Annotated in this window: 56 protein-coding genes (2 of these 56 cut by a window edge); 33 read left to right on the forward strand and 23 right to left on the reverse strand. The window is 61.2% G+C overall.

All coding sequences use genetic code 11. The annotated features are described in order from the left end of the window. The 4 genes in view from gor to F0M18_RS14995 are tightly spaced (at most 22 nt apart) and all read left to right on the forward strand, a layout consistent with a single transcriptional unit that may run on beyond the window. Positions 1–33 carry the 3' portion of a glutathione-disulfide reductase gene (gor, locus tag F0M18_RS14980; protein ID WP_149612260.1) on the forward strand. The gene continues 1,326 nt to the left of window position 1, outside the view, so only the last 33 of its 1,359 coding nucleotides appear in the window; its start codon lies off the left edge, out of view; its stop codon occupies positions 31–33. A gap of 22 nt (positions 34–55) precedes the next feature. Next, positions 56–988, forward strand: coding sequence for an ABC transporter ATP-binding protein (locus tag F0M18_RS14985; RefSeq protein ID WP_149612261.1), 933 nt, complete (start codon positions 56–58; stop codon positions 986–988). Beyond that, the gene (locus F0M18_RS14990) at positions 978–3,800 is read left to right on the forward strand and encodes a Gldg family protein (RefSeq protein WP_149612262.1); all 2,823 of its coding nucleotides are present in this window, start codon (positions 978–980) and stop codon (positions 3,798–3,800) included. Before F0M18_RS14985 ends, F0M18_RS14990 begins: the two co-directional genes overlap by 11 nt. Continuing rightward, a complete protein-coding gene (locus F0M18_RS14995) occupies positions 3,797–4,699 on the forward strand; it encodes a DUF4340 domain-containing protein (protein ID WP_149612263.1) in 903 nt (300 codons plus the stop codon). Before F0M18_RS14990 ends, F0M18_RS14995 begins: the two co-directional genes overlap by 4 nt. A gap of 18 nt (positions 4,700–4,717) precedes the next feature. On the opposite strand, the gene F0M18_RS15000 is transcribed toward F0M18_RS14995, so the two are convergent. Beyond that, complete coding sequence (locus F0M18_RS15000; protein ID WP_149612264.1) at positions 4,718–5,710, reverse strand: LysR family transcriptional regulator; 993 nt, start codon at positions 5,708–5,710, stop codon at positions 4,718–4,720. Positions 5,711–5,858: 148 nt separating this feature from the next. On the opposite strand from F0M18_RS15000, the gene F0M18_RS15005 reads away from it, so the two are divergent. Beyond that, on the forward strand, positions 5,859–6,038 hold the full coding sequence (locus F0M18_RS15005) for a hypothetical protein (RefSeq protein ID WP_149612265.1): 180 nt from the start codon (positions 5,859–5,861) through the stop codon (positions 6,036–6,038). A 97-nt stretch (positions 6,039–6,135) separates the two neighbouring features. Continuing rightward, positions 6,136–6,717, forward strand: coding sequence for a DUF4136 domain-containing protein (locus tag F0M18_RS15010; RefSeq protein ID WP_188109750.1), 582 nt, complete (start codon positions 6,136–6,138; stop codon positions 6,715–6,717). Here F0M18_RS15010 and F0M18_RS15015 read toward each other — a convergent pair. From F0M18_RS15015 to F0M18_RS15065, 11 genes are all read right to left on the reverse strand, one after another. Further along, positions 6,714–7,688: a 2-hydroxyacid dehydrogenase gene (locus F0M18_RS15015; RefSeq protein WP_149612267.1), complete on the reverse strand. Its 975-nt coding sequence runs from the start codon at positions 7,686–7,688 to the stop codon at positions 6,714–6,716. The two genes, F0M18_RS15010 and F0M18_RS15015, sit on opposite strands and share 4 nt — an antisense overlap. A 6-nt stretch (positions 7,689–7,694) precedes the next feature. After that, positions 7,695–8,126, reverse strand: a complete 432-nt coding sequence (locus tag F0M18_RS15020; protein WP_149612268.1) for an HIT domain-containing protein — start codon at positions 8,124–8,126, stop codon at positions 7,695–7,697. A gap of 60 nt (positions 8,127–8,186) precedes the next feature. Then, a complete protein-coding gene (locus F0M18_RS15025) occupies positions 8,187–8,951 on the reverse strand; it encodes an SDR family oxidoreductase (protein WP_149612269.1) in 765 nt (254 codons plus the stop codon). A 20-nt stretch (positions 8,952–8,971) separates the two neighbouring features. Then, positions 8,972–10,147, reverse strand: coding sequence for an MFS transporter (locus F0M18_RS15030; RefSeq protein WP_149612270.1), 1,176 nt, complete (start codon positions 10,145–10,147; stop codon positions 8,972–8,974). Positions 10,148–10,151: 4 nt separating this feature from the next. Further along, complete coding sequence (locus F0M18_RS15035; RefSeq protein ID WP_149612271.1) at positions 10,152–10,715, reverse strand: UbiX family flavin prenyltransferase; 564 nt, start codon at positions 10,713–10,715, stop codon at positions 10,152–10,154. Between the two features lie 42 nt (positions 10,716–10,757). Next, a complete protein-coding gene (locus F0M18_RS15040) occupies positions 10,758–12,509 on the reverse strand; it encodes a DEAD/DEAH box helicase (protein WP_149612272.1) in 1,752 nt (583 codons plus the stop codon). A gap of 66 nt (positions 12,510–12,575) precedes the next feature. After that, positions 12,576–14,702: a TonB-dependent receptor gene (locus tag F0M18_RS15045; RefSeq protein WP_149612273.1), complete on the reverse strand. Its 2,127-nt coding sequence runs from the start codon at positions 14,700–14,702 to the stop codon at positions 12,576–12,578. A gap of 36 nt (positions 14,703–14,738) precedes the next feature. After that, entirely contained in the window at positions 14,739–15,044 is a 306-nt protein-coding gene (locus F0M18_RS15050) for a hypothetical protein (protein ID WP_149612274.1), read from the reverse strand. Positions 15,045–15,092: 48 nt separating this feature from the next. After that, positions 15,093–16,286, reverse strand: a complete 1,194-nt coding sequence (gene gltS / locus F0M18_RS15055; protein WP_149612275.1) for a sodium/glutamate symporter — start codon at positions 16,284–16,286, stop codon at positions 15,093–15,095. Between the two features lie 21 nt (positions 16,287–16,307). Then, positions 16,308–17,186, reverse strand: a complete 879-nt coding sequence (locus F0M18_RS15060; RefSeq protein WP_188109751.1) for a YbaY family lipoprotein — start codon at positions 17,184–17,186, stop codon at positions 16,308–16,310. A 26-nt stretch (positions 17,187–17,212) separates the two neighbouring features. Beyond that, positions 17,213–17,599, reverse strand: a complete 387-nt coding sequence (locus F0M18_RS15065) for a nuclear transport factor 2 family protein (protein WP_149612277.1) — start codon at positions 17,597–17,599, stop codon at positions 17,213–17,215. Between the two features lie 347 nt (positions 17,600–17,946). Between F0M18_RS15065 and F0M18_RS15070 the strand changes: the two genes are divergently transcribed. The 15 genes from F0M18_RS15070 to hypE are packed head-to-tail and all read left to right on the forward strand — an operon-like array spanning position 17,947 to position 31,462. Beyond that, positions 17,947–19,026 (forward strand): hydrogenase small subunit, encoded by a 1,080-nt coding sequence (locus F0M18_RS15070; RefSeq protein WP_149612278.1) that lies wholly within the window; start codon positions 17,947–17,949, stop codon positions 19,024–19,026. A 3-nt stretch (positions 19,027–19,029) separates the two neighbouring features. Then, positions 19,030–20,820, forward strand: coding sequence for a nickel-dependent hydrogenase large subunit (locus tag F0M18_RS15075; protein WP_149612279.1), 1,791 nt, complete (start codon positions 19,030–19,032; stop codon positions 20,818–20,820). A gap of 22 nt (positions 20,821–20,842) precedes the next feature. Continuing rightward, positions 20,843–21,592, forward strand: coding sequence for a Ni/Fe-hydrogenase, b-type cytochrome subunit (cybH, locus tag F0M18_RS15080; protein WP_149612280.1), 750 nt, complete (start codon positions 20,843–20,845; stop codon positions 21,590–21,592). Then, positions 21,589–22,212: a HyaD/HybD family hydrogenase maturation endopeptidase gene (locus F0M18_RS15085; RefSeq protein WP_149612281.1), complete on the forward strand. Its 624-nt coding sequence runs from the start codon at positions 21,589–21,591 to the stop codon at positions 22,210–22,212. The genes cybH and F0M18_RS15085 overlap by 4 nt, the downstream gene beginning before the upstream one ends. Position 22,213: 1 nt before the next feature. Beyond that, positions 22,214–22,525, forward strand: coding sequence for a HypC/HybG/HupF family hydrogenase formation chaperone (hypC, locus tag F0M18_RS15090; RefSeq protein ID WP_149612282.1), 312 nt, complete (start codon positions 22,214–22,216; stop codon positions 22,523–22,525). Further along, on the forward strand, positions 22,518–22,937 hold the full coding sequence (locus F0M18_RS15095) for a thioredoxin domain-containing protein (protein WP_149612283.1): 420 nt from the start codon (positions 22,518–22,520) through the stop codon (positions 22,935–22,937). The genes hypC and F0M18_RS15095 overlap by 8 nt, the downstream gene beginning before the upstream one ends. Further along, a complete protein-coding gene (locus F0M18_RS15100) occupies positions 22,937–23,854 on the forward strand; it encodes a hydrogenase expression/formation protein (RefSeq protein ID WP_149612284.1) in 918 nt (305 codons plus the stop codon). Before F0M18_RS15095 ends, F0M18_RS15100 begins: the two co-directional genes overlap by 1 nt. Before the next feature lie 12 nt (positions 23,855–23,866). Continuing rightward, on the forward strand, positions 23,867–24,589 hold the full coding sequence (hybE, locus tag F0M18_RS15105; RefSeq protein ID WP_149612285.1) for a [NiFe]-hydrogenase assembly chaperone HybE: 723 nt from the start codon (positions 23,867–23,869) through the stop codon (positions 24,587–24,589). Beyond that, complete coding sequence (locus F0M18_RS15110) at positions 24,573–25,592, forward strand: hypothetical protein (RefSeq protein WP_149612286.1); 1,020 nt, start codon at positions 24,573–24,575, stop codon at positions 25,590–25,592. Before hybE ends, F0M18_RS15110 begins: the two co-directional genes overlap by 17 nt. Positions 25,593–25,595: 3 nt before the next feature. After that, positions 25,596–25,937, forward strand: coding sequence for a hydrogenase maturation nickel metallochaperone HypA (gene hypA, locus F0M18_RS15115; RefSeq protein WP_149612287.1), 342 nt, complete (start codon positions 25,596–25,598; stop codon positions 25,935–25,937). After that, positions 25,937–26,704, forward strand: coding sequence for a hydrogenase nickel incorporation protein HypB (gene hypB / locus F0M18_RS15120; protein ID WP_149612288.1), 768 nt, complete (start codon positions 25,937–25,939; stop codon positions 26,702–26,704). The genes hypA and hypB overlap by 1 nt, the downstream gene beginning before the upstream one ends. Before the next feature lie 4 nt (positions 26,705–26,708). Then, positions 26,709–28,988, forward strand: a complete 2,280-nt coding sequence (gene hypF / locus F0M18_RS15125; RefSeq protein ID WP_149612289.1) for a carbamoyltransferase HypF — start codon at positions 26,709–26,711, stop codon at positions 28,986–28,988. Positions 28,989–28,992: 4 nt separating this feature from the next. After that, on the forward strand, positions 28,993–29,226 hold the full coding sequence (locus tag F0M18_RS15130; protein WP_149612290.1) for a HypC/HybG/HupF family hydrogenase formation chaperone: 234 nt from the start codon (positions 28,993–28,995) through the stop codon (positions 29,224–29,226). Next, positions 29,223–30,401, forward strand: a complete 1,179-nt coding sequence (gene hypD / locus F0M18_RS15135) for a hydrogenase formation protein HypD (protein ID WP_149612291.1) — start codon at positions 29,223–29,225, stop codon at positions 30,399–30,401. The genes F0M18_RS15130 and hypD overlap by 4 nt, the downstream gene beginning before the upstream one ends. Then, on the forward strand, positions 30,398–31,462 hold the full coding sequence (gene hypE, locus F0M18_RS15140) for a hydrogenase expression/formation protein HypE (protein WP_149612292.1): 1,065 nt from the start codon (positions 30,398–30,400) through the stop codon (positions 31,460–31,462). The genes hypD and hypE overlap by 4 nt, the downstream gene beginning before the upstream one ends. 118 nt (positions 31,463–31,580) lie before the next feature. Here the strand turns inward: hypE and F0M18_RS15145 are convergent, their stop codons facing one another. From F0M18_RS15145 to F0M18_RS15160, 4 genes are all read right to left on the reverse strand, one after another. Then, positions 31,581–32,453, reverse strand: coding sequence for an alpha/beta fold hydrolase (locus F0M18_RS15145; protein ID WP_149612293.1), 873 nt, complete (start codon positions 32,451–32,453; stop codon positions 31,581–31,583). After that, complete coding sequence (locus F0M18_RS15150) at positions 32,446–34,002, reverse strand: class I adenylate-forming enzyme family protein (RefSeq protein ID WP_149612294.1); 1,557 nt, start codon at positions 34,000–34,002, stop codon at positions 32,446–32,448. Before F0M18_RS15150 ends, F0M18_RS15145 begins: the two co-directional genes overlap by 8 nt. 93 nt (positions 34,003–34,095) lie before the next feature. Then, positions 34,096–36,369 (reverse strand): TonB-dependent receptor, encoded by a 2,274-nt coding sequence (locus F0M18_RS15155; RefSeq protein ID WP_149612295.1) that lies wholly within the window; start codon positions 36,367–36,369, stop codon positions 34,096–34,098. Positions 36,370–36,522: 153 nt separating this feature from the next. Further along, the gene (locus F0M18_RS15160; protein WP_149612296.1) at positions 36,523–37,962 is read right to left on the reverse strand and encodes a sodium:solute symporter family transporter; all 1,440 of its coding nucleotides are present in this window, start codon (positions 37,960–37,962) and stop codon (positions 36,523–36,525) included. Positions 37,963–38,066: 104 nt separating this feature from the next. Here F0M18_RS15160 and F0M18_RS15165 point away from each other — a divergent pair, with 104 nt between their 5' ends. Beyond that, positions 38,067–38,714 (forward strand): TetR/AcrR family transcriptional regulator, encoded by a 648-nt coding sequence (locus F0M18_RS15165; RefSeq protein WP_149612297.1) that lies wholly within the window; start codon positions 38,067–38,069, stop codon positions 38,712–38,714. Between the two features lie 14 nt (positions 38,715–38,728). Here F0M18_RS15165 and F0M18_RS15170 read toward each other — a convergent pair whose 3' ends face one another. Then, positions 38,729–39,094, reverse strand: a complete 366-nt coding sequence (locus F0M18_RS15170; protein WP_149612298.1) for a hypothetical protein — start codon at positions 39,092–39,094, stop codon at positions 38,729–38,731. Positions 39,095–39,398: 304 nt separating this feature from the next. On the opposite strand from F0M18_RS15170, the gene F0M18_RS15175 reads away from it, so the two are divergent. The 3 genes from F0M18_RS15175 (at position 39,399) to tatA (ending at position 42,407) form a co-directional block, all read left to right on the forward strand. Continuing rightward, positions 39,399–39,728, forward strand: a complete 330-nt coding sequence (locus tag F0M18_RS15175) for a hypothetical protein (protein ID WP_149612299.1) — start codon at positions 39,399–39,401, stop codon at positions 39,726–39,728. A 561-nt stretch (positions 39,729–40,289) separates the two neighbouring features. Then, positions 40,290–42,161 (forward strand): PhoX family protein, encoded by a 1,872-nt coding sequence (locus F0M18_RS15180; RefSeq protein WP_149612300.1) that lies wholly within the window; start codon positions 40,290–40,292, stop codon positions 42,159–42,161. Positions 42,162–42,230: 69 nt separating this feature from the next. After that, positions 42,231–42,407: a twin-arginine translocase TatA/TatE family subunit gene (gene tatA, locus F0M18_RS15185; protein WP_149612301.1), complete on the forward strand. Its 177-nt coding sequence runs from the start codon at positions 42,231–42,233 to the stop codon at positions 42,405–42,407. 353 nt (positions 42,408–42,760) lie between these two features. On the opposite strand, the gene F0M18_RS15190 is transcribed toward tatA, so the two are convergent. Genes F0M18_RS15190 through F0M18_RS15200 form a run of 3 tightly spaced genes read right to left on the reverse strand, consistent with a single transcriptional unit; the run spans position 42,761 to position 49,342 of the window. Further along, positions 42,761–45,400, reverse strand: coding sequence for a TonB-dependent receptor domain-containing protein (locus F0M18_RS15190; protein WP_149612302.1), 2,640 nt, complete (start codon positions 45,398–45,400; stop codon positions 42,761–42,763). Between the two features lie 15 nt (positions 45,401–45,415). Continuing rightward, a complete protein-coding gene (locus F0M18_RS15195; protein ID WP_149612303.1) occupies positions 45,416–48,931 on the reverse strand; it encodes a hypothetical protein in 3,516 nt (1,171 codons plus the stop codon). 15 nt (positions 48,932–48,946) lie between these two features. Continuing rightward, positions 48,947–49,342 (reverse strand): hypothetical protein, encoded by a 396-nt coding sequence (locus F0M18_RS15200; protein ID WP_149612304.1) that lies wholly within the window; start codon positions 49,340–49,342, stop codon positions 48,947–48,949. Positions 49,343–49,649: 307 nt separating this feature from the next. Between F0M18_RS15200 and F0M18_RS15205 the strand changes: the two genes are divergently transcribed. Next, a complete protein-coding gene (locus F0M18_RS15205; RefSeq protein WP_149612305.1) occupies positions 49,650–49,844 on the forward strand; it encodes a hypothetical protein in 195 nt (64 codons plus the stop codon). Positions 49,845–50,055: 211 nt separating this feature from the next. Here F0M18_RS15205 and F0M18_RS15210 read toward each other — a convergent pair whose 3' ends face one another. Continuing rightward, on the reverse strand, positions 50,056–50,403 hold the full coding sequence (locus F0M18_RS15210) for a hypothetical protein (RefSeq protein ID WP_149612306.1): 348 nt from the start codon (positions 50,401–50,403) through the stop codon (positions 50,056–50,058). A 245-nt stretch (positions 50,404–50,648) separates the two neighbouring features. Between F0M18_RS15210 and F0M18_RS15215 the strand changes: the two genes are divergently transcribed. The 7 genes from F0M18_RS15215 to glk all read left to right on the forward strand — a co-directional run bounded on the left by F0M18_RS15215 (position 50,649) and on the right by glk (position 56,233). Continuing rightward, positions 50,649–51,101, forward strand: coding sequence for an ExbD/TolR family protein (locus F0M18_RS15215; protein ID WP_316838929.1), 453 nt, complete (start codon positions 50,649–50,651; stop codon positions 51,099–51,101). Between the two features lie 78 nt (positions 51,102–51,179). Next, positions 51,180–51,443 (forward strand): DUF3012 domain-containing protein, encoded by a 264-nt coding sequence (locus tag F0M18_RS15220; RefSeq protein ID WP_149612307.1) that lies wholly within the window; start codon positions 51,180–51,182, stop codon positions 51,441–51,443. A 19-nt stretch (positions 51,444–51,462) separates the two neighbouring features. Beyond that, positions 51,463–52,266: a transporter substrate-binding domain-containing protein gene (locus F0M18_RS15225; protein WP_149612308.1), complete on the forward strand. Its 804-nt coding sequence runs from the start codon at positions 51,463–51,465 to the stop codon at positions 52,264–52,266. 22 nt (positions 52,267–52,288) lie between these two features. Beyond that, on the forward strand, positions 52,289–53,287 hold the full coding sequence (gene glpQ, locus F0M18_RS15230) for a glycerophosphodiester phosphodiesterase (RefSeq protein WP_149612309.1): 999 nt from the start codon (positions 52,289–52,291) through the stop codon (positions 53,285–53,287). Positions 53,288–53,289: 2 nt separating this feature from the next. Beyond that, a complete protein-coding gene (locus F0M18_RS15235) occupies positions 53,290–53,682 on the forward strand; it encodes an MmcQ/YjbR family DNA-binding protein (RefSeq protein WP_149612310.1) in 393 nt (130 codons plus the stop codon). Positions 53,683–53,816: 134 nt separating this feature from the next. Beyond that, a complete protein-coding gene (pyk, locus tag F0M18_RS15240; RefSeq protein ID WP_149612311.1) occupies positions 53,817–55,265 on the forward strand; it encodes a pyruvate kinase in 1,449 nt (482 codons plus the stop codon). Beyond that, the gene (glk, locus tag F0M18_RS15245) at positions 55,265–56,233 is read left to right on the forward strand and encodes a glucokinase (protein ID WP_149612312.1); all 969 of its coding nucleotides are present in this window, start codon (positions 55,265–55,267) and stop codon (positions 56,231–56,233) included. The genes pyk and glk overlap by 1 nt, the downstream gene beginning before the upstream one ends. Here the strand turns inward: glk and F0M18_RS15250 are convergent. After that, on the reverse strand, positions 56,212–57,603 hold the full coding sequence (locus F0M18_RS15250; RefSeq protein ID WP_149612313.1) for an ATP-binding protein: 1,392 nt from the start codon (positions 57,601–57,603) through the stop codon (positions 56,212–56,214). The genes glk and F0M18_RS15250 overlap by 22 nt on opposite strands. Further along, positions 57,600–57,671, reverse strand: partial view of a response regulator gene (locus F0M18_RS15255; protein ID WP_149612314.1) — the 3' end only. Its footprint extends 597 nt past the window's final position; only the last 72 of its 669 coding nucleotides appear in the window; its start codon lies beyond the right edge, outside the window — the gene reads right to left on this strand; it ends in the stop codon at positions 57,600–57,602. Before F0M18_RS15255 ends, F0M18_RS15250 begins: the two co-directional genes overlap by 4 nt.

Consider the following 57,671-nt stretch of genomic DNA (forward strand, 5'->3'; position numbering starts at 1 on the left):
GTCACCATGCGGGAACCCTGGGTCCCCGACTGAAGCCGGACAACAACGGGCAACCATGATTGAAGCGAGCCACCTGAGCAGGCAGTTCGGCCGCAAAACGGCCGTCTCCAACGTTTCGTTCAACATCGAAGCCGGCGAGGTAGTGGGCCTGCTCGGGCCAAACGGGGCCGGCAAGACCACCATCATGCGCATGCTCAGCGGCTACCTGGAACCCACCACCGGTGCGGTGACGGTCAACGGCGAAAACCTCGGCCAGAACGCCTACTCCATACAACGGCAACTGGGTTACCTGCCGGAGAACCTGCCGGTGTACCCCGATATGCTGGTAGCCGACTACCTGGATTACGCAGCCACGATCAAGGGCATCGAGCGCGGTGACCGCTCCAGGGCAGTGCGCGAAGCGCTGCTTGCCACGGCCATGATGGATCGCGCCCTCGAGCGCATAGCCACACTGTCGCGCGGCCAGAAGCAGCGTGTTGGTGTCGCCCAGGCCATACTGGGCAGGCCCCGCTTTCTGATCCTGGATGAACCCACCAACGGACTCGATCCACACCAGACCGAGCAAATGCGGGATCTTGTCCAGCAGCTGTCGCGCCGGGCCACGGTCATCGTGTCCACGCATATCATGCAGGAAGTGGAGGCGATGTGTGACCGCGTGCTGATGCTGCGCGACGGCCAGCTCGCCCTGGATCGCGCCCTGGGCGACCTCCACCGCAGTAATACCCTGGTGCTGCGCACCGACGATGACACACCCGCGTTGCAGGCGCTGCTCGAGAAAGTACCGCAAGTAGAGCGCGTTGAAACCGGCGCTGCGCAGCCGGGATGCCGCGAATACCTGTTGCACCTGCGGGAGGGCTGCAACACCGATCTCGCCGCCAGCAATATCTCTCACTGCGTACTGGGCGCGAATGCCCGGCTGTTCCAACTGGAATGCAGGGTCAGGTCGCTGCAGGAAGTGTTTGCGGAAGTCATGCTAGATGACGAATAGCGGCGTGATCCGGCGCGTAGCCGGCAAGGAACTGGCCCTGTTTTTTGCCTCACCCGTGGCATGGCTGTTTCTTGCCGGGTTCGCCGCGGCGAGTTTGTTCATCGTGTTCTGGGCGGAATCGTTCTTCGCCCGCAATATCGCCGACACGCGTCCGCTGTTCGAGTGGATGCCGCTACTGCTGGTCTTCCTGTGCAGCGCACTCACCATGCGCATGTGGAGCGAGGAGCGGCGCAGCGGCACGCTGGAACATGTGCTGGTGCAGCCCACGCCACTGTGGCACTTCGTCATGGGAAAGTTTTTCGCCTGTGTGCTGTTGCTGTTGCTGGCACTGGCGGCCACCCTGCCGCTGCCTGTCACCGTGGCCCTGATTGCCGATCTCGACTGGGGTCCGGTATGGGCCGGTTACCTCGCGACCATGCTACTGGGAGCGGCCTACCTGGCCCTGGGGCTGTTCGTATCTGCACGCACGGACAATCCCGTTGTCAGTCTCCTCGGCAGCGTCGCGCTTTGCGGGCTGCTTTATCTCCTGGGCAGCGACCTGCTCACCGGCTTTTTCGACACTGAACAGGCAGAGACACTGCGGCTGCTGGGCAGCGGCTCACGTTTCGAGAGTATTACCCGCGGCGTGATCGACCTGGTGGACCTGTTCTACTACCTGACGCTGATCGCCGTGTTTCTCACGCTCAACGTGTACACGCTGGAAAAGATCGGCTGGGCGCGCGTAGCCAACACGCCGCGACAGCGCCACTGGCGCGCTGGCGTCACCTTGCTGCTGGCGAACCTGTTACTGGCCAACGCACTGGCAGAGCACTGGAGCCTGCCGCGTTGGGACGTGACCGAGGGACGGCTTTACTCCATTTCCAGTCCCAGCCGCGAACTGCTCTCGAACCTGCAGGAACCGCTGCTCATTCGCGGGTATTTCAGTGCGCGCAACCATCCGCTGCTGGCTCCGCTGGAACCGCAATTGAAGGACCTGCTGCTGGAATACGCCGAGGCGGCTGAGGGCAAGGTGCGGGTTGAGTTCATCGATCCGCTGGAACACCCGGAACTGGAACAGGAAGCCAACCAGCGCTACAACATCCGCCCCTCCCCGTTCCAGTTGGCAGACCGCCACCAGACGGCCCTGGTCAACGCCTATTTCAACCTGTTGATCGAGTATGGCGACGAATACAGGGTACTGTCCTTCAACGACCTGATCGAAGTGCGCACCTCAACCAACGGCCAGCCGGAGGTGTTGCTCCGCAACCCGGAATTTGAAGTGACCCGCTCCATCCGCGACGTGCTGTATGCCTATCGCGCCGGCGGTGACCTGTTTGCCGGCCTCGAGCGACCTGTGGAATTTATCGCTTATGTGTCAGACGCAGCGCTGCTGCCCGATGCCCTGCTCGCCTACCGTGATTCCGTGGTTGCACAGTTGCAACGGGCGGTGGATGCATCCGATGGCATGTTCAGTTTCCGCTTCCTCGATCCACAGGCCGATGACGGCGAGCTCGCTCGCAGGATTCAGCAGGATTGGGGCTTTACGCCCATGACCCACGCCCTCGACTCCGAACGCGACTTCTACTTTTACATGACACTGGCAGACGCGCACCAGGTCGTGCAGCTGCCAACCGCCGACTTTGACCCGGGACAATTTCGCAAGGCCCTCGACGCGGGGCTGCGCCGCTTTGCCCGCGACTTTACCCGCACCGTGGCTTTATCTGCACCGCAGCCCAGTGCGCAGATGGCCCAGTACAATCTTGGCGGGCCGGGGTTCGCCAACCTGGAGAACGCCATTGCACGTGACTACCTGATCGCCAGGGAAAACCTCGCGGACGGCAGCGTCAGTCCGGAGGCCGACATTCTCGCCGTGGTGGCGCCGAGAGATCTGGGTGAAGCGGCAATCTTTGCCATCGACCAGTTCCTGATGCGGGGCGGCACGGTGATACTGGCCACCTCGCCCTTCTCGGTAGAGCCAGAAAAGGATGCGCTGGCGCTGCGCGACTGGCCAAGGGGCAAACTCCGGGACTGGTTGCGCCACCACGGCATCGAGATGGCAAACCAACTGGTGCTGGACAAGCGCCACGCCCGCTTCCCGGCACCGGTTCAGCGCGACAGCGGCGACCACCAGTTCCGGGATGTGCGCATTGTCGATTATCCGTATTTTCTCGATATACGCGGCAGCGGACTGTCCGCTCACCCCCTGCTCGGCAGCCTGCCACAAGTGACCATGGCCTGGGCCTCGCCCCTGCAACTTGAACGCAGGGCCGGCATCCGCATCAACCCCCTATTGTGGAGCAGCGAGGAAGCCTGGCTGAGCGAGGACGACGCCATCACCCCGCGGCAGGACGAAACCTGGTCAGCGCCCGACCAGACCACACGCCATCTGCTCGGCGCCATGCTCAATGGCCGTTTCGAGTCGTATTTCCAGTCCCCACCTGCACTGCCGGAAACCACGGGCGAGGGGGACGGCATCGGCACCCTGCTGAAGCGCGCGCCGGGTTCAGCGCGAATCATTGTCTTCGCCTCCAACGATTTCCTCAGCGACCGGGTACTCGGCGCACAGGTTCGCGCCACCGGAACGCAGTACCTCGGGCCCATCGAGCTATTCAGCAACACGCTTGACTGGTCACTGCAGGATGAACAGTTGCTGCAGATACGCTCTCGCGGGAACTTCAATCGCACACTGCCGCCGATGGAACCACAGCAGCGACTGTCGCTGGAGCTGTTCAACTATGGCGCGGCGCTGGCCTGGCTTGTGTTACTGGCACTGGCGAGCTGGGTACTGGGTCGACGACGGCGCGCACGCTACAGGCGGGAGCTGGGCCTGTGAGTCGCTTTCTGTTCGCCATGGTCATGCTGCTGCTGGTGCAATTGCTGGTGCTGGCCAACTCCTACCGGCAGGATGCCGATGCCCTCACCAAGGCGTCCGGGCAGGCGCTCATCGACACCAGCGGCTACCTCGTGGAGGAAGTGCTGCTGGAGGATCATCGCGGCGACAAGGTCAGGTTGCGCCGGGCCGGCAAGGGCTGGCTACTACCGGAGCTGGACGGGCTACCCGCAGATGCGGAGCGCGTCGACCTGATGTTGGAGAAGCTCACCGTCACCGATCCGGGTTGGCCGGTAGCGCAGACCCTGGCGGCGCGACAGCGCTTCCAGGTAGCGCGTTATCATTTTCGCCGCAAACTGGTGCTGAGTTCACAGCAGCAGGAACTGGGTGAGGTGTACCTCGGCACGGCGCCGGTGTTTCGCAAAGTACATGCTCGCAATGCCGCACAGGACGACATTTACAGCGTCGAACTGTCACTGTTCGAGCTGCCCGCGGACGCCGGCAAGTGGCTGGAGCCACGCCTGCTACAGGTGCGCGCGCCGGTGGCGATCACCGCAGATGGATACAGTCTTACCCGCACCGGGGAAAAATGGGTACTGGGCAGCGGCGCCGAGCCGGACCCGCGTGAGCTCAATGCACTGCTGAACGCACTACGCGGGCTGCGGGTCCAGGGCGTTGCCGAGGAGAGCGTTGCCGCCAGGTTGCCTGAAGTGGAGGCAGAACTCATCCTGCAGGTGCAGGCACTGGCGGGTGATGTAAAGCTGGCGCTGTTTGAACTCGAGGGTGAGTACTACATCCGCAGCAGTGAATACCCCCACCTGTTCGTCATCAGTGCCTATGAATTCGACAAGCTGACCGGCATCGACGGCATACTGATGTCCGCACCGCAACCGCCGGAATAGGTAGCCGGGAAACCACCTCTACTTGATGGCCTGCAGTTGCTGCCCCTGCTCCACCGGCTCACCGGGGCCACTCAGGTGCTTCATCAGCAGGGTACGCATCCACTGGTGCGGCGCACTGCGCGAGGTGCGCGTGTGCCGCAACAGCGACATCTTGCCGCGATTGGAACTGTGGGTGTTGCGTATCATGCGCTGCAGTTCGGCGGGCAGTTCACGGCCCACAATCAGGTTGCTGTACAGGCCGCTGGCCTCGAAACCGGCGTTGGCCACCAGCAGGCAATCCGTGCGTGCCAGCACCCCCACTGCCGACGCGAACTGTGTGGTCTCCAGAGAAATGTTGCGGTGCACACCGTATTGCCCCAGCACATCGTCGACCATGGAGGTGTTCTCACGAGAGAGGCCGGGGAGGTACAGCCGCAGGTGGCTATAGAGCAGAAAATCCTGCAGCTCAAATTCCGCCTTGTCATGCAGTGGGTGCTCACGGCGCATGTAACAGCGGGGAGCCAGCGTGGTGATCGGCTCTGCGTGAATATCCCGGTCCGTATCCAGTGCCAGGAAGGCCACAAAGTCTACCTCACCCTTTTTCAACTGCTCCTGGTAATCGGGCGTTATCTCAGAGGTGATCACCTGTACACCGGGCGCCGTCTCATGCAACTCGGCAATCAGTCCCGGCAACAGGGCTTCACAGAGTATCGGCGGCAACAACAGCTTGAAACTGGTGCAGTAAGTGGCGGGGTCAAATTCCGCATCGCCCAGCACACGCTCGACTGACTCCAGCAGGTTGGGCAACTCCTGCCCCAACTCCTCCGCCCTCGGAGTCGGTACCAGTCCGTGCGCCGTGCGCGTGAACAACTCGTCTTCGAAGGCGTCACGGAGTTTTTGCAGAGTCTTACTCAGTGCCGGCTGGCTCACTGACAACCGTTCTGCGGCCCGGGTGACATTGCGCTCTTCAAGCAGGATTTGCAGCGCCACCAGGAGGTTCAGGTCGGTGCGGATCAGCTTCCGTGAAATCATCTTCCCACTCGCTAGAAATAACTTTTAGTTATGCTGGACATGCTAGCAGAGGATAACACCTGTATTACAGGGAAATTTCACCGTATCCGGAACTGCCTCCCGAGTAAGCAGTCCATTGATAGGCAAGTTGAAAAAACGCGGAGCTACCATGCGCATACTGAGCCTGAGCCTATCCCTGGGTGCTGTCCTGCTGTTGGGGGCCTGCGCTCCCACACCGACACTGGAACCGAAGGCGAGTGCTGAATTTACCGGTCTCAACCGGGTTTCTGGCAGCGGCTTCGATGAAGCCGGGGCCAACAGGCTGGTGGGCAAGATCGGCGACGACTAAAGCACGCCCTTCAACACCGGGGACCGTGTATAGCTGCGCGGGGCCCATGCTGCTAACATGTGCGACGTTTATTTCCGTCGTTCAAGAGAGGCCCTGCATGCGCAGTATCCAGCTACTGGCAACCCTGTTGCTGTCACTTTCCATGGTCGCATGCAGCACCATCGAGACGCGTACTGAAAACACCGACACGTTTGCTGCAGCCAACTACAAGTATTTCAAGTGGCGCAGCGAGCCGCTGGCCAACCCCGGCGGGTCCGCTGACCCCCTGTACACCATGGACCCGGTAATTCGCCAGCAGGTGAATGCACAGCTTGCCCAGAAGGGCTATGTGCTGGATCCCGAGCGTGCGCAGTTCAGTGTCGACTACCTGCAGGCTACCGCGCTGCGACAGGGAGTGCTCAGCCAGGATGCCAACAACGGCATCGACCCTATCCCGTCTGCACGCCCCAATCGCCAGATCAACCAGGCGATGGTTGACAACGCCAACGCCCTGGCAGGTGTACAGACGACCAATAACATAGCCATCCAGTTCAACAAGGTCAGCAACAACGAAGAAGTCTGGCGCGTGGTTATCACCAAGATCGTCGAGGACGTCAATCGCATTGACACGGCCACGATGGAAAAGAACATCGCAAAAGGGATCAAAAAGGGCCTGGGCGACCTGCCCGATGCGCGCTAGCCGCCATACACCTCTGGATTGAAGCAGCACGGCATGCGCTCACCGGTGAGCGCAGCGATGGCGTTATCGGCAGCCACATCGGCCATTCTGGCCCGGGTGCGAATGGATGCACTGCCTATGTGCGGGGCCACCACGACATTGGGTAACGCCAGCAGCGGGTTGTCCATGGCCACCGGCTCCCGCTCGAATACATCAATGCCCGCAGCCGCGAGTCGACCACTGGACAGCGCCGCTGCCAGTGCGGCTTCATCAACGATACCGCCACGAGCGGTATTGACCAGCACGGAATCCGCTTTCATCAGGGCTATACGCTTCTTGTCCAGCAAGCCACGGGTGCCGTCATTGAGTGCCACGTGGACGCTGACAAAGTCACTGCGCGCCAGCAACTCTTCCAGGGTAACCATGGTGACGCCGGCCACTTCGCGAGGCGAGCGATTCCACGCCAGCACCTCCATGCCAAAGCCGGCCGCGCGCCGCGCCACGGCCTGGCCGATATCGCCGAGCCCAATAATGCCCAGCGTCGCGCCGCTGACGTCCTTGCCGGTAAAAAAGTCCGGGGCCCACGCGTTCTGAGGCGTCCAGTTGCCCATGCGCACAAAGTGATCCGCCTCGACAACGCGCCGCGCCGCGGCCAGCATCAGCGCCATCGCGGTGTCCGCCGTGGTGTCCACCAGCACGCCCGGGGTGTGCCCCAGGGCAATCCCCCGCGCCGTGAGGGCATCCACGTCCACATGATCGACACCTACAGACATACTGGAAACAAATTCCAGCGTGGGTACCGCATCCAGCAGTTCCCTGTCCACGCGGTCAGTAAGCAGGCAGAGCAGCCCATGACAACCGGCGAGTTCCTCGCGCAGCGCCTCGGCACTGAGCAGGCCGGTGTCCATCCAGACATTCATTTCGCAGTAGCGGGACAGCTCGCGAATGCGTTCTCCGGGCAGTTGATGTGTGACCAGTACTTTCTTGGGCATGGGAGCTCAGGTGTCCAGTTCGGCGGGGATGAGCTTGAGCATGCGTTCCAGCAATGCCTGCCATTCCCGCAATTGCTCTTGCGTATAAGCCTCGGCGCCTTCCAGGTTACCCCAGACCGGCTGTGGCCAGCACGGATCCAGCGGCGAGCGGCCGATCACGTGCAGGTGCATCTGCGGGACCAGGTTACCGAGCCCTGCAAAATTGACCTTGTCGAAGCCGAGCACATTCTTGATGAAGCCGGAGACGGCGGCGCAGTCGGCGCGCACCGCGTCGGCATGCTCCGACGGCAGATCAAGGAAATCCTGCATCTGCGTCTCCGGCACCAGGATAAACCAGGGCAGGCTGGCGTTGCGATGCAGCAGCAGCCTGGCGGCCGGCAGACTACCAAGGTAATGGCAGTCATTGAGCAATTGTGGGTGAATATCGGTCGCGTTCATAGCGGCAGTCCTTTGGCTACGCCCCTAACTCTAGCGAGCGCAGCCGCGATGTTGCAACGACTAAATCGTCATTCCGCCATCTACCACGATGCACTCACCATTGGTGTAGGAGGCCGCGTCTGACACCAGGTACAGCACGGTGCCCGCCATTTCATCGGGATCAGCGTGCCGCCCCATGGGAATACCCTTGATGGCTTCCTGGTAGATTTCATCCTGGGTAAACAGTGCGCCGGCAAACCTGGTCTTGGTCAGGCCGGGCAACAGCGCGTTACAGCGAATGCCCAACGGCGCACATTCCTTAGCGAAAGCCTTGGTCATATTGATCACCGCTGCCTTGGTAATGGAATAAATACCCTGCATAGCCCCAGGCTGCAGACCATTGACCGAGGCGGTGTTGACGATAGCGCCGCCCCCGTGCTCACGCATCAGTTTCCCGGCCTCGATAGACATGAAGAAGTAGCCGCGAATGTTCACTTCCACGGTCTTGTTGAAAGCGCCAAGGTCAGTGTCGAGAATGTGCCCGAAATACGGGTTGGCCGCAGCGTTATTGACGCAGATATCCAGACGACCGTGCTGCTCACGGATATGCGCAAAGAGGGCCGAGATATCCTCCATGTTACCGACATGGCAGGCGAACGCTTCGGCGCTGCCGCCGGCGTCAACGATGGACTGCGCCACGGCCTGGCAGTCCTCCAGCCTGCGGCTGGACACGATGACATGTGCCCCCTGCGTGGCAAGCAAACGCGCGATCGACTCACCGATACCGCGGCTGGCGCCGCTTACCAGTGCGATCCTGCCGGTCAGGTCAAAAATATCTGTGCTCATCTCATGCTCCTCTGTGAAGATCAGTTGGCGGGGACACCCTGTTGTTTACCTGCCTCGCTTATTACCCAATAAAGGTACCAGACCAGCGCCAGCGACCACAGGCCCCAGGTTGCCGAATAGCCGATAGTACCGAGGGCAAGGCCGCTCATCAGCGGCCCGAACACCCGCCCCCATGAGGCTGCCGCTGCGGTGGTACCCAGGATGCGTCCGCGCTGGGCGGCCGGTGTGCGCTGGGTAATGATGGTATTGAGCAGGGGCATGCAAAGTGTCGCCCCGGACATGGACAGGAACATGGAAGACACCATGGTGTACATATTGTCCGCCACGGTAGCCAGCAGGAAGCCACCGAGGAACATTGCTACAGCAACGCGCAGCAGGCCCCACTCGCCGAACAGTCGAACCAGCGCGCCCATGGCTCCGCCCTGCAGAACAACCATGATTGCACCCTGAATCCCGAACACCACACCCACGTCACGGGCACTCCAGTCCAGCAGTTCTGCCACCCACAGGGGAAACACATAAGTGGCCGAACTGACGCAGGCATTGTGCAGCAGGTACTGGAACACGAACAGGCGGTTACCGCCTGCCTTCAGCAGGCTCATCACCGAGGCCTGCGTGCCACTCTTCTGCAAGCCACGGTTCGCTTTGCGCTTTTCCGGCGACAGTGACTCGGGCAGGAAAAAATACGCCGCAATAATTGCCAGCACCGACATCAGGCCGGCAAACAGGCAGGGTAGAGTAAAACTGCCACTATCGCCCGCCAGCAAGCCGCCCAGCAGGGGCCCCAGCACCAGACCCAGGCCGAAGGCGGCGCCGATCAATCCCATGCCCCTGGCACGGTTCTCCGGCCCGGTGATATCCGCCATCATCGCCGAAGCCACACCAAAGTTGCCAGCCATCAGGCCGGCAAAACCGCGCGCGGCAAACACCATCCACAGCTCGCTCGCCAGCCCCAGGGCCATGTAAGCCAGCGCGCCACCGCCGAGACAGAGCATAATCACCGGCTTGCGACCCATGCGGTCAGACAGCCGCCCCCAGAAGGGGGCCGAAATCCCGGCACAGGCAGCGTAGGTCACGATGATCAGGGCGATATCAAGTTCATCCGCGCCCAGTTGTGGCGACAGGAAAGGGAGGATGGGAATTACAATGCCGAAGCCGATCAGGTCCAGCAGAACGACGCCAAATAACAGTGGCACTCTTTCAGTTACCCTGCCAGCGCTTGATTTGTGGTACCGGCAGGTCAAACAGATCGAGCACGCGGCCAACACCCTGTGTTACCACATCATTCAGTGACTCAGGGCGGGTATAGAAGGCCGGTACGGGGGGCGCGATAACAGCACCCATCTCCGAGAGCTGCGTCATGGTACGCAGGTGGCCGGTATGGAGCGGTGTCTCGCGAACCATCAACACCAGCCGGCGTCGCTCTTTCAGCACCACGTCGGCCGCTCGCGTCAGCAGGCTGGAGGTTACCCCGCTCGCGATCTCGGACATACTGCGTATGGAACAGGGAGCAACCAGCATGCCGGCAGTGATGAAAGAACCACTGGCAATCGATGCGCCGACATTCTTGATGGGGTGTACTTCCGCAGCCAGCGCCCGCACCTCGGCAGCGGACATATCCAGTTCCGAATGCAGGGTCAATTCAGCAGACTTGCTCATCACCAGGTGTGTTTCCACACCGCAATCGCGCAGCAGCTCAAGCGCCCGCACACCGTAAACGATGCCCGATGCGCCGCTGATACCGACGATGATGCGCCTGTCCATATGCTTCAGCCCTGTTTGCAGAGCCGTCACTCTAGCAAAAATTCAGCGCGGCTGCTTTTTCCCGCCGCCCTGTCGGTTTTTCTTGCCGGCGCCCTGTTTGCGCTTGCGCGGCTTGCCGCCAGCATCTTTCAGCCGGGATGCCTGCAGTCGCTGCCCGCTAACCCAGACCGATTTCAGGTGGCGCAGGATTTCAGGGGGCATACCCTCCGGCAGGTCCACAGTGCTGTGGTCGTCATAGATCTCAATGCGGCCGATGTACTGGGCGTCCAGTTCAGCTTCATTGGCGATCGCGCCCACGATATTGGCGGGCTTCACGCCGTGCTCATGCCCCACTTCAATGCGGAACCGCTCCATGCCCTTGTCCGGGCGGGCATCCGTTTTGCCGCGTTCCCGCGAGGGTTCGGCGCCCGGCCCTGCCGCCGGTTTATTCTTGTCCGGCTTGCTCGCTTTTTTCTCTTTCTTCTCTTGCTCCGCGCGCGCTGTCAACGGTTTGTCGCCCTGCGCCAGGGCCCCCAGCGCCGCGGCGATATCCATCACCGGCACGCCATACTCGGCCTGGTAGTCTTCGACCAGCTTGCGGAAAGCATCCAGCTCGGCCGTGGCCAGGGTTTCCGTGATGCGCTGCTTGAAGCGAGCCATGCGTTTATCAGCCAGTTCGGCAACACTCGGCAGCGCCATTTTCTCGATAGTCTGCCCCGTGGCTTTTTCAATGGCCCGCAACAGGCGACGCTCACGATTGGCGGCAAACAAAATGGCGTCACCCTGGCGACCGGCGCGACCCGTACGACCTATCCGGTGGACATAGGCTTCCACGTCGTAGGGAATATCGTAGTTGATCACGTGGCTGATGCGCTCCACATCCAGGCCGCGCGCGGCCACGTCGGTGGCCACCAGGATATCGAACTTGCCGGCTTTCAGTTTTTCGATAGTACTTTCCCGCTGTTTCTGCGGAATGTCGCCATTGAGCGCCGCGGTAGCGTAGCCGCGCGCAGCCAGCTTATCCGCCAATTCCGCAGTTGCCAGCCGCGTGCGCACGAAGACTATGGCGGCGTCGAACTCTTCCACTTCCAGTATCCGGGTGAGAGCATCCAGCTTGTGCACGCCCGCCATCATCCAAACGCGCTGGCGTATGGATTCATTGATCACGGTCTGCACCTCGATGGACACTTCCACGGGCTTCTCCAGGTGCTTTTGCGCAATGCGGCGGATAGCATCGGGCATCGTGGCCGAGAACAGTGCTACCTGGCGCTGCTCCGGTGTCTGCTCGAGAATCCATTGCACGTCGTCAATGAAGCCCATGCGCAACATTTCGTCTGCCTCGTCCAGCACCAGGGTGCGCAGGGCCGACAGGTCCAGTGAACCCCTGCGCATGTGGTCCATGACCCTGCCCGGCGTGCCCACGACTACTTGCACTCCGCGTTGCAATTGACGCAACTGACCGCGGTAATCCGCACCCCCGTATATGGGAAGCACGTGAAAACTCTTCAGGTGACGCGCATATTTCTGGAACGCCTCTGCGACCTGTATGGCCAACTCGCGTGTGGGTGTCAGCACCAGTACCTGTGGCAAACGACTTCCGGACTGCAGGCTGGCCAGGGCCGGCAGGGCAAACGCGGCAGTCTTGCCGGTACCTGTCTGTGCCTGTCCGAGTACATCCCTGCCATCGAGCAGCGCGGGAATAGTAGCGGCCTGTATCGCCGAGGGGTTCTCGTAACCGACATCAGCAAGCGCTTGCTGCAGCGGTGCGGGGAGAGCCAGTTCTGCGAAACTGGTTACGGGAGACTGGGTAGACATGGATATACCTTGGACGGCGGATGCGCCGCCCCTTGAAAGGGGGCGGCGATTATACAGGCATGGCGCCTAGAAGCTATAGCGAATGCCAGCCTCTATAGAGCGACCGGCCTCGGGAGCGATGTCGCGCAGGAAGGAGGTACTCAGGCGAATCTCCTCATCGGTGACATTGTTGAAGTTCACGAACGTCACCAGATCGCCTCCGCCCACGGGCAGGCGGTAATCCACGCCGAGGTCCCAGCGGGTATAGCCCTCGGTAGCCGCTTCGTTATCACCGGGACGATTCTGGTCTGCAGCATCAACCACGCGGCCCCAGACGTCCCAACTTTCGCTAACCCAGTTCAGGCGAGCACCGAGCCGCCGCGGGGGCAGCCGCGGGACATCACCACCACTTTCCAATTCGCCGCGCGTCAGGTCACCGAACAGCCCCAGGCGCAGGTCCCCGGGACCGATAGCCGCGAGGGTGAAATCGGTATCGAGTTCGATCCCCCAGAACGAGGCGTCTTCCTGGTCGTACACATAAACGGCGACCTCATCTACTTCAGTGCCCGTGGACATCAGCCCGATATAATCACGAAAATCGTTGTAGTAGAGGTTGATGGCAACGTGATGGCCATCGCCCTGCCAGTCAATACTGAAATCCACGTTGCGCGAGGTTTCCGTGTCGAGCGCGGCGTTACCGATCTCTATGGCGTTAGTTGCCGCATGCACAACCAGTTCTTCCGCGTCGCGTGCCTCCACATTGGAATAGAGCTCTTCGGTTGTAGGCGCGCGCTCCGCCAGCGACAGCGCCAGGCCCAACTGCCAGGCTGGCGTCAAATCCCACAGTGCCGAGCCGGACGCGCTGAGGGAGTTGAAACTGTTGCTGTCAGCCGCATAGGTGTCGGGGTCGCGCTCGGCATAGTCGTAACGAGCGCCCAGCTCGAAGGTCCAGTCTCCGCTGTGGTAGTCCTCCAGCAGAAACAGCCCGAGCTCCTGGTTATCCGTAACCGGGATAAACGCCTCCTCACCGAGCGCGCTGAATTCTCCGGAGATAAGCTGCGCGCCTATCACGCCGTGAAAATTGGCAACCGTGTCGTGCACCAGCTCCAGGCGGCCTTCCCAGGCTTCATTCGCATAAGTGGTACCGATTTCACCGGAACCTTCTATTTCACTGTGCTCGTAATCGGTGTAGGTGAGAAAACCGCGAAATACCTCTACGCCGGCGAAAGGTTCATGCCAGTGCAGTGCCGCGTCGTAACGGGTCTGCTCCACGTCGAGGGTGACGCCATCACCATGACCGTGCTCATCCTCTTCATGGTGCTCTTCATCATCGAGGTGTTCTTCATCCTCGAGGTGCTCGTCCTCATCGTGATCTTCATGCTCGTGGTCTGCATGGGCCCCTGCCGGAATACCGTAGCGATTTTCCAGGCGGTTGACCGCAAGGCCAAAGAAACCCGAATCAAAATGGTAGCTTCCGCCGAGGGTCAGGCTCTTGGTGCGGCCGCCGGTGTTGGCCAGCACCCCCTTGCGCTCGCCCTCTTCCCCGGCTTCGTGCGCTTCGTGGTCCTCGTCATGGTCATCATGCTCCGCCTCGGTGGAGGCGTAGCCGGGAATATCCATGTCGTTCCAGTCCCGATACAGGGCATCGGCGTGAATCGCGAGGTTGCCGCTGCTGCCGTCGAAACGCGCAACCACGTTATCCATGTCCGTGGCGCTGTCGTGGCGGTATTCCACGGCGCCGGTGGGCTCATCGGGCAGGGAAGTGGGTATGCGGTTGTCGAGCACGTTGACCACCCCCCCTATCGCGCCGCCGCCATAGAGCAGGGTGGCGGGACCGCGCAGGATTTCGATGCTGTCTGCCAACAAGGGCTCAACAGACACCGCGTGATCAGCGGACAGGTTAGAGGCGTCGGCACTGCTGGTGCCGTTCTGCAGCACGGTGACCCGCGCGCCCTGCTGGCCTCGAATCACCGGCTGACCAACGCCGGGCCCGAATGAGGCATTGGCCAGCCCCGGAGTCGTCCCCAGGGTATCGCCCAGGGTGCTGGCCGCGGCACGGCTGAGCGCGTCACCGGACAAGACGGTAACTGGCAGGGCGGTTTCAGCGGTTTTCTTGTGCAGAGGAACAGACACCAGCACGTGTTCGAGGGGCAGCTGCTCGGCAGCCGCGTTCGCCGCGGCAACAGCCACGGCAATCGGTACAAGACGTTTCATTTGTTAACTCCTGATAGTGTCGAAAGTTTGACTGTGTCAGGAGTGTGCCGGGGGCCCCCGGGCGTTGAAGGGTGAAACCACACCAGTGATGGGAGCGGTGACGATGACATCATCTGCAAACGTTGCCAGCCAGGTCGGCCCGGCGCACCCGGCGATATCCGTCAGTTGCGCATCGGCGCTGTGCTTGCAAAGCAGGCACTCGACATAGGTGTCGTCCAGCTCATGCCAGTGGCCCGCTTCCTGCGCCTGCACAGCGGCAGTGAAGACCAGCGCCACAAACGCCAGCGACCGGGCCAGATTGCCGGGGCGGCGCAGATGCTGTAGTGAGAACGACGAATGCATAGTGGCGCAGATTCTACTCGACTTTCATCACTGTAGTCACCTTTCCGATCAACCGAACCAGGCCAGCAGGGTATTGATGATCAGGGCGTTACTCAGGTCGATGAAGAAAGCCCCCACCAGCGGCACCACTACGAATGCCCGGGGCGCCGGGCCCAGTGCCTTGGTCACGGCAGTCATGTTGGCAATGGCAGTGGGCGTCGCACCCAGGGCGAGGCCTGAGTAGCCCGAACAGATCACCGCCGCATCGTAGTTGGCGCCCAGCAAGCGGAACACGACGAAAACCGTGAACAGCACGATCAGCACCAGCTGCACTGCCAGCAATATGAGCATGGACCCGGCCAGGTCCGCCAGCGCCCAGAGCTGCAGGCTCATCAGCGACATCGACAGGAACAAACCCAGGCTGACATCGGAAACCAGCGCCAGCGAGCGCGTTCCGGTTGGCCACTGGTAGCGCGGCAGGAACCGCGGCAGGCTGTTGGTGAGTATGATCCCGGCGAACAGGCAGGTTACAAAGTCCGGCAGCATCAGGCCCCATCCGCCCAGCAGATCGTTGAGGTGCATGCCCACACCGATAGCGATGGCAATCACCAGCAGCACTTTGAGAATACCGTCGACATCGATTATCTCGTGTTCCTTGTAGCGAAAACCGACCGTAAGTTCGCCGCTGTCTTCCGGGTTGAGCTTGTTGCGCCAGACCAGGTAGCGGGCAATGGGACCACCGATCACACCACCAAAAATCAGCCCGAAAGTGGCACATGCAAGACCCACTTCCATCGCATAGGGCATGCCGTACTCAGCTGCAAAGGTGGGAGCCCAGGCTATGGCGGTACCGTGACCACCACTGAGGCTAACCGATCCGGTAAGGACCCCGAGGGCAGGCGGTGCGCCATTGAGCATCGCGACGCCGATTCCTGCCAGGTTTTGCAGGAACAGATAGCTCACGGCCAGCACCAGCAAAATCAGCAGGGAGCGGCCACCCTGCTTGAGCACGTCGATACGGGAGGACAGGCCAATGGTGGTAAAAAACACGATCAGCAGCATGTCCCTGTTGGCCATATCAAAGGTGACCTCGGAGGCGGTGAAGGCATACACCAGGGCAAAGCCCAGCGAGGCCAGCAAGCCCCCGGTAACCGGCTCAGGAATATTGTAGTCGCGCAGCAGCCCGACGCGCCCATTGATATAGCGCCCCAGGTATAAAACCAGGATGGCTACGATCAGGGTCTGGCGTGGGTCGAGTTCCACGGGCTATTCAGCGGCGCAGGGTCAGCGTAACGAGAAGGTTGCGACAACGCTGTCAGCGCGCAGCAACTCAAGCGTTTGTCCGCTAATGCGATAGGCATCCACACTATCCAGCATCTGCAGGAATGCCTGTTCCAGCTCGGCACCATCGACACAGGCGCGCATCGTTGAGGCCAGCGGCCCGAACTTGATCGGCGTGCCATGCACGGAGTGACCCTCACTGCTGAACCCGCCGCTATAGCGATTACAGCCGGCAAAACCTGCTACCGAGCCCTCGTCGTGATCCAGCACCATATCAGCGGGTGCACCGCCGGCTCCCAGCGCCGCCGCTTCGCCGTGCAATGTCTGCAGCAGCCAGGTGGCCTGTGTGGCGTCATTCTCTGCGGAACCTGCCGGCACTGCCGCCGGGGGCGCGTCGTCAGCTTGCGCCGGTGGCGGCTCCTCGGCCGGCGCCTTGGTCACCGGTTCGGCGACACGCTGCACCATTATCTGTACCGGGTTACCACTGAATGGGTCAATGTACTCGGTAGTGGTGAACAGCAGGCGGTCGCCTCGCGATATGGTGGCACGCAGGGCATAGCGCATGCGCGGATCAATCACCGTAGGATCGTAATTGATGGTGAAGGGATACGGCGGTCCCCCCTGCGGCTGGATCAGCACACTGGTCATAACCGTCGCCATGGCATCTGCCCTGGATATGTCCTGCAGTTGCACCTCCAGTTCCGCACCGGGCGGCAGCATCATGCGCTCCCGGTAAAACACTTCGCCTTCTATCGTTGACACCTTACCCACCTCCCCCGACGCCTGCTCCGGCGCACCAATGTCGTCACCGCCGCAGGCAGACAGGAACAGCATCACCGGCCCGAGGACCAGGGCACCCAGCGCAGTGGCATTCTTTGTCATAGCTGATTTCCCGATTGATCGCGTTCTCATGCGGAGAGCTGCTCCAGCATTGCCCGCATTTTGCCGTGCACGGCATTCAGCGCCTTGAGCGGGCGCACCATCACCTTGAACTCACATATTTTCCCCTGCGCGTCGAAGGTCATGATATCGACCCCATTGACCTGCAAGCCATCAACCTCGCAGACGAACTCCAGCACCGCATAATTGCCGCTGACAACTTCCTTGACGTAGTGGAATCCGTCATTGAGCACGTGCATGGCACCGGTCAGGTACAAGCGCGTGATGTCACCGCCCTGCTGCGGTGTATGCACCACCGGCGACAGGAATACGCACTCACCTGCTATCAACTCTTCAAGCAACGCTGCATCGCTGGTGGCGACGAATCGGTGCCACTTGGCCAGGGTTTCGTGCATTACTCGCTTCCTGTTTCATATTCCGTACGCTGTGCCAGCATGGTAGGTCACCGCGGGAGAGTTTCCAAGCCGCCATGTCCAACGCACGCCAGAACGACACGGGCTCCGTGTCGATACCGGGCCACCCCTGGCCGCACACACAGCAAACTTGATCCAGATCAAGCGTGCCGAAGATAGCCCGGTGCGCAGGCTTCAAACATCCTATATATAGACTTAAGGCGTATGGGTTCAGCGGGTGATGCCTGCTAGCGTCAACGATAATAAGCAATACTCAATTCAGCCGGAAAATGCGCTACCGCTCACGGCGGTTACGGGTTTTCCGTCATCAGCAGCACGGAGAATCCGTTATGAGCTCACCGGAGACCTTTTATGATGTCTTCCGCCAGCAGGGCATCAGCAGGCGTTCCTTCAATAAATTCTGCTCCCTGACCGCCGCCTCGCTGGGCCTCGGACCCAGTTTCGCACCCAGGATTGCCCACGCCATGGAGACCAAGCGCCGCACGCCGGTGATCTGGATGAACGGCCTGGAATGTACCTGTTGCTCAGAGAGCTTCATTCGCTCGGGACACCCGCTGGTATCCGATGTGGTGCTGTCGATGCTGTCGCTGGATTACTCCCACGTGCTGATGGCGGCGGCCGGACACCAGGCCGAGGCCGCGCTCGAGGAAACCCGCACCCAGCACGCCGGGGAGTACATCCTCGCCGTTGAAGGCAACCCGCCGCTCAACGAAGACGGCATGTTCTGTATTGTCGGCGGGCGCCCTTTCCTGGAACAACTCAAGGAAATGGCAGCGGGCGCCAAGGCCATTGTGGCCTGGGGATCCTGCGCCTCCAACGGCTGCGTACAGGCCGCCAAGCCCAACCCGACCCAGGCCACGCCCATTCACAAGGTCATTCGCGACAAGCCCATCATCAAGGTGCCCGGTTGCCCGCCCATTGCCGAAGTGATGACCGGCGTACTCACCTATATCCTGACTTTCGACCGGCTGCCGCCCCTGGATCGCCTCGGTCGCCCGGAAATGTTCTACGGGCAGCGCATCCACGACAAGTGCTACCGCCGCCCGCATTTTGATGCCGGCCAGTTCGCCGAGGAGTGGGACGACGAAAACTCCCGCAAGGGCTACTGCCTGTACAAGATGGGCTGCCGCGGTCCCACCACGTATAACGCCTGCTCCACCGTGCGCTGGAACGAGGGCGTGTCCTTCCCCATTCAGTCGGGCCACGGCTGCATTGGTTGTTCCGAGGAAAATTTCTGGGATAACGGCCCGTTCTACGACCGCCTGGCCGAAGTGCAGACGCCGCTGGGCGTGGAGGCCAACGCCGACAAGATCGGACTGACTGCGGCGGGCGTCATCGGCGCCGGGGTGGCAGCACATGCCGCCGTATCCGCCCTCACCCGGGTGCGCAACCCCAACAGCGGAGAATAAGCAATGACTGTGCAAACACCCAACGGCTTTACCCTGGACAACGCCGGACAGCGCATAGTGGTAGACCCGGTCACCCGTATCGAGGGTCACCTGCGCATCGAAGTCAACGTCGACGACAGCAACATTATTCGCAACGCCGTCTCCACCGGCACCATGTGGCGCGGCCTGGAAGTCATCCTCAAGGGGCGCGACCCGCGCGATGCCTGGGCCTTCACCCAGCGTATTTGCGGCGTCTGTACCGGCACCCACGCGCTGACTTCCGTGCGCGCCGTGGAGGATGCCCTCGACATCCAGATTCCCGAGAACGCCAACACCATCCGCAACCTGATGCAGCTGGCGCTGCAGGTACACGACCACATCGTGCACTTCTATCACCTGCATGCGCTGGATTGGGTGGACGTGGTGTCGTCACTGTCCGCCGACCCGCGCGCCACCAGCGAACTGGCGCAGTCGATTTCCGCCTGGCCGAAGTCATCCCCGGGCTACTTCCGCGACCTGCAGGCGCGCCTGAAAACTTTCGTCGAGTCGGGCCAGCTGGGCCTGTTCCGCAACGGTTACTGGGGCCACCCGGCCTACAAGCTGCCCCCGGAGGCCAACCTGATGGCGGTGGCGCACTACCTGGAGGCTCTGGATTTCCAGAAAGAAATCAAGAAGATACACACCGTTTTCGGCGGCAAGAACCCTCACCCCAACTGGCTGGTAGGCGGCGTGCCCTGTCCCATCAACGTCTCCGATACCGGTGCCGTCGGCGCCATCAATATCGAGCGCCTGAACCTGGTGAAACGCATTATCGACGAGTCGCGCCAGTTCTCCGAGCAGGTCTACCTGCCGGATCTCAAGGCCATTGCTTCCTTTTACAAGGACTGGGGTTTTGGCGGCGGCCTGTCCAGCCAGAACGTGTTGTCCTACGGCGACATTCCCGATCACGCCAACGACTATTCCGCAGCCAACCTGATGCTGCCCCGGGGCGCCATCATCAATGGCGACCTGAGCACCGTGCACGAAGTAGACCAGCGCGACAGCGAGGAGATCCAGGAATTCGTCAGCCACTCCTGGTACAGCTACGACGACGAGAACAGGGGCCTGCATCCCTGGGACGGTGTCACCGAGCCCAATTTCGATCTGGGCCCCAATTTCAAGGGCACCAAGACCAAGATCGAGCAGCTGGACGAAAACGCCAAGTACTCGTGGATCAAGAGCCCGCGCTGGAAAGGCCACGCCATGGAAGTGGGCCCGCTGGCACGCTATATCATCGGCTACGCCCAGAACAACCCGGAGTTCAAGGAACCTACCGAGAAGCTGCTGTCGGAACTGGACTTGCCGGTTTCAGCCCTGTTCTCCACCCTGGGCCGCACTGCGGCGCGCGGGCTGGAATGCGTCTGGGCGGCAGACAAGATGGACTACTTCTACAACAAGCTGATCAGCAACATCCGCAATGGCGACCTGGCCACCGCCAATACCGAGCGCTGGGATCCCTCAACCTGGCCCAGCGACGTCAAGGGTGTCGGTTTTACCGAGGCGCCGCGCGGGGCCCTCGGCCACTGGATCCACATCAAGGACGGCCGCATCGAGAACTACCAGGCGGTGGTCCCGACCACCTGGAATGCCGGCCCCCGCGACAACGAGGGCAATATCGGCGCCTACGAGGCCTCCCTGCTGGACACACCCATGGCGGACCCGGAACAGCCGCTGGAGATCCTGCGTACGATTCACTCCTTCGACCCCTGCCTGGCCTGCTCCACGCATGTGATGAGCCCCGAAGGTGAACCCCTGTCAGACGTGAAGGTTCGCTGAGGCGGCGAGCGAGGAGACGGCCATGACCAGTTCTTTCGAATCCAAGCCGCGGCCGAAAGGCTTTCTCAGCGCGGTGGTGCACCACGCCACCGAAGTGCAGACGCCGGCGGCCAAGATCTATGTGTACGAGGCGCCGGTGCGTATCTGGCACTGGTTCAACGCGCTCTGCATTGTGCTGCTGGTGATCACCGGTTACCTGATCGGCAAGCCCCTGCCCTCTGTCGAGGGCGAGGCCTCCGAACTGTTCGTGTTCGGCTATATCCGCCTTATCCACTTCGCTGCGGGGCAAATCCTTGCCATCGCGCTACTGTTTCGTATTGGCTGGGCGATTATCGGCAACCACCATGCGCACCAGCTGTTCCTGCCCCCACTGTGGAGCGCCAAGTGGTGGCGTGAGGTGTGGCACGAGGTGCGCTGGTACACCTTCCTTGAGCGTACGCCCAAGAAGTACGTCGGCCATAACCCGCTGGCGCAGCTGGCCATGTTCTTCCTGTTCCTGCTGCCACTGCTGAACGCTGTGGCCACCGGCTTCGCCCTGTATGCCGAGGGCGCGGGTACAGACAGCATGTGGTACACCCTGTTTGGCTGGGTGTTCACCGTATACGGTGACAGCATGCACGTGCACACCGTCCACCGCCTGACCATGTGGGTCATTGTCTGCTTCTCCCTGATCCACATCTACGTCGCTATACGCGAGGACATCATGAGCCGCCAGAGCCTGGTGTCCACCATGATTTCCGGCTGGCGTTACTTCAAGGACGACAGGGAATGAGCGGCCGCAGCCAGGCGCTGGTACTTGGCGTCGGTAACCTGCTGTGGGCGGACGAGGGCTTTGGCGTGCGCTGCGTGGAGGCTTTCGACCAGCACTTTGCCGTGGGCGATGACATCACCGTCGCCGACGGCGGCACCCAGGGCCTGTACCTGGTTGACCTGCTGCGCGACCACAATCCCGTGGTCATCTTCGACGCGGTGGATTTCGGCGACGCTCCCGGCACCCTGCGGCTGGTGCGCGACGACGACATTCCGGCATTCGTGGGCGCCCACAAGATGAGTTTGCACCAGGCCGGCCTGCAGGACGTGATTGCCTGCGCCAAACTGCTCGGCGGCTGCGCCAGCGACATGTTGTTGATCGGTGTGCAGCCGGTGGAACTGGAAGACTATGGCGGCAGCCTGCGTGACGAGATCAAGGCCTGCATCCCCGCGGCCCTGGACAGGGCGGCGGAATACCTCGCTGAACGCGGCTACACGGTCACGCCGCGCAGTGCGCCGGCAGCGAGCGACGTGATCACCCCGGGGCTGGACCTGGCCAGTTACGAAACTGGTCGCCCCAGCGACCACGCTGCCTGTCGCCACGGTGACGAGCGCGTCCTGCTACGCTCTGCCAAGGCCTGATATGTGCGTTGGCGTGCCCATGCTGGTGACGGACATCCTGCCTTCAGGGGCGGCGCACTGCCTGCCTTACGGCGAACCCGGCGTGGCGCACACGGTAGAAGCTTCACTGCTGGACACGCCGCCTGCGGCAAATGACTGGCTACTGGTGCACGTGGACGTGGCAATACGCGCGCTGGACCCCACCGAGGCACAGCAGATCGGCGACGCGCTGAGGGCGGTAGAAGCTGCTGCCGCGGGCCAGCCCTTCGAACACCTGCTGGCAGACCTGATTGAGCGGGAGCCGGAACTCCCGCCGCACTTGCGCAATGATTGAACTCGAGGAATCCATGGCTGAAGAAAGCGTTGCCATTACTGACATGCTGGGTTGCGGACTGCTGCAGCTGGCCGCGGACGACGATATCGACACCATCAGTCGCGCCGAGGGCTTCAAGGTACTGTTTTTCAGCGGCGGCAAAAGCCGGCGCTCTGACGCCCACGATGTCGCCGTGGCGCTCAGGGAAATCCTCAAGGATTATCGCGGGCGCGTGCGCGCCCTGCTGGTACCCGGCGACGACAACCCCGAGCTCAGCGCGCGATATCGCGTGCTCGCTACTCCCAGCCTGGTGTTGTTGAAGGACGATGCCATACTGGAAGTGATCCCGCGGGTGCGTGACTGGGCAGACTATGCCGGGGCTTTCCAGCGCTACCTCGGCAAGCCCGGCGTTGCCGGCACGGAGACAAACTGATGAACGAAACAGAAACGCAGGGCGCGGAGCTGATTCCACTGCAGGACCTGGATCGCGGCAACCCCATGATCTGGGAGGGAGAAGAACCCGCCCAGGGCGTATTTGTCGCACCCGGGGAGGACAGTGACCCGCTGGCACTGCTGGGGTCACCCTCGGTGACACTGCCGGTCGCGCCAAGACTGCCCTCCGACTTCGAGATTTCCGCCGCGCTGGGCGCCAGGCTCAGGGCCCTCGATGAGGCACTGCAGAGTGTCGCCGGCGGCGAGCGCAACGCTGCCAGGGTGTCACTGGAAACACTGGACCCTGCAGATCGGGAAGCGGTACCACTCCTGCTTGGCAACGGCGAGGTAAGCGGGTCACTGACACTGGATGCCATCGCCTACCAGTTCCAGGAAGCCGTGACCCCCGGTGTGTGGATGGTCACCGGGTCGGATGGCAGCAACTGGCTGGAAGTGGCCGCAGTGCCCGGCATCGTGGACAGCGCAGCCAGCAGCCTGCGCCAGGCCCCGATAGCGCTGCCACAGCATGTTCCCGAGGTCATGAACGGCCTCGCGGTGCTGGCAGAAGTCAACGAGCATGCTGCGCAATGGGACGGGGCCGCCCCCCACAACCGCATACTCAACTTCACCCTGATGCCCATGAGTCCGCAGGACCAACAGCTACTGATTGACGTGCTTGGCCGCGCAGAGTTGGTGCTGGAATCCGGCGGCTTCGGCAATTGCCGGGTGATGGCCACAACGGTGCGCCATGTCTGGGCCGTGCAGTACGTCAACGCGATGGGCAACACCATCCTGGATACGCTGGAAATCGGCCGCATCCCCGATGCAGTGCTGGCGGCGCAGGAGGACTTCGAAGACTCTGCAAAACGCCTGCGGCAGATACTGGACACCTACCTGGACCAGCACTGTGCGCAGTGATCCCGCGCTGACATGAACGGTTTCGAGGGCTCCTTCCTGGGCAACAGCGACCGCATCAGCCCGGACGCGGCGCTGGAATGCGGTGTGTGCTGGTGGGTGTACGATCCGACTCAAGGTGACGAGACCTGGCAGATACCCGCTGGCACCCCCTTTGCAGAGCTGCCCGCGCACTGGCGCTGCCCCAGCTGCGATGCGGCCGCATCCCAGTTCATGGTGCTGCACGATGATGATGCGGAACTACAACAGAAGCCGAGGCCTGCTATCCCCGAAAGCCGCGCCCAACTGCGCCAGCGGGAACGGCAGATACTCGCCGCCTATACCGCGGTGGATGCGCGCATGCGCGACCTGCCTGTCTACAATGGCAAACTCACCATACAGGTTGTCGGCCTGCAGTCGTGGCAGGAATCCCTGCTCGCAGTGCTGGTCACGCCCTGGTGTATGAATATCCTGAGATTACCCGGCGACAGCGAGCGGCTACCCATTGAGGGCAGCTCTCGCGATATCGCGTTTCCCTCGGGCAGCTACAGCTTTACCAGCGGCCAGGTCGAAGGCCTGGGCGCGATTGAAAGCTGTTCGCTGTTCTCCCCCATGGAGCAATTCGACGACCCGCTGGTCGCGCGGGAAGTCGCCGCACACGCACTGGAAGCACTACTGCAGGCGCCGGAGCCCGCTCCCATCAGCCGCCGTCATTTCCTGCGCGGCGGCAGGAATTCGACGGATGACGCCGCTCGCTAGCCAGGGCCCGCGTATCGAGGTGCGCCTGGGCCGGGGCCGCGTGGACATACACCAGCATCGACCCAACGTGCTGGCGCAACTCACCGGTATGCCACTGGCACAGGCGCTGGCCCTGGTTCCCAGGCTGCTGCCGGTATGCGGCGCAGCACAATCCATAGCCGCCGCACGCGCGGTGGAGGCAGCCCGCGGCATGGCAGCTGAAGCGCCTGCTGAGGCGGAGAGAGAACAACAGCTCGTGCGAGAACAGGCCGCCGCAGCAGGCTGGCGGCTGGCGGTGGACTGGCCGGACATCACCGGTGCGCCGCGGCAGATGGCATGGCTCAAGCGTCTGCGCGACAGCAGCAGCGATGCACAGCGCGCAGCGCTGCTGATGGACGCACTACCGGGGCTTGCCGGGGTGCAGACAATGGCCGACCTGCTGGACTGGTCTGCAGCCGGCGACGGCGTTGCCGCACAGCTGCTGGCGTCAATCGGCGCATTGCAGCAGGGCGCTGCAAGCCGCCGGCGCCGGGGCGATGCCCTGCTGGCGCGGGCGCGGGATATACTGGCAGGTCCGGAGTACGACCCATTGGCCCCCGGCGCGCAGGCGACAGAAGTCGGCCCGTATGCCATGGCGCGACACCACCTGGCGGCGCAATTGGAGCACGCCCCCGGGCAGGCCTTCCAGCGCACCGCGGCCCTGCTGCTGGACACACTGGCTATCGCGGAGACGCTTGCCGGGCAGGCAATGACAGCGCCCGAAGCCAACAGCTGGGCTGAGCCGGGCCGTTGCGGCACCGGGCGCGCCATTACCGCCCGGGGCCCGGTTTTTCACCGCGTACAGCTGGCCGAAGATGACTCCGTGGCGCATTGGCACGCGCTGGCGCCCACCGACTGGCACTTCGCACCTGACGGGGCGGTGGCGAATACGCTGGCCGGATGCAGCGACACCGGCGAGGCCAGGTTGCTGCTTGCCGGTTTCGATCCCTGCGTGCCCTGCACGGTCACTGAAAAGGAGCGCTGAAGCGTGCATGAAGTCGCCCTCTGCCAGAGCCTGGTAGACATTATTCGCGACCAGCAGCGGGCGCGCGGTTTTAAACGCGCGCGCCGGGTTTTCGTGGAGGTCGGTGTGCTGGGCCATGTGGACCCACACGCCCTGTCCTTCGCCTTTGACGTGGAAGCGCAGGGCTCCCCGGCTGAGGGCGCTGAACTGGTGATAGAGGAAATCGAGGGGCGGGCCTGGTGCATGGATTGCTCGGAACTGGTCACTGTTATGCGCCGCGGTGACCCCTGCCCCGGTTGCGGTGGCTTCGGTATGATTGTGGAACAGGGCGACGAGTTGCGCCTGAAAGAACTGGAGGTGGTGTGATGTGTGGAGTATGCGGGTGCGGCGAGGGAGAAGTGCGGATAGAACCGGAACACAGCCACGAGCACCATCAGCAAGAGGCCATCCGTGAGGATCCCAGCGAGCGTTCGCACCTGGTCAGGGTAGAACAGGATATCCTCGCCAAGAACGACGCACTGGCGGGACATAACCGTGCGCACTTTCGCAACCACCGGGTACTGGCATTGAACCTGGTTTCATCCCCCGGCGCCGGAAAGACCACCTTACTGGTCAGGACCCTTGAAGCCCTGCTCCCGGAGACCACGGCAGCGGTGATCGAGGGTGACCAGGAAACCACCGCTGACGCCGATCGCATACGCGAAACCGGCGCACCCGCGGTGCAGGTGAATACCGGCAAGGGCTGCCACCTGGACGCGCAGATGATCGACAGCGCGTTCAACCGCTTGCACTTTTCCGATGGCATCCTGTTCATCGAAAACGTGGGCAACCTGGTGTGCCCGGCCGGCTTCGACCTGGGAGAAGCGCACAAGGTGGTGATCGCCTCGGTGACCGAGGGCGAGGACAAACCGCTGAAATACCCGAACATGTTCGCCGCCTCCAGCCTGATGCTGGTGTCCAAGGTCGACCTGCTGCCACACCTGGATTTTGATGTGGATGCCCTGATTGCCAACGCGCGCCGGGTGAACCCCGCGATCGCGGTGATACAGGTATCGGCGAAGGATGCCACCGGCATGGACAGTTGGCTGCAATGGCTGGCGGGAGCCCGGGGCATGATGGCGGCCACGGCCTGAACGCGTGCGCGCAGAGGCCACCCCACAGGAGCACCCTGCGGAACGCCGCGCAATCCGCGTGCGCGGCCTGGTGCAGGGTGTTGGCTTTCGCCCCCATGTGTACCGCTGCGCACAGGCCTGCGCCGTATCGGGGTTTGTATGCAATGACACACAGGGGGTTTTGATTGAGGCCGAGGGCCACGATCTCGACGCCTTTGTCGAGCTGCTGCAATGCGAACTGCCGCCACTGGCTCGCCTGGACAGCCTGCTGCAGCAGCCGGTGCCCGCGCGCGGCGATAACGATTTTCACATCGCCCCAAGCCGCGGCGGAGCGGCCCGGGGTGCCGCTATTCCCGCGGACGCGGCGATCTGCGATGACTGCCTGCAGGAACTGTTTGACCCTGGCGACCGCCGTTTCCTGCATCCCTTCATTGCCTGCTGCAACTGCGGGCCACGCTACACCATGACCCGCGCACTGCCCTATGACCGGGGCCATACCGCGATGGCGGATTTCGACTTCTGCCCGGCGTGCGCAAGCGATTACACCGACCCCGGCAATCGCCGCTTCCACGCGGAGCCGCTGGCCTGCCACGATTGTGGACCGCAACTATCCAACAGCGTGGAGGCAGTGGCCAGGGCACTGGCAGCAGGCCAGATCGTGGCCATCAAGGGCGTGGGGGGTTATCACCTGGCCTGCGATGCGCGCAACGACGCTGCGGTGCAACAACTGCGCAGCCGCAAGCAGCGGGACGGCAAGCCCTTTGCTGTCATGGTGCTGAACACGCGGTGCGCGGCGCGCTACAGCGAGTTGGACGAGGGCGCCGTCCGGGCATTGCGCAGCCCGGAAAGGCCGGTGACCGTTGCGCCCGTCAACACCGGTAAGCCCGGACTTAGCGCGGAGCTGTCGCGCGACCTGGGTACGCTCGGGATAATGCTGCCCTATACCGCCGTGCACTACCTGTTGTTCCATGCTCTGCTTGGCTGTCCCGACACCAGCCGCTGGCTGCGGGAGGCAAATGACATCGCCCTGGTGATGACCAGCGCCAACATCAGCGGCGAACCCCTGATTACTGATGCGGTCACTGCCGCAGCACGGCTGGGGGGCATCGCCGACTGCTTCCTGCACCACAATCGCGACATTCCCGCGCGCGCGGACGACTCGGTAGTGCGTGCCAGCGCGCGGCAATACACGGTCATTCGCCGCGCCCGGGGCTTCGCACCGCACGCCATCAAGCTGCACAGCGACGGCCCTGCTGTGCTCGCCCTGGGGGCACATCTCAAAACCACCGTCACACTCACCCGCGGCAACCGTGCGCATATTTCACCTCACGTGGGCGACCTCGACACAGCCGAAGCCATCGCCCTGCACAGGGAAACAGCGAACGCGCTGGAACAGATGCTGCAGACAGCGCCACAACGTGTGGCCTGCGACATGGCAGACGATTTCGCCTCGACCCGCCTGGCGACACAGCTCAGCGAACAGCGCAACCTGCCACTGCTGCGCGTGCAACACCACCACGCCCACGTGGCAGCGGTGCTGGCGGAGCACCGCGTGACGGGGCCGGTGCTGGGCATGGCCCTGGACGGCCACGGGCAGGGCCTGGATGGCGCAGCCTGGGGTGGCGAGTTACTCCGCGTGGACGGTGCTGAAATGCAGCGGGTTGGCCACCTGTCAGCCCTGTCGCTGCCCGGCGGCGATCGCGCCGCACGGGAGCCGTGGCGCATGGCCGCAGGCATCTTGCATCGGCTGGATCGAAGCGACGAAATTGCCGACCGCTTCCGCGACCAGCCACTGGCGGCGGCGCTGGGCCAGTGGCTGCGAACCGGCGAAACCGGAGACACCACCTCGGCCGGGCGCCTGTTTGATGCCGCGGCGGGCTTACTGGGCATTTGCCCGGTAAGCCGTTTTGAAGGTGAAGCGCCGATGCTGCTGGAAGGTCTGGTGCGGGGCGAGTTGACCGACGGCGATCACTACCAGCTGCTTGACGGGATACTGGATTTTACGCCACTGTTAACGCGACTGGCCGACTGCGCCGACCCAACACGGGGCGCGAGGGAATTTCACGGCACTCTGCTGCGCGGGCTCACCGACTGGGCGCTCGATGCCGCCGCACGGCAGCGAGTGGACACCATCGCACTCTGCGGCGGCTGCTTCATCAATCACTACCTGGCGACGGAACTGCCTTTGCGGTTGCAGGCCGCGGGGCTGACCGTGCTGCAAGCGGTTGCCATGCCGCCCAACGACGGCGCTATCAGCCTGGGGCAAGCCTGGGTTGCCTGCCATCACGACACAGCGAGAGCATAAGACCATGTGTTTGGCCATACCGGTACAGATAGACCAGATCCTCGATGCAGAAAACGCCATCGCCTCGGTGGGCGGCATCCTGCGTGAAATCAACACCGCACTGGTGGATGACCTGCAGGTGGGCGACTACGTCATCCTGCATGTGGGTTATGCCCTGTCCAAACTGGACGAGGACGAGGCGCAGGAAACCCTGCGCAGCATGGCCGAGGCGGGCCTGCTGGAGGACACGCAGCCATGAAATACGTCGATGAATTTCGCGATGGCGAACGTGCCCGTGGCCTGGCCCGGGCGCTGCATGCAGAAGCAGACCCCGGCCGCCACTACCGACTGATGGAATTCTGCGGAGGCCATACCCATGCCGTGTTTCGCTACGGCGTGCCGGACCTGTTGCCGGACAATATTGAATTGATCCACGGGCCTGGCTGCCCGGTCTGCGTGCTGCCCATTGGCCGCCTGGATATGGCCATTCGGTTGGTGGAGAAGCACCCGGAAGTCATCCTCGCCAGTTACGGCGATATGCTGCGGGTACCCGGCAGCGGGCGTCGCACACTGCTGCAGGCCAGGGCCGACGGTGCTGACGTGCGCATGGTCTATTCCGTCAGCGATGCACTGGCGCTGGCGCGCGCCAACCCTGAAAGACAGATGGTGTTCTTCGGCATTGGCTTTGAAACCACCACCCCGCCCACTGCCCTGGGTATCCTCGAGGCGCGGCGCAGCGGGCTGGAAAACTTTTCCGTGTTCTGCAATCACGTGCTCACGCCGGCTGCGATGGGGGCGATCCTCGATGTGCCGGAGACCAGCGCGGAGACCGTGGACATAGACGGCTTTATCGGGCCCTCCCACGTCAGTGTCATTATCGGTTCGGGCGCCTATCGCTTCTGCGCAGACGCTCACCACAAACCGGTGGTGATCGCCGGGTTCGAGCCACTGGACGTACTGCAGTCACTACTGATGCTGGTACGCCAGTTGAACGAGGGCCGCGCCGAGGTGGAGAACCAGTACATTCGTGCGGTGACGCCGACAGGCAATGAACGCGCGCAGGCCATCGTGGATGACGTCTTCACCCTGCGCGACAGCTTCGAATGGCGCGGTCTGGGCCAGATACCGCACTCCGCCCTGGGCCTGTCTCCGGACTATGCGGAATTTGATGCCGAGCGACGCTTCGACATGGCCTACGTGGCGGCGGAGGGCACCAAGGGCTGTGAGTGCCCTGCGGTACTGCGCGGTGCGAAAAAGCCTGTCGACTGCAAACTGTTCGCCACCGCCTGTACGCCCGAGAATCCGCTGGGTTCCTGCATGGTCTCCGACGAGGGGGCCTGCGCCGCCTACTTTACCTACGGCCGCTTCCGCCAGGATGCGCTGGAACGCCAACAGGCCCAGCGCCAGGCGCACCGGGAGGCCCGCGAGCAATGACCGCAGGCGAATTCAAGGCCGGCCAGCGGCAGGCGCGACGCCTGGATCTCAGGTCCGGCAGGGTGGAAATGAATCACGGCGCCGGCGGCCGCGCCATGGCGGACCTCGTCGACCTGTTGTTCCGCCAGGCTTTTGACAACCCGCTGCTGAACCAGGCCAACGACCAGGCGCGCTTTTCAGCGCCACAGGGCGACATGGTGATGACCACCGATTCCTTCGTGATATCACCCCTGTTTTTCCCGGGCGGCAACATCGGCAGCCTCGCAGTGCACGGCACCGTCAATGACCTCGCCATGGGCGGCGCGGAACCACTCTACCTCAGTGCGGGGTTTATTCTCGAGGAGGGTCTGCCCCTTGCCGACCTGGCGCGCATCGTCGAGGCGATGGCCGCCGCGGCGCGAGAAGCCGGGGTGCAGATTGTGACCGGCGACACCAAGGTGGTCGAACGCGGCAAGGGTGACGGCGTATTTATCAATACCACCGGGGTCGGCCGTGTGCTGCCCGGGATCCGGGTGTCCGGAGAACTGGCGCGCCCGGGCGACAGGGTTCTGGTCTCAGGCACCATCGGCGACCATGGCGTAGCCGTGATGTCGCAGCGCCAGGGCCTGGCCTTCGCCACCGAACTGCTGTCGGATTCCGCCGCGCTGAACGGCCTGGTCGCCACCATGGCCGAGTGCGCCGGCCCGTCCCTGCGGGTGCTGCGCGATCCCACCCGCGGCGGCGTGGCGGCGACACTCAACGAACTGGCCCACCAGTCAGCTGTTGGCGTGCAACTGCACGAAAGCGCCCTGCCGGTGCGTACCGAAGTGCGCGGTGCCTGTGAACTGCTTGGCCTGGACCCGCTGACCGTGGCCAATGAGGGAAAGCTACTGGCCATCTGTGAAGCCAGCGTCGCGGAACCACTGCTGGCTGCCATGCAGCAACACCCGCTGGGCGTCAACGCCGCGATTATCGGCGAGGTTATCGAAGACCCGCTGCAACTGGTGCGCATGACCACGGCCATTGGCGGCGAACGCGTGGTGGACTGGCTGCACGGTGAGCAATTGCCCCGTATCTGTTGAGTGGCCGGGTGCGCCTGGACCCAGGCGCGAATCCCCACTACCACGGTCAAATCGTCTTTATCCTCGCCTTCACTACGGGCAAAGCGCGCGGCAAACAAAGCATCACCGTGGTGGCGGTTCAGCTATGCAGGGACTGCAGGAAACTGTCTATCGCCGCACGTGACACCGGCTCGTTGAGCGTCGGCGCGTGACCGCGATTAGGCACCTCCACGGCCTGCAGACCGGGGTGTTTTTCACGCATGGTCGCCACGCACTCCGGCGCCAGGATATCCGAGGTGGCCCCGCGCAGTACCAGCATGGGAATAGCGGCGCTGGCCTCGAACACCGGCCATAAATCGGCCGGTACCGCGCCGGACTCCTCATCCGCCATGGGCTGGGCGATGGCCGGGTCATAAGCCAACACCGGGACGCCACCCTCGTCGCGATACAGGCCGCGGGTAAAATCTTCCCACTCCTGATCGCTGAAGTCGGGAAAGGCGATGGCATTGATCTCCCTGGCCTGGGCGATGGCCTCTTCCCAGTTTGTTACCGGCTTTGCTTTACCGACATAGGCCTTGATGCGATCGAGGCCCGCCTGGTCAACTTCGGGGCCGATGTCGTTGATGATCATGCCGCGAATACGCGCCGGCTGCATCGCTGCCATCACGAACGACATCAGCCCGCCCATGGAAGTGCCGCAGAGTATGACCTGGTCTATATCCAGGCCTGCCAGCAGGGTGAACATGTCCTGTACATAAACCGCAGGCGTGTAATGACTGACGTCACTGTCGTAGGCCGACAAGCCGCGGCCGCGATTGTCCACCGAGATCACCCGGTAGCGCTGGCAAAGGTGTTCGGCGAGGCCGGCAAAGTCGGCAGAATTGCGCGTCAGACCGTGCATGCACAGCACCGTGTCGGGGTCGGCGATAGTCGCATCGCGACAGCTGTAGTCGCGCGCATACAGGCGCAGGCCGTCGTCGCTCTGGTAGTAGTGATCGCGGTAATCAGCCATATTTTCGGTCTCCGTACTCCACGCGTAACTCACGCTTGAGTATCTTGCCATTGGGGTTGCGTGGCAACTCCTCGCGCAGGATCACGTCCGCCAGGCGTTGCTGTTTACCAAGCCGGGCATTGGCCCACTCCAGAATTACGGCCGTGTCTGCGCCGCCCGCGACCGGCACCACCAGGGCCACTGGTGTTTCCCCCCACCGCTCGCTGGCCAGGCCGATGACGGCCACGTCGTCTATTTGCGGATGTTCGACCAGCACCGCCTCGATATCCTGCGGGTAAATATTCTGTCCGCCGGAGAGAATCATATCCTTCTTGCGATCAACGATGTACAGGTAACCCTCGTCATCGATGTAACCAATATCCCCGGAGCGCAGCCACTGCACGCCATCGGCATCGACGAACCCAGCTTCCCGCGTAGCCTCCTCACGCCCCCAGTAGCAGGGCATGGAAATGCGCCCGCGGGATACGATTTCACCTGATTGATTGGGGCCGAGTACCGCGTCGTCGTCGCCAACTATACAGATATCGGTGCCCAGCAGCGGCGTGCCGACACTGGACCAGCGTCCGTCCGCGTCCTCGGGCTCCAGCGTGGTAATAATGCCCTCGGTAAGGCCATAGAGCTCGATAATGCCACAGGGGAAGGCCTTGAAGATGTCTCGCTTGAGGCTCTCGTGCAGCGGCGAGCCGCAACTCATCATCGCCTGCATACTGGTGACGTCACCACCCTGTGCCTGCAAAGCTTCGACAACGCGCTGGAACTGGATGGGCACCATGGCCGTGTGGGTGATGCGCTCCCGCGCTGTGGTGCGCAGGAACTCTCCCGCGTCGAACCGCGAGTGCACAACCAGCGTACCGCCAGCAAGCAGCGTGCACAGCATCGCCACCCAGGAGATATTCGAGTACAGGCCGATAGTCAGCAGGGTTCTGGCAGACCCGTTGTAGCGCAGTGCGATGGACAGGTCATAGGCCCAGTCGCGGCGCCCCCGGTGTGTGTGCAGAATACCCTTGGGCAGTCCGGTCGTACCGGAGCTGTAGATGATATTGAGAGGGCTATCGACGCTCACGTTCGCCGCCGGCAAGGTCTCTGGCTGACCCGCGCAGACGTCTTCCATGGCGACCCAATCGCCACCGGCTTCGCCGTCAGCTACCAGCAACTGCAGTGACTCCGGCAAGGCACCCGCCATGGCCTGCACCCGCGCCACCTGGTCGCCCGTGGCCACCAGCGCCACCACGCCGGCGTCGACCAGCATGCCGGCCAGCGCTTCGTCACTGACCGACAGGTTAATGGGTACCGAGCAGGCGCCGGCCGCCATGGTGCCGTAAATTGCCTGTACCATGGCCATGCCGTTGGCCATGACAATGGCGACCCGGTCACCAGGCCCTACCCCACGCTCGATCAGGCCGTGCGCAAAGCGATGATTTGCCGCGCAGAATTGTGCCCAGGTCCAACGCTGGTCGCCGCAGATAACGGCATCCTTGCTTCCGCGCCACTTGCCGTGCAGGGCAAAAATTTCAGGCAATAGCGGTGCGGCTGAGTCAAATTGGTACACAGCTGAATCCTACTGTTGTCTCTGGAAAAAGGGCCGCAGGTCACCCTGCGGCCAGGGAGCCGGGGCACCGCAGCCCCGGGTTCTCGCACGCAATCAGAAGCGGTATTCAACCGTGGCGCTGACCGTCAAAGGCGGCGCGTAGAAGATCGTGGTGTTGTCTTCCAGTCCCAGCGTGGACGGGCAACCGCCCGAGCCAAAGCAGTAACCAGCCGTCTTGATTTCTTCGTCGGTCAGGTTCTTGCCGTACAGCCCCAGCAGCCAGGTCTCGCTTTCGCTGACCCAGATCACGCTGGCATTGATCACGTCGTAGGCGTCCTGGTCCAGCACGGGTGCCGGCACCTCGAACTGCGTGATGTCGCCCTTGTACGACCAGTTGGCGTTCAGGGTCAGCTCACCGCTGAAGGCCATCGTGTTGTAAGTGAAACCGATGTAGGCCATCTCCTCCGGCGTATTCTGGATTTCGCGCTGGTCGGACACGTCCACGTCATTCACGATCCATTCCTTGATATCGGTATCAAGGAAGCTGGCGGCAAGTTGCATGCTGAAGTTCTCGGTAAAGAGGAAGTTACCCTCAATCTCGATACCGGAAATTTCCGCTTCACCGGCGTTGGTCAACGTACCCACAAAATCGTCGTTGATGCCATCGCCATTGGTGTCGATGCCTACCGACCCCGGCACCTGCATATCGGTGTATTCAGAGTAGAAAACCGCCACATTGGTAATAGCACGGCCGTCCCAGTACATGGACTTGAAGCCAATCTCGTAGGAGTCGAGTTGCTCCGGGTCTACGCCCTCTTCCACGGCCGGCGTCACCAGGTTGGCGCCGCGGGGGTCGAACATACCGGCCTTGAAGCCCTGGCTATAGCCGGCATACACGGTGATGTCGTCAGTCCAGAGATAGCTGAGGTTGATGCGCGGCGAGAAGTCGTAGAAAGTGCGTTCGGCTTCGTAGTCACTGGTTACTGCAATCAGCACTGCGTCATCATTGCCAAAGAACGGCGAGCCGCCCGCACCCAGGTAGCTGCCGCGGAAGACGTCGGCGCTGCGCTTGTCTTCCGTATAGCGACCGCCTACCGCAAGCGACAGCTTGTCAGTGAAGTTCCAGGTCAGGTCGGCAAATACCGACCAGGACTCGGTCTCAACGGAGCCACCGGTGTAAGCCGTGAGCTCAGCACCATAGGCAGAGCGCCCCAGTTGCCCGAGGACCACGTCGAAGTCGTTTGAGGCTTCAGCGTCAAGGTAATAGAAGCCGGTCACCAGGTTCATTTTCTCGCCATTGAAGAGCAGCTGGAATTCCTGGCTGAACTGGTCATTGTCGTAGATCACCGGGGCATCAAAGTCATCCACCTCGAGGCTGTCGAAGTCGATCACTGACTCGGTGTAGTCCTCGCGATCAGCCGTGATGGACCGGAATGTCCAGTAGTCACCGAGGTTCCAGTCCAGGGAGACCATCCAGCCTTCCGACTCCACCTCGTTGTTACCATTGATCCCACTGGTGGAAATATTATCCTTCGCGCCCGCGAGGGAATCGTAGATATCATTGAGCACAGGCGCGCCTGATACAGCGCCGGGGAACGGGCGGTAACCCGCTACCGGGCTGGAATCATCCTGGGTGTCGTCGTAGGAGAAACGCACCAGGATATCTTCCGTGGGCAGCCACTCGGCGCTCAGGCGGTAGCCGAAGATGTCCTTGTCGTACTGGTCGTCGCCGGTGGTTTTATTCTCTCCGTAACCGTCCCGCTGGAAGGACGCCACGGCGCCACCCACTCGGAAGCTCTCACCCAGCGGTACCGACACGGTGCCAACCAGGTCGATCTGGTCATAGGAGCCGTAGGTACCCTTGAGCGAGCCGGTGAACTCGTCGCTGAGCCTCCGGGTCACGTACTTGATAGCGCCACCGACGGTGTTGCGGCCGTAGAGCGTACCCTGCGGCCCACGCAACACTTCGATCCGCTCCACATCGTAAATGTCCAGCACGGCACCCTGTGGGCGTGCCAGGAACACATCGTCGAGGTACAGGCCCACACCCTGCTCGTAGCCGGCCAGGGGATCCTGTTGGCCCACGCCGCGGATAAAGGCCGTCAGCGTTGTGTTGGTGGCGCGCGATGGCTCCAGGGTGACACTGGGCACGGATTGGGCCAGCTCTGTGATATCAGAGGCGCCTTTGAGGGTCAGGGCATCGCCTGACAGCGCGGTCACTGCGATGGGCACGTCCTGCAGGCTCTCAGAGCGCCGGCGGGCGGTCACAACCACCTCTTCCAGTTGCAGTTTCTGCTCATCACTCTGGGCGACAACGGCCGGCGCGCTGACGGCGGTGGCCAGGGTGAGGGCATAGAAAATCGGTGTTCGGGCGATACGTGGTGTCATTTTGGTGCCTCTTTTACAGGTTTTTATAGTGATACAAAGTTTCTTGTTATTAGCCGGGACATGCCGCACGGCTTTTTCAACATGTGTTGAATTTGGTGAAAAATCTATTCAACATTTGTTGAACTGTCAACCCCGGTGGTAAATATTTATCAATCAGCTTTGCTGCGCCGGCATGGCATTGCGCGTCACCGCGAGGCCGAAAAGGCCAAATGCAAGGGACGCGAAAATAGCATAAGTAGCTGAAACAGCTGGATTTTCGACACCGCCAAAGAGGTTGAACCAGAGGTGCAGAAGCAGTCCTATGGCGGCCGAGCCCATAACTACCCAGAGCGGGATGTGGCGTCTCACCAACACCCCGAACAGCACCGGCACCAGCGATGCGGCCGCCAGCCCATAAACACCCTTTTGCGCAAACAGGCCAATAAGGGACGGCGGGTTCCAGGCGAGTACTACACCCACCACCCCCACGCCAACCAGCACCCAGCGCGACAGTAGCAACCCATCCACGCGGTCCCCGGCAAGGGGCTGCACGATGTCGTTCACCACCATTGCCGACAGTGACACCAGGATGCCGTCAAGGGTGCTCATGCCCGCAGCCAACAGGGTGATAAAAATGAATACCAGTACGTACTCGCCCCACACCGAACTGCCAAACTCCTGTAGCAGGTACTCTCGCACGACCGTGTCCTGGGCGTCGACTTCCAGCCCCGAGAGCCGCGCATAGAAGCCGATCATCAACATCAACATGAACAGGGAACCCACGACCACGGTGGTACCAATGAACTTGTTGATGTCGCGCTCACTGCGCAGGTACAGCACCTTGGTCAGGATGTGCGGCTGCAGCATCAGCGCGAAAGTGATTACAAAGCCACTCAGGAATACCGAGAAGAAATCAGAATACAGGTTGCTGTCGGCGTTGTAGGCGGAGGCATACTCTTCGCCGATGCTGCGCAAGGCACCAAAAAAATCACCGTTGAAGTATTTCCAGCCCTGCACAAACAATACCGCCGTTACCAGCATCATCATGATGCCCTGCAGCGAGTTGGTGTAGGCGTGGGCGTAAGTACCGCCCATCAACACGTAGGAAAATACGAACACCAGCACGACCACCAGTGCCGTCTTCTGCTCGATGGGGAACAGCCCGGTCACCAACAGGCTGCAACCCACGAGTATCAGCACTACGAAGGTGATGGACAGCAGATTGATAAAGGCAAAGAACAGGCTGAAGCCGCGATGGTTATAGCGGTAGAAAATCCATTGCGGGATAGTAACGGCCGCGCCACTTTCACCCAGGCGCAAAAAGCCGCGCGTCAGCACCAGGAACGCAGTAAGAATACCGAGCGAACCGGCCACGCCATAATGCAGATAGGCGGACAGACCGTGTGTGTAAACAAAACCCGGGTTAATAACGAAGGTCGCCGTTGAGGAGATGGACGCTGCCAGGGTGATACCCACGATGTAGGGGCTCATATCCTTGTTGCCGATGGCAAAGCCCTCCACCGAACGTGTGCGCCGCATACCCAGCCAGGACAACCAGTAAACCAGCAGGGCATAGGCCCCCACTACCAGGTACTTGAAAATCTCTGCCGTCATGCAATCACCCGATTGTTCTACTCTTATTGGTCGTGCAGCATATTCAACAAGCGTTGAATTATCAACTATGCTAATCTTCATCGCGTCGAATAACAGGGGTACTTATGAGCAGGAAAACGCCGAGCGCCAAGAGCGAACGCATTCTCGATGTCGCCGAGGAACTGTTCGCACTGCGCGGGTACGATGGTGTCACCCTGCGCCAGATCGCTAACGGCGCCGGCGTGGATGTCGCCCTGGCCAGTTACCACTTCGGGAAAAAAATCGACTTGTTCAATGCGGTTTTCCAGCGGCGCGCCGTGGAGCTGAACGAATCTCGCCTGAGTGCACTGCGCGCCTGCCAGGACAGCAGCGGCAAGGCCGGCCCTTCTGTGGAACAGATTATCGAGGCCTTTTTGCGCCCCCTGGAGATTGCCCAGGAAACAGGCGACAAGGGCTGGACCAATTACCTCGCGCTGATTGCCTACATCAACAACTCGCCCTACTGGGGCAAACGCATGATGTCGAAACTGTTCGACAAACTGGTGCTGGAATTCATCGACGCCCTGCGCAAGGCCCTACCGGACGCCCGCGATGAAGACCTGTTCTGGTGTTATCACAATTTATCCGGCGCACTGACCCTGACTCTGGCCCAGACCGGGCGCATCGACACGCTCTCCGGCGGCAGCTGCCGCTCCAGTGACTTCCGGGCCGCCTATGATCACATGATTCCGTTTACGGCGGCGGGGTTTCGCCAGGTCTGTGGCGGCCAATAAGCAAGGCCCAGCCTCTAGAGGCTGAGGGAGGCCTGGTAATAGTCGCCGTCGCCGCAGGATTCACTGGAAGCGAAATCCTGTAAGCGTTCATCCACCAGCACCTTGTCAGCCGCATCGATAGAGAACATCAAACCGTCCACGTAACCCAGCGCCTTGGACAGGATGTTATCTTTTTCAGATTCCTCAAACCCCTCCAGCACACTGTGAGTGCGAGCGCCGTACTCCTTTTCGCTGAGATACCCGAGCGACTGTTGCGCCAGAACACAGGCCAGGGCCCGTGATGCCGTGAACTCTTCCGGCGCCAGCGACAGGCCGGCGGCCGTCTGCGTGGTCAGCGCGGTAAACATTGCGGTGATCAGTAACTGTTTGCGCATAGTCATTCAATCGGCTCATTAACACTTCGCGGGCGATGTGGCATTGCGTTTCGACGTCACTGTACCGCCGGTTGTTTACAGTTATGTGACCATTTTCTTACAGGCGGACCGACCTGGAACGCACGCCGGGTGCCACCCCAAAGCGTTACAAAACCATGACTCTATTATGAATTTTTTATTACAAAGATAGATGCTCGCGCACATTGTGAGTACTCTCGGGACATAGCAATTTGCTGTGATAGTTTTTATTACAGTTGCGTGAAAGCTGCACAGGCAGCTAGTGGTAACCAGTAGCAAGGAGACCAACATAATGAAAACATTACTTACCGCAATCAGTACCGTAACCCTGCTCACCGTGGCGGGCTCCGTGCACGCAGGCCCCGAGAAAGACTGCCTGCTGGAGGGCACCGTGTATAAGTCCGGCGAGGCGGGCCAGGAACAGACTGATATCAAGTTCCATTCTGCCAAGCGCTACGATGAAGATGCGAATTGCCGGGTACGCCGCGGCGAAAAGCTGGAGTTCAAGCTTCCGGAAGACCCGCGTTTGCAGGATGCACCCTCAGGATCTTCGGTAAAGTACCGGTACCAGAAACATGAGGACGGCTCCAGCAAGACAGAACTGGTTTCTGTCGGCGCCTGAATCCTGCTTCCCTTTGGGCCACTCGCTATCAGCAATGGTGACGAGCGGGATAGTACTACCCCGTAGAAAGTGAGTTCGCCCATCACCAGTGATGATGCAAGCTGCGGAGGCTGAGGGGCGCTATCAGAACCGCCGTCATCCACCCCTCGGTCTCCGCCATCGAAGTGAAGCAGGAGCAAACCTTAAGGGCGCCCCCATAGCAACTCTCCCGGCCCCGGGAGGCGCGACGGCCTGGCGGCAAACAACGCGAAATCGCCCCAGCTCCTCGAGCGAGACGGCCAGCCCATCAAGGGCAACGCAATACCACGGGTCACCGTAGACTCCGCCAGGGATTGCCGCACTGCGTTTGCCCAACCCACTCGCCATGTTTTCGAGAAGTCCCAGGTCCGGGCACGTGCAATGAAAATGTAGTCGAACCGAAACCCAACCTTCATCGCGCTTTCACGGTACAGACATTTTTCCTTTCTACACTCACGCTCTGTAGCGTTGGCAGGGGCCCGGAAGGACCCCTGGACAACGTCACACAACGCCCCCTCACCACCGCATGCATGGAGATCTGCCGTGATCCACGACGAAGAAAGCAGCAACAAGTCAGACAATCGTAAGTTTTCCGAGATTCTGGAAGCCGCCTCATCACGCCGTTCATTTATGACCGGCACGATCAGCCTGGCGGCCGCCACGTTCATCGCACCCAGTCTCGCCACGGGCGCGACCCTGAACAATACGGTCGGCTCCCGCGGCAGCGGCGAGAACCGCCTGCGTAAGGGCGGGATCAATTTTGAGCCCGTACCGGTGAGCGCGGGAACCGGCCCAATGCCCACGATCTCCAGCGACTACGAATACCAGGTGTTGATCCCCTGGGGTACACCGCTGGAATCGGGCATCGCGGAATACACCGGCGACCCCACCACCCGCCCGAGCGCTGCAGACCAGGAGCGCATGATCGGCGTGGGCCACGACGGCATGCACTTCTTCCCCATCGAGGGCCGTAATAGTGAAGGCATACTGGCCATAAACCACGAATTCGGCAGCAATAGCCATGTATTGGGCAAGGAAGCCCCGGAAAACGACGAGGATATCCGGCTGTCGCAGGCGGCCCACGGCGTGGCCATGGTGCATATCAAACGCGGCAGGCAGGGCTGGAAGGTGGTGACAGACAGCCCCTACAACCGCCGTATCACGCCCAATACACCGGTGGTCTTTGCCGGTCCTGCGCAGGGGTCCTCCGCGATCGCGCCTGAAGCCGGGGCCAGGGGCACCGTCAACAACTGTTCCAGCGGCCACACGCCCTGGGGGACCTACCTGACCTGTGAAGAAAACTTCAACGGCTATTTTGGCGACAACCAGGGCACATGGACGCCCACAGAAGAACAGGAACGTTACGGTTTCTCTTCCACGGGCTTTGGTTACGGTTGGGAAACCCACTCTTCCGACAGGCGTTTCGACCTCGGCAGTAATGCGCATCCTAACGAAGACAACCGCTTCGGCTGGGTAGTGGAAATTGACCCCATGGCGCCGGACCAGCCGCCGGTCAAGCGCACTGCACTGGGGCGCTTCAAGCACGAAGGCGTCGCTATCGTAGAGGGCAAGAACGGCCACATTGTCGCCTACATGGGCGACGACCAGCGCTTCGACTACATCTACAAGTACGTCTCCAGCGGCAACTGGGAAGAGATGCTCGCCGAAGGCATCAGCCCGCTGGACAGGGGGCGCCTGCACGTGGCGAAATTCAATGATGACGGCACCGGCGAGTGGCTCCGGCTGACAATCAACAACCCGATACTGGCTGAACGCTTCAGCAGCCAGGCCGAGGTACTGACCTACGCCCGGGTCGCCGCCGACCTGCTCGGCGCCACCCCAATGGACCGTCCGGAGTGGACTACCGTGGCACCGAACGGAGATGTGTATTGCACGCTGACCAACAACAGCCGTCGCGAAGAACCCAACGCAGCCAATCCCCTGGCACCAAATGCGGACGGTCACATTATCCGCTGGCGCGACTCTGCGAACCATGTGGGCAACCGCTTCGTCTGGGACATCTTCGCCTTCGCGCAGGACACGCACGCCGAAGGAGATGAACGCAGCTTCAGCGATCCCGACGGCCTATGGGTCGATCCGGGCGGTCGCATGTTCATCCAGACCGACGGTGACCAGGTAAAAGGCCTCAACAACCAGTTGCTGGTATGCAGCGTGTATGACAATGGCGGCGCCCGGAGCATGGATATAAGACGTCTTTTCACCGGCGTAACGGGCGATGAGATCACCGGTCTTACCACAACGCCGAATCGCCGCACCCTGTTCATCAACACCCAGCATCCGGGCAACGGCGATCCACTGCTCAGTAGTTTCCCCGCCGAGCCGGACGGGGTCACCATCCCCCGGGACAGCACATTCGTTATCACTCGCAAGGACGGCTGGGTTGTCGGTAGCTGAATCAGTCGCGCACTCGAGGGCGCCCGGCAGGGCGCCCAATTTCAACTCAATTAACCAGGAGACAGCGCAGTGGGAATTGGCGGTATTAGCGTATGGCAGCTTCTTATTATCCTGTTGATCGTCATCATGCTCTTTGGCACCAAACGCCTCGGTTCAATAGGCGCAGACCTCGGCAGTGCAATCAAGGGGTTTCGCAATAGTGTGAAGGACGACGAGTCCAATGGCCCCGGGAACAGCTCCAGGTGATCTTCGAAAAACCTGTTTGGCCTGCAGCAACACCTCTCGAAACAGCTCGCGCATCAACGTTCTCCTCACTTTAACTTCTATTGCCCTGTAGCCTTAAACTACTGGGCAATACCTCCCTGTCGATTGCGAAGTGTCCTGTCCGGCTAACACCCAATGCTGCAGGCGTGTCAGTTGGAGTATGACGATGCCCGCCATATTCATCTCAAGGGTAGCGGAGCAGACCGGGAACGATAAATAAGGGTTCAGTTAATCTTTGGGCCTGATGCAGCAGCCGGACCGGCCAGCTCTGTTCCGGAACCTTGGCCGCTACATGGCGTGATACAAAAAAAGGGGTGCATTCGCACCCCTCGGATTCAGAAGCTCGCCTTGAGCCCGATGCTGTAAGTCACACCCGGGTCCCAGCGTTCATACAACTGGCCACCCTGGGTCCACTCTACTTCTTCGTCAAAGATGTTCGCCGCTTTGGCTTCAACTTCGAGTTCGGAGTTGCGCCACTCAAACGCATACTTGAGCAGCAGGTCTACCCGGTGACGATCTTCCTCGATGATATCCGGGGAGTTGTTGTCCCCCACCAGGATGATGCGATCACCGGTAAAGTTATAGGCGATACTACCGGTGATGCCGCTGTCGTATTCCTGGTAGGAAAACAGCAGGTTACCCAGCAGGTCTGACTGGCCGGTCATACGGCGCTCGTTGGCAAACAGGGGAGCGATCTGGCGACCACCAGTGAGTGGCACATCCGCAGCGGTCTCACCACTGCCCAGCAGTGTGACCTCGGAGTCGATCCAGGATATGTTCGCCGACAGCCGGAAACCATCCCAGGCCGGGGCCATATCGAACCAGGTACCAAAGTAGAGATCCTTGCGCACATCGAACTCTACACCCTCGAGCGTGGCCTCCTCGGCGTTGAACCAGGTGAAGATATCACCCTGCGCCTGTATCTTGGCCAGCTCAATGGGATCAGTGAAATCCTTCCTGAACAAACCGACAGACATCTCGTCCGCTGCACCGAAATACCATTCCCAGCGCAGGTCCAGGTTCTCCACATCCGCAGGCTCAAGGAACACGTTACCGCGATAGAGGTTCTGGTCCTCAGGATTACGCAGGGTAGAGCCGGTGATTTCCAGCAGGCTGGGGCGGTTCACCGTCTCCGAGTAGGCCACGCGCAGCTGCATGTTTTCCACGAACTCCCAGGTGATGGAACCACCTGGCAGGGTGTCGGAATAGTCGCGCTTGACCAGGTTATCGGTACCCGGGTCGGTATTGCCACCCCAGGCGTCGGCGGTGATATCGGTATCTTCGTCGCGCACGCCGAGCTGAACTCGCACTGTGGGCAACACTTGCGCGTCTATGGAACCGTAAAAGGCCGTGACCTCTTCAGAGGATTCGGCAAAGGGGAAGATACCCGAGGCATTGGCCTGACCCGCAGAGAAATCGCGCACCGTCAGGTACTGATCGGCCCAGTTCTGGTCACGGAACAATTGCCGCGGCGTCATCCAGGCGATGTACTCGGGCGCAGCAGGCTGCAGGCCGAAGCGGAACAGGCGGTCCTCGCTCTCGCGCGTACGCTCGTAGTTCGAGTAACCAGCCTTAACCACGCTGTCGAGGAAGCTGAAGGGCACCTCGATATCAAAGCCGTAGTCCTCGATGTCATCCTGCAACTCACTGTAGTTTCGGTCCGGAGCCTGATACACATCGCGCAGGTCACCCGCCGCCTGCCGGCTCGGGTCCACGATCGCCATGATGCCGTCGTTGTTCTCAGCGTAGGTGTAGGTACGTGTATCCGGCGCCTCGCGCGAACCCGACCCGTCAACCAGCCGCCATTCCAGTAACATGTCGTTCAGACTGCTGAAGTAGTGCTCGCCGGTGAGCTGGAAGGACTCGATCTCGTTCTCCGTCCACTGCAGCCTATAACTCTCGACAAAGGTACCGTCGTTGACATCGTCCTCCGAGGAGAAACCTCGGTCCTGCTGCACCTCGTCTTCTGATTGACGCAGGTTAAGCGCCGTAAACGAAATGGCGTTGTCCTGGTTCAGCTCCAGGCCGACGTTGAGGAAACCGGACAGGTTGACAGTCTGCCTGGTGATCCAGCGGGTGTAGTCGACAGTCTGGTTGCTGCCGCCATCGACGCCGGTGAATTCGTAGCGCGCCAGATCCTTGATGGTGTTGGTCCAAAGGTTGCTGTACTTGACGTTCGCCAGCACCCCCAGTGCCATGCCATTGTCAAAGTCCAGGCGTTTACCGAATTCCGCCTCGCCACTGTAGAGGGGCTTGAGATCCTTCTCGTAAATATCCCACTTGTTGTAGAAGCTGGCGCCCAGGTTGGCTTTTTCGGGGTAATCGACAGCCTCGAATTCCTCGCTGGTCAGCCCCTGTATATTCCGGGGAATCTTGCGAGTACCGTCATCCCAGCCCCAGTTATCGTTCTCTCCGCCGCGATAGAAGAGGCCGTCCCCGCCCGTCGATTCTGAATTCCCGCCCGCTGTAAGCTTGGCGGAAAAGTAATCCTCATCCGGAATGGTCTTGGTGCGGATATCCACCACACCACCGGAAAAGTCACCCGGGTACTGCGCAGAATAGGTCTTCTGCACCAGCAGGCTCTTGACGATGTTGTTGGGTACGATATCCAGGGGCACGGTTTTCTGGAAGGGCACCGGCGAGGAGATACGCGAGCGATTAAGCAGCGTGGATGAATAACGCTCGCCCAGTCCGCGAACATAAACGTACTTTCCCCCTACCAGGCTGAGGCCCGACACCCTCGACAGGGTCGCACCGACATTGGTTTCGGGAACGATGTTCATGTCTTCTTCACCCACCACATTGGAGATTTCAGACGTATCGCGCTTTTCGTCAGGAATAAACTCGCCGGTTACGAAAACCTCTTCCAGCTGAGGCGCAGGCGCATTCACCTGCACATCAGTATCCTGGGCGGAAGCGCCGGCGGAGATGCCCGCCAACGCTGCCACAGCGAGTGATAGTTGCTTACGTTTCATTGCGTGCACTCTCGCTTACAGGCCAAATACCCAGCTACCTTTCCAGCTGTCGATGTCGGAGCCGACAATGTCAGACTGCTCGAAGAACCCGTCTGAGGGCAGGGTCGCCGCAGGTGGCATGCTGCCGTCCTGGGTGACGTTCACCGCACCGTCGAGGTAGGTCTGCAGATCGGGATTGTCTCCGTCCACCACCTCCGCGCAGGCGAAGGATGTACTCTCGATGTTGATATCCATACCAATCAGGCCGACAGAAGTATCGCCATCCACATCAAGACAGGTCGCGGAACCGGAGACCATCACGTTGTAGAGGTCGGCGCCGGTGCCGCGGCGCAGGCGTATGGCACGCTCGCCACTGTTACCGATGATCGACATGTTGGCGATGGTCGGGTTGGAGCGCGGTTCGGCGTTCTCGTCACCCTCACGGTTGTCGGCCTCGATGCCGTTGTCTGCGGAGTCGGCGCCTTGTTCGATGTGCACGAACTGCAGGCTACCAGTCCAGCCGTCGGTCCAGTCGAGGGAGTCGTCGGCGTTGCCGGTCAGGGCCAAGTACCTGGCGCTCACCGTACCGCCGAAGAACTCGATGCCGTCATCCAGGTTGTTGTGCACCTGGATAAAGTTCACCTCGGTGCCGGAACCCACGCCCTGGAAGGCGATTCCGTTGAGCTGGTTCTCAGGATCAACATTGGAACCCGCGTACTTGACCACGACATAGTTGAGCTTGCCGCTGGAGTCCGCCGCATCCGCGCCACCGAACAGGCCGGAGTTGGCTTCACCTTCCTTGGTACACTCCACAGTGCCCCCGGTGGCGCCTTCCGGGCAGTCGTTGATCGGCGCGTTGCCGTTGATCACCAGGCCGCCCCAGAGACCGCGCGCGTTGTCCAGATTGGTGGCGCCGTCCACGTCAGCCAGCGCGGTAAATGTTACCGGCATGGAGGCCGTGCCGTTGGCGACAATCTGCGAGCCGCGGGAGATCACCAGGAAGTCCTCTGCGTCGTTGCCGACGATGGTCGTACCAGCGTCAACCGTCAGCACTGCGGAATCGGTGTTGTCGCCGCCTACTGTGGTCTTGCCGCTGAGGATGTAGAAATTGCCTGACGTCAGTCGCAGATCGGCGATGATGTTCTCGGGCAGCAGACAGGTCGGCGTGCCGGCAATCGGCGCACCGTCTGTGGTGCCGTCGGGACAGCCGTCGACTACCGGGAAGTCCGGCACCCCTGTATCCAGGGTGCCTACAGTCCAGCCGGCGGTCCAGTTGCTGCCTTCCTCAACAGCGCCGATAAAGCCGCTGTTCTCAAGGTCGCCGATACCGGCCACGTCGACCGGGTTCACCGCGCTGCCGTCCTGTGACACGTTGTCCTGACCGTCGAGGTAGGACTGCAGATCCGGGTTATCGCCATCGACGACCTCCGGACAGTCGAAGGCCACGCCATCAACTGCCAGCTCATTGCCCAATAAGCCCAGTGACTCACCGGACACGTCGATACAAGTCGCGTTGCCGGTGATGTAGGAGTTGTAGAGCCCTACACCGGTGCCGCGGCGGAAGCGCACACCGCACTCACCCGGGTTACCCACGATCGTCATGTTGGAAATATCGGGCATTGACCGCGGCTGGGCGTTCTCGTCACCCTCGCGGTTGTCGGCCTCGATACCGTTGTCGGCAGAGTCATCGGCCTGGTTGATCAACAGGTACTGTATGGAGCCCTGCCAACCGTCAGTCCAGTCCAGGGAATCGTCGGCATTGCCGGTGAGCACCACGTGGGTGGCGCTGACGTTGCCGCCGAAGAACTCGATACCGTCATCCAGGTTGTTGTGCACCTGCACGAAGTCCACCTCGGTGCCGGAGCCCACGCCCTGGAAGGCGATACCGTTGAGCTGGTTTTCCGGGTCCACGTTGGAACCGGCGTACTTCACCACCATGTACTTCAGGCTGCCGCTGGAGTCGGCAGGATCGTCACCACCGAACAGGCCGGAGTTGGCCTCGCCTTCCTTGGTGCACGCCAAAGTGCCGCCTACCGCGCCTTCCGGGCAGTCGTTGATCGGCGCGTTACCGTTTATGACAACGCCACCCCAGAGGCCGCGCGTAGTCTCGATATCCGCATTGCCCAACAGGTCGTCGATACCAGTGAAGGTCACCGGTGCATTGGCGGTACCATCAACAACCAGTTCGGAACCGCGGGAAATGACCAGGAAGTCGCTGCTGGTGCCGCCGTAAACCGTCACGCCGGCCTGCACGTTCAGCGTCGCGGAGTCGGTGTTGTCGCCACCTATGACCACCTTACCGTTCAACTGGTAAAGCTTGCCCGGAACCAGCGTAAGGTCCTGGGTGATAGTACCTTCAAGCTCGCAGACGCTTTGGCCAGCGACCTCTTCCGAGGCTTCAGTAGTGCCCTCAGGGCAGCCCACGCCGGGATTGCCGCCATCCGGGTTACTGACAGAGCCGGGGACCGTCCATCCCTGCGTCCAGTTATCCCCGCCAATCGCGCCAATAAAGCTGGCGGATTCGAAAAAATCGCCCATGGGGGTAACCGGATTGACGCTGCCGCCGGTGGTGGAGACCTCGTCGGCGGTGGCCAGGTAATCCGCCACCACACCGCCTTCGTCATCGACGACGGCTTCTTCGCAACCGAAGCTGGTGCCTGCAATAGTCAGGTCTGCACCCAGCAGGTTCAGCGACTCGCCGCCGATGCGCAGACAGCTGCCTGAGTCAACAACGAAGCTGTTGGTGAGGTGGATGCCGGTACCGCGACGGAAGCGCAGGCCATTCTCCCCGGCCAGGCCGAAGCCGGACATGTTGCTGATAGACGGCAGGGAGCGCGGCTGGGCATTTTCATCGCCCTCGCGGTTATCGGCCTCGATCAGATTGTCGCCTGAACCCGACTGCTCGATGTAGAGATACTGGATGTTACCCTGCCAACCATCAGTCCAGTCCAGCGAATCGTCGGCATTGCCGGTCAGTACCACGTAACGCGCACTCACGGTTCCGCCGAAAAACTCTATGCCATCATCCAGGTTGTTGTGCACCTGTACATACTCGACCTCGGTGCCGGAGCCCACACCCTGGAAGGCGATACCGTTGAGCTGGTTTTCCGGGTCGACGTTGGATCCGGCGTAGCTTACAACCACATACTTGAGAACACCGGAGTTGTCCTCGGGGTTGTCGCCGCCGAACAGGCCGGAGTTGGCCTCACCTTCCTTGGTGCACTCCGCACTGCCGCCCTCTACGCCCTCAGGGCAGTCGTTGATCGGGGCAAAGCCGTTGATGACCAGGCCGCCCCAGAGTCCGCGAGCGTTGTCTTCCACCTCACCGGTGACCGCACTGGCAGCGGTGAAGTTGATAGGCTGCTCGGCCGTCCCCTCGGCATCAATCTGGCAGCCCTGCTCGATAACGATAAAGTCTTCGTTGGTGGCGCCGACAATAGTGGCGCCGGGCGCGATTTCCAGAACGCAGGATTGTGCCCGGGCATGGACACTGTAGCCGGTGGTAAGCAACAGGCCCGCTGCAACGGCGCTATACAATTTGGTGTGTTTCATTTTCTTCTGTCTCCCTTAACCGTTGCTCACACTGAGGGCGCCGCCCTTGATGCGAAAGATCACGTCGTTCCCCAGCAGCAGACCTTCGGGATTGAGCTTGCCGCCCGGCAACTCAGTCACATCGATGTCATAGATCTCGCGGCCATCATTAGCAGTCTCGCCAGAAGGCGCTATCGCCGATTCGAGCGCTGCAGGAATCACACTGCGCACGACGTCACCATTGCCATCGCCGCCACCGTCGCCACCTCCGTCTCCGCCACCGTCGCCATCACCGTCCCCATCCCCGCTGCCGGGTACCTCTACCACGATGTTTCCCGGTGAAACGTTGTCAGACGAGGAACCGCCACAAGCCGTGAGCGAGACCACGAAGAGAGCGAGCAGGAACTGCTTCATTCTTGTTTCAGACGCCATGTTTAAACCCTGTAAATGTTTGTAAAAAATGCGTGGCGAGCGATGTGCCCGACAGCCAAGCCGTGAATTCAGCGGGTATGTTAGGGAGGAAAAATGACACCAAGGTGATGCTATTGTTGCAGTAAGATGAAATTCCCGGCGCCTGGAAGTCACCGCGGTGGCATGGAAATGGGCCGCTTGTTATGCGCGCGATGAGCAGATGCGCGACCCCCGGCTCGGGAGTTCACAAAAGTTTCACCTGCACTTATTGGCTCTGTAATGTGGCCCCGCGATCCTGTTCGAAAACCCACATCACAGGAAGCCAATCATGCGCCGCGATGACCACAAGTACGACGTCACTGAAAAGAGCCGAATCCGCGACGAGATCGACGAGCAGATTCGCGAGTACCTGAAACAGGGTGGCAGGATCGACACTCTGGCAAAGCAGCAGCACGCCTCGAACAACGCCAAAGCCGACGCGACCGCCTGGGGCGGAATAGAAGAACTGCCAGTCGGTGAGTAGCGGGCCGGCCAGGAACATCTTGCCGGACTAACCCGGGGCCCGGTCAGCTCCCGCCGTTGTCACTGGTTGCTGCCGGTCCCCTGTACGGGCGGCAGGCAATGGGGCTCCACTGCCGGGGAGCAGGCGCCGGATATTACGGGCGGATAGTGCGATTGCATTGCTACCGTTTCCGGCTTGCGGCTCGGTTCAGGCACAACAGGTGGCAGAGGAATTACAGTTCCGTCTCGGTACGAAATTCTCGCTCGATTTTTTGCTGCTGCTCATACCTGCTGCCGCCGGACCGGGATTGCGTGTCTCGCATACGTTGCTGAAAGCGCTTCTTACGATAATGGGCAACCAGGTTCGGAAAGCGCTGGGCCTCCAGTTCACCGGCAATGAGTGCTTCGATAAAAGCAATATCGATACCGACACGATAAGCGATGCGGCTGGGACGAATCTTGTGCGCGTGGAACTCAGCCACGATATGTATTTGTTGCTCGCGACTGTGGGTGCACTCCCGCGAATAGCCGTAAGGCGGCGATGGCGTGCGCGTGTCCGGTTTATCTGCGGCGCTAGTCATGCACCTACTTTTAGCAGTTGGCGCCGGTGTTGCCAAGAAGTGACAGGGTCTTAAGGCGCACAAATCCCCTCTCCCGCCCTGCCTTAACAGGTCCAAACGCGAAAAAGGCCCTGATTCTCACTGGCGACAGCACGCGAACCTTGACGGTGATCAATATTTGTCCGATCCGGCATTGGCTCGGTCGCAAAGCTTACTTATGCTTTGTACTCGATCTTCACCTGAATAACCGCAACGAGGGCATGGTCATGGAAATGTGGATGGACCACACCGGCGTCGATGATCGCGGCATTCACCGGAAACGCCCCCGTCCACCCAAGGGTGACGGCGCGCTTGATATCGACCTGACCCCGATGCTGGACGTGGTGATGATTATGCTCATCTTTTTTATCGTCGCGGGATCTTTTGTGCGCGAGGTCGCGATCGACGTGGAACGCAAGCAGACCAGTAACGCCCAGAGTAACGAGCCCTCGGAAAACATCACCGTCCAGATCAGCGCCAACAATGAAATCTGGATCAAGGGCCGCAGAGTGGATGATCGCGCCGTGCGCGCCAACATAAGCCGCCTGCGCGCCGAAAATCCCAAGGCCTCTGTCATCATCAAGGCCCACAACAAGTCCACCGTCGACAGCGTGGCCTCGGTGCTGGATTCCTCCAGGGAAGCAGGCATCTATAACGTCTCCCTCTCCACCGGAGAATAATCCGCACACGACACTGGCGACTTCAACGATCAGGTGCAATACTTCTTGCCAGCACCCGATACCAGAAGGAGTCCCAACATGAAGCACCTGCTCGTCATTTCCAGCCTGATCTTCCTGGCCGCCTGCAGCGCGGAGCCGGGCAGCGAAAAATGGTGTGCCGCGAAAAAAGAACAGCCCAAGTCTGAATGGACCGGTTCCGATGCGGCCACCTACGCCAAGCACTGCATCATCGACGGCCTGGAAGTGGGCTCAGAAAAGTGGTGTGAAGACCTGGCTGGCAAAGACAAGGGCGAGTGGACAGCCGACGAGGCTGCCAGCTATGCCAAACACTGCGTAATGTAACCGGGACGGAGCCTTCCCCATGCATAAGTTTTTTCGTCCATTCCTGCTGGGAGTGGGTCTCCTGCTTGCCTGTGCGCAACTGGCAAGCGCAGGGGAAACACTTCAGCGCATAATCGACTTCAAGGTACTCAAGGTCGGCATGTCCGCTGACCAACCGCCAATGACCGCCCTGAACAAGCAGGGGGGCGTGATGGGTTATGACGTCGACCTGGCAAGGGCCATGGCGCGGGCGATGCGTGTGCAGCTGGACATCAAGGTGATCCCCTTCGGCGGCCTGCTCGAGGCACTGGAGAAGGGCGAAGTAGACATGGTCATTTCCAACATCTCCATCACGCCGGAGCGCACTGAAAGTGCCTATTTTGTTGGCCCCTACATGATGGCGGGGAAATCTATCCTGACCCGCGATTCGGTCCTGGCCGAGGCCAAGGACAGCGGGGCGCTCAACCGGGAAGACCTGAAACTGGCGGCGCTGAAAAACTCCACCAGCGCAATATTCGTACGTGAAAACCTGCCAGACGCACAACTGATAGAGGTGGCAAGCAACGATGACGGCGTATCAGGGCTGATCAAGGGAGACTTCGATGCCATGCTGGCGGATATGGCAACCTGCAAACTCGCAGTGCTGCGACACCCGGACGCGGGCCTGGTCACTCTCAAGGAGCCACTGACCATCGAGCCAGTGGGCATCGCCATCAGTGGCGACGACCCGCAGTTCAAGAACCTGGTGGACAACTACCTCGAGGCCTATGCCAAGACCGGCATTCTCGGCAAGCTGAGGGAGAAGTGGTTCGAGCAGGGAGACTGGGTAGGCGCCCTGCCCTGAAGCCGGCCTGCCGCGCGCGACCATGCGCTGTTGCAATGCGCTTGCTGCCCTTCTGATCATGCTTGCGACTCCCACCCTGGCTGACCCTATTGTCATCGCCCACCGTGGCGCCAGCGGCTATCTCCCGGAGCACACTCTCGAAGCCAAAACACTGGCCCATGCAATGGGCGCCGATTACATTGAGCAGGATGTGGTGCTGACGCGTGATGGCGAGCCGCTGGTATTGCACGACATCTACCTACAGAACACGACCGACGTGGAACAGCGCTTCCCCGGGCGCGGGCGCGATGACGGCAATTACTATGCCCTGGATTTCACCCTCGCGGAGCTACGACAGTTGCGCGCCCACGAGCGCAGCTACCGGGACAGCGACGGTACCGAGCGCGCCCACTACCCGCAACGTTTTCCACTGCACCAGGGGCACTTTCGCCTGGCGACGCTGCGCGAGGAGATCGACCTGCTATCGGGACTGGACCGCAGCCGTGGCACCACGACGGGTCTCTACATAGAGCTGAAAGCGCCCAACTGGCATCGTGAGCAGGGTCATGACCTCGCCGCTGCGGTGCTGCGTGTTCTCGAGCAAACCGGTTACCTGCAGAGGCCCGGGCAGGTCTTCCTGCAGTGTTTCGACGCCGCCACCCTGCTCGAGCTCAAAGCAAAAACGACCCTGCCACTGATCCAGTTAATCGGCGAAAACGACTGGCAGGAAGATGGCGGCATGGATTACGACGCCATGCGCACGGAGTCCGGAATCCAGCGCGTGGCTGCTTACGCCAGCGGCATCGGCCCATGGATACCCCATGTACTGGATGCGCAATTGCGCCCGACAGCATTGACCGGGCTCGCTCACAAGTACGGCCTGCTGGTGCACCCCTATACGCTGCGGGCAGACGAGTTACCCCCCGCAGCAAACAGCGTCGACACGCTGCACGAGGCCCTGTTCAACGCGGCGGGAGTAGACGGATTGTTTACCGACTTTCCCGACCTCACCAGGAACTTCCTTAACCGCGGGAAACACTGAAGATGGACTTTCAGCAAGCCAGGACCTACCTGCTGTCCAAACCGGAAGCGGAGGAAGACTTCCCCTTCGGCCCCGAAGTAGCGGTTATGAAGATCCGCGGCAAGATGTTCGCCACCCTGGGGCATGAACAGGACCACGCGCGCATGAATCTCAAGTGCGAGCCCCAGGAAGCGTTGATGCTGCGCGATATTTTCGACGCGGTATTACCCGGCTACCACATGAACAAACGCCACTGGAATACGCTGGTGCTGGATGGCAGCATTCCGCGCGGTGAAATTGAACGCATGATCGACAATTCCTATGCCCTGGTCGTTGCCGGGCTGACCAGGCGCCAGCGGCAGGCACTGGAGATCGCGCATGGCTACGAACTGATCCACGGCAAACCACGCGCATAGGCGCCGCAACAGGCTTTGCTACTGGCACTGGGTGGCACAAACGGGCATTATCTTCATTCTCGCTCGCGCCCTGTCCAAGTGCAGCAAATGCAACTCGGAGAGCGCCGGGACAGCAACTCAATCTGGAAAACAGCGTGACTCCAAAGGTAAACAGACGCACCAAAATTGTCGCTACCGTCGGCCCGGGCAGCGAGTCTGCGGACATGATCGCCAGGCTGATCCAGGCCGGCGTGAACGTATTTCGCCTTAATTTCAGCCACGGCACCGCCGACCAGCACACTCGCGTGGCGAAACGCATACGCAAGCAGGCGTCTATTGCCGGGGTATACGTTGGCATCCTCGCGGACCTCCAGGGGCCGAAAATCCGCATCAGCTCTTTTCGCGACGAAGCTATTCAGCTGGCCCAGGGAGATCGCTTCCGTCTCGACCTGAATCTTGGCGAGGGCGAGGGTGACAGCCACGGTGTCGGGCTGGATTACCGCGAGCTCTGCACCAGTGTCTCACGCGGCGACATCCTGTTGCTGGACGACGGACGCTTGCGACTGCGCGTGGAAACAGTGACGGAATCTGCCGTTGACTGCACGGTACTGATAGGCGGCAAACTGAGTTCGCGGAAAGGCATCAACCGGCTTGGCGGCGGTCTCGCGGCCCCTGCGCTCACCAGCAAGGATATGGCCGACATTGACGATCTTGCGCGGGTGGAACCTGATTTCGTTGCAGTGTCGTTCGTCTCGTCGGCCGAGGATATCTACCAGACGCGGAAACTGCTGCAGAAGCATAACCTGGAATCCGGCATCATCGCCAAGATTGAACGGGCCGAAGTGGTGGCCGATGAGAATGTACTCAATGGCATTATCAGGGCATCTCTCGGCGTCATGGTGGCACGGGGAGACCTCGGTGTGGAAGTGGGTGACGCGCAGCTGATCGGTATCCAGAAATCGCTGATTGCCAAGGCACGCGCCATGGACCGCGTGGTCATCACCGCGACGCAAATGATGGAATCCATGATCGATAACCCGATGCCGACACGAGCCGAGGTCTTCGACGTCGCCAACGCCGTGCTCGACGGTACCGACGCCGTGATGCTGTCAGCGGAGACCGCGGTCGGCAAATATCCGGTTGAGGTGGTTACCGCGATGTCGGAAGCCGCCCTCGGTGCCGAGCGGCAGTCGGTGACCCGTACATCACGCTACCGGCTGGACCGGCAGTTTGCTGATGCCCAGGAAACCATTGCCATGTCGGCAATCTATGCGGCCAATCACTATGGCAGTGTGCGCGGCATCGCCTGCCTCACCGAGTCGGGGAGTACGCCGTTGCTGATGTCGCGACTGAGCTCTGGACTGCCGATCTTTGGCCTCAGCAGCAATGCCCAGACCCTGCAGAAACTCAGCCTTTGCCGCGGCGTGGTACCGCTTTTCTTCGACGCCAGTGTCTTCGCCGCAGACGAGGTGGAGTCGCGCGCCATCGAGTTCCTCATGGATGACGGTTACCTGTTCAAGGGTGATTCCATACTGTTGACCAAGGGCACGGAGATGGGGCAGTCCGGTTCCACCAACATCATGAAAATACTCCCGGTTAACTGATGGGTGATCGGACGCGGCTTGTCGCCGATGTGGGCGGGACCAATACACGCCTGGCAGTCTACGACCCGGAGCACGATGAGTTTCGCCACGTGGCCCGCTTTACCAACAGCGAATATGCCTCGTTGGCGGCTGTTATCGACAGCTGGCGCGGGGCACTGAACGAGGCCCTGCCAACCACCGCCTGCCTGGCCATTGCCGCCCCACCCGGCAATGATGTCGTCACCATGTTCAATATCGGCTGGTCTTTCTCCTGCCGGGACCTGGCCACTCAATTCGGTTTTGCCCGGCTGCACTGCATCAATGACTTCCAGGCCAATGCCTACGCGCTGCCGCACCTGGACGCGACGGAAGTGCAGCCACTGTATGCGGGCGGCTCGCCCGCCAACAGCTGCCTGGCTACCGTGGGCCCGGGAACAGGCCTGGGTGGGGCAACCCTGCGCCGACTGGGCGAGCATACTGTGGCAGTCGCCGCAGAGCCGGGGCACATGAGCCTGTCTCCGGCGTCGAGCCTGGAGCTGGATATCTTCAGGCACCTGCTGCGTGGTCACAGCAACATTTACGCAGAGCTGCTGGTATCCGGCGCCGGCCTGGCAAGACTGTACCAGGCGATCTGTGAGCTTGCCGGTGATGCTCCGCAACAGCTTACCCCCGCCGAGGTATCAGCGCGCGCGCTGGACGGCAGCGACAAACACTGCCTGCAGGCGCTGCAGGTCTTCTGTGCCTTGCTCGGCTCGGTATGTGGCGACTTCCTGCTCGCCAATGGCTGCTATGGCGGACTCTACCTCGCGGGCGGCATCGTACCGCAACTTGGCAGCTTTCTGCAGGACAGCGATTTTCTGCACCGCCTGCAGGACAAGGGCGCCATGGCGGGCCAGCTGCGAGAGACTCCGGTGTATGTCGTGGTCACCGACCACCCCGGACTGAAGGGAGCCGCCCATGCACCAGCTCAGCTCAACCGGGGAATGTAAACCCTCGCGCAAAAACCCCTGTCACCCTCGCCAGCCCCGGTTACCAGGCGACCGCGATGTAACTCGGCTATACGCTTGACAATGGAGAGCCCCAGGCCGGCTCCCTGGCCGGCGCTGCCGGGCACCCGGTAAAAGCGATCACTGAGCTTCGCTCGCTCTGACTCGGAAAGCGGCTCACAATCATTACAGATTTCCAGGACGGCGTTTTCCCCTACGGCAAAGAGGCTGATGTTAATTGTTGGAGTCCCACTACAGTAGCGAAACGCGTTGACCAGGAGATTGCGTACCAATATTGCCAGCGCCTCGCTATTACCCCGCACGCTGATCTCCAGCACATTGTCCAAAGAGACCTCCAGCCCCCTGTCTGCTGCCAGATGCGCTGTCTCCGCCAGTACCTCGGTCAGCAATTGTGCCAGCCTGACTTCGGTTGTGCTCACGGGCGCCTCAGGATCGACCCTGGCCAGGGTCAGCAATTGCGTTACCGTATGGCTGGCCCGGTCGACACGCTGGGTAATGCGCTCCAGCATTTCACCCGCTGGCTGGCCCCGCAGCTGGCGCTGGCACAGCTGCACCTCGGTCTTGATGGCGGCGAGCGGGGTCAACAGTTCGTGGGCCGCGTTCGCGGTAAAGCGCTGCTCGCTCTCCAGGGCCACTGCCAGGCGCGCAAACAATCGATTCAGGGATGAGACCACCGCGTCAAGCTCCTCCGGGACACTCTCCGTGTCGACCGGATCCAGCAGGCCCGGCTTGCGTTGGGATATTTCCCGGGCGAGGCGGCGCAGGGGGAGCAGGCCGCGAAACACCCCCAGGTACAACAGGCCGATAGTCAGCGGAAGCACTATCAGCAGCGGTTGCAGCGCGCTGGCCAGAGTACCTAGCATATCCCGCCTGGCGGCGCCGAGCTCAATGCCAACCTGTATCCAGACCGCGGTCGGTTCATCCCAGCGACTGAGGATGCGCCAATGGCTGGCATCGTCCTCCAGGTCCAGGCGCTGAAAGCCCTCGGCAGAAGGCAGCGGAAACGTTGGCGAGCCCTCTACCAGCGCAATAAGACTGCCGTTCTCCCAGATGTTGATGGCGGGTGCCAGCCCCTCGTAGACGATACCCTCAATAAGGATGGGTTCCACATGGGCCTGGTCGTAATCGAATCCACTCCATGCTTCGTAAAGCGGCTGGCCCTGTGCCAACTGCCTTTCAAAAACCCGGGTGACATAGGTCACCAGGTCGACATATTGCCCCAATTGCCGGTCAACCTGTTCCAGCAACGCGCGGTTGGCATAGAAATAGGTCACCGCAGCCGACGTGATCCAGGCGAACAGCGTCAGTAGCAGTAAAATCCCGGTCAGACGTTTTTGCAGGGAAACTGTCATTTGGGTACGCGGTAACCTACGCCGCGCATGGTTTCTATAGCTTTACTGCCAAAGCGCTTGCGCAGCCT

Source organism: Pseudohalioglobus sediminis, from assembly GCF_008370495.1.
In the GTDB taxonomy this organism is placed as follows: Bacteria; Pseudomonadota; Gammaproteobacteria; order Pseudomonadales; family Halieaceae; genus Halioglobus.

Coding starts and splice junctions, on each gene's coding strand:
- F0M18_RS15065 (WP_149612277.1), bottom strand. CDS start 17,599: ATGCACGAAACCCTGGCCAAGTGGCACCGATTCGTCGCCACCAGCGAT.
- F0M18_RS15060 (WP_188109751.1), bottom strand. CDS start 17,186: ATGACAAAGAATGCCACTGCGCTGGGTGCCCTGGTCCTCGGGCCGGTG.
- F0M18_RS15085 (WP_149612281.1), top strand. CDS start 21,589: ATGAGCGGCCGCAGCCAGGCGCTGGTACTTGGCGTCGGTAACCTGCTG.
- F0M18_RS15225 (WP_149612308.1), top strand. CDS start 51,463: ATGCATAAGTTTTTTCGTCCATTCCTGCTGGGAGTGGGTCTCCTGCTT.
- F0M18_RS15210 (WP_149612306.1), bottom strand. CDS start 50,403: ATGACTAGCGCCGCAGATAAACCGGACACGCGCACGCCATCGCCGCCT.
- cybH (WP_149612280.1), top strand. CDS start 20,843: ATGACCAGTTCTTTCGAATCCAAGCCGCGGCCGAAAGGCTTTCTCAGC.
- hypC (WP_149612282.1), top strand. CDS start 22,214: ATGTGCGTTGGCGTGCCCATGCTGGTGACGGACATCCTGCCTTCAGGG.
- hybE (WP_149612285.1), top strand. CDS start 23,867: ATGAACGGTTTCGAGGGCTCCTTCCTGGGCAACAGCGACCGCATCAGC.
- F0M18_RS15015 (WP_149612267.1), bottom strand. CDS start 7,688: ATGCCCAAGAAAGTACTGGTCACACATCAACTGCCCGGAGAACGCATT.
- F0M18_RS15160 (WP_149612296.1), bottom strand. CDS start 37,962: ATGACGGCAGAGATTTTCAAGTACCTGGTAGTGGGGGCCTATGCCCTG.
- F0M18_RS15100 (WP_149612284.1), top strand. CDS start 22,937: ATGAACGAAACAGAAACGCAGGGCGCGGAGCTGATTCCACTGCAGGAC.
- hypE (WP_149612292.1), top strand. CDS start 30,398: ATGACCGCAGGCGAATTCAAGGCCGGCCAGCGGCAGGCGCGACGCCTG.
- hypD (WP_149612291.1), top strand. CDS start 29,223: ATGAAATACGTCGATGAATTTCGCGATGGCGAACGTGCCCGTGGCCTG.
- F0M18_RS15205 (WP_149612305.1), top strand. CDS start 49,650: ATGCGCCGCGATGACCACAAGTACGACGTCACTGAAAAGAGCCGAATC.
- F0M18_RS15130 (WP_149612290.1), top strand. CDS start 28,993: ATGTGTTTGGCCATACCGGTACAGATAGACCAGATCCTCGATGCAGAA.
- F0M18_RS15165 (WP_149612297.1), top strand. CDS start 38,067: ATGAGCAGGAAAACGCCGAGCGCCAAGAGCGAACGCATTCTCGATGTC.
- F0M18_RS15175 (WP_149612299.1), top strand. CDS start 39,399: ATGAAAACATTACTTACCGCAATCAGTACCGTAACCCTGCTCACCGTG.
- F0M18_RS15045 (WP_149612273.1), bottom strand. CDS start 14,702: ATGAAACGTCTTGTACCGATTGCCGTGGCTGTTGCCGCGGCGAACGCG.
- F0M18_RS14990 (WP_149612262.1), top strand. CDS start 978: ATGACGAATAGCGGCGTGATCCGGCGCGTAGCCGGCAAGGAACTGGCC.
- F0M18_RS15190 (WP_149612302.1), bottom strand. CDS start 45,400: ATGAAACGTAAGCAACTATCACTCGCTGTGGCAGCGTTGGCGGGCATC.
- F0M18_RS15020 (WP_149612268.1), bottom strand. CDS start 8,126: ATGAACGCGACCGATATTCACCCACAATTGCTCAATGACTGCCATTAC.
- F0M18_RS15250 (WP_149612313.1), bottom strand. CDS start 57,603: ATGACAGTTTCCCTGCAAAAACGTCTGACCGGGATTTTACTGCTACTG.
- F0M18_RS15110 (WP_149612286.1), top strand. CDS start 24,573: ATGACGCCGCTCGCTAGCCAGGGCCCGCGTATCGAGGTGCGCCTGGGC.
- hypB (WP_149612288.1), top strand. CDS start 25,937: ATGTGTGGAGTATGCGGGTGCGGCGAGGGAGAAGTGCGGATAGAACCG.
- F0M18_RS15195 (WP_149612303.1), bottom strand. CDS start 48,931: ATGAAACACACCAAATTGTATAGCGCCGTTGCAGCGGGCCTGTTGCTT.
- F0M18_RS15070 (WP_149612278.1), top strand. CDS start 17,947: ATGAGCTCACCGGAGACCTTTTATGATGTCTTCCGCCAGCAGGGCATC.
- F0M18_RS15200 (WP_149612304.1), bottom strand. CDS start 49,342: ATGGCGTCTGAAACAAGAATGAAGCAGTTCCTGCTCGCTCTCTTCGTG.
- F0M18_RS15220 (WP_149612307.1), top strand. CDS start 51,180: ATGAAGCACCTGCTCGTCATTTCCAGCCTGATCTTCCTGGCCGCCTGC.
- F0M18_RS15235 (WP_149612310.1), top strand. CDS start 53,290: ATGGACTTTCAGCAAGCCAGGACCTACCTGCTGTCCAAACCGGAAGCG.
- F0M18_RS15005 (WP_149612265.1), top strand. CDS start 5,859: ATGCGCATACTGAGCCTGAGCCTATCCCTGGGTGCTGTCCTGCTGTTG.
- F0M18_RS15040 (WP_149612272.1), bottom strand. CDS start 12,509: ATGTCTACCCAGTCTCCCGTAACCAGTTTCGCAGAACTGGCTCTCCCC.
- F0M18_RS15155 (WP_149612295.1), bottom strand. CDS start 36,369: ATGACACCACGTATCGCCCGAACACCGATTTTCTATGCCCTCACCCTG.
- F0M18_RS15000 (WP_149612264.1), bottom strand. CDS start 5,710: ATGATTTCACGGAAGCTGATCCGCACCGACCTGAACCTCCTGGTGGCG.
- F0M18_RS15025 (WP_149612269.1), bottom strand. CDS start 8,951: ATGAGCACAGATATTTTTGACCTGACCGGCAGGATCGCACTGGTAAGC.
- glk (WP_149612312.1), top strand. CDS start 55,265: ATGGGTGATCGGACGCGGCTTGTCGCCGATGTGGGCGGGACCAATACA.
- F0M18_RS15075 (WP_149612279.1), top strand. CDS start 19,030: ATGACTGTGCAAACACCCAACGGCTTTACCCTGGACAACGCCGGACAG.
- F0M18_RS15145 (WP_149612293.1), bottom strand. CDS start 32,453: ATGGCTGATTACCGCGATCACTACTACCAGAGCGACGACGGCCTGCGC.
- F0M18_RS15095 (WP_149612283.1), top strand. CDS start 22,518: ATGATTGAACTCGAGGAATCCATGGCTGAAGAAAGCGTTGCCATTACT.
- F0M18_RS15170 (WP_149612298.1), bottom strand. CDS start 39,094: ATGACTATGCGCAAACAGTTACTGATCACCGCAATGTTTACCGCGCTG.
- F0M18_RS15035 (WP_149612271.1), bottom strand. CDS start 10,715: ATGGACAGGCGCATCATCGTCGGTATCAGCGGCGCATCGGGCATCGTT.
- F0M18_RS15050 (WP_149612274.1), bottom strand. CDS start 15,044: ATGCATTCGTCGTTCTCACTACAGCATCTGCGCCGCCCCGGCAATCTG.
- F0M18_RS15215 (WP_316838929.1), top strand. CDS start 50,649: ATGGAAATGTGGATGGACCACACCGGCGTCGATGATCGCGGCATTCAC.
- F0M18_RS14985 (WP_149612261.1), top strand. CDS start 56: ATGATTGAAGCGAGCCACCTGAGCAGGCAGTTCGGCCGCAAAACGGCC.
- F0M18_RS15010 (WP_188109750.1), top strand. CDS start 6,136: ATGCGCAGTATCCAGCTACTGGCAACCCTGTTGCTGTCACTTTCCATG.
- glpQ (WP_149612309.1), top strand. CDS start 52,289: ATGCGCTGTTGCAATGCGCTTGCTGCCCTTCTGATCATGCTTGCGACT.